56 protein-coding genes, 2 tRNA genes, 1 other RNA gene and 2 pseudogenes (2 of these 61 cut by a window edge) are annotated in these 54,873 nt (G+C 72.5%); 28 read left to right on the plus strand and 33 right to left on the minus strand.

The genetic code is table 11. The features are described from left to right. The 8 genes from ABT118_RS01495 to ABT118_RS01530 all read right to left on the minus strand — a co-directional run. Positions 1-891, minus strand: the 5' portion of a protein-coding gene (locus tag ABT118_RS01495; protein WP_350644114.1) for an RNA polymerase sigma factor SigF. It extends 9 nt beyond the left edge of the window; only the first 891 of its 900 coding nucleotides appear in the window; its start codon is at positions 889-891; the stop codon falls past the left edge of the window. Positions 892-1,045: 154 nt separating this feature from the next. Continuing rightward, on the minus strand, positions 1,046-1,933 hold the full coding sequence (locus tag ABT118_RS01500) for an RNA polymerase sigma factor SigF (protein ID WP_350644115.1): 888 nt from the start codon (positions 1,931-1,933) through the stop codon (positions 1,046-1,048). Positions 1,934-2,176: 243 nt separating this feature from the next. Next, complete coding sequence (locus ABT118_RS01505; protein ID WP_350644116.1) at positions 2,177-2,470, minus strand: Dabb family protein; 294 nt, start codon at positions 2,468-2,470, stop codon at positions 2,177-2,179. Positions 2,471-2,539: 69 nt separating this feature from the next. Then, positions 2,540-2,704 (minus strand): hypothetical protein, encoded by a 165-nt coding sequence (locus ABT118_RS01510; protein ID WP_350644117.1) that lies wholly within the window; start codon positions 2,702-2,704, stop codon positions 2,540-2,542. Positions 2,705-3,152: 448 nt separating this feature from the next. Further along, positions 3,153-3,242: transfer RNA gene (locus tag ABT118_RS01515), tRNA-Ser, on the minus strand. Positions 3,243-3,286: 44 nt separating this feature from the next. Continuing rightward, a complete protein-coding gene (gene tadA / locus ABT118_RS01520; RefSeq protein ID WP_350644118.1) occupies positions 3,287-3,784 on the minus strand; it encodes a tRNA adenosine(34) deaminase TadA in 498 nt (165 codons plus the stop codon). Between the two features lie 29 nt (positions 3,785-3,813). After that, positions 3,814-4,329, minus strand: a complete 516-nt coding sequence (locus ABT118_RS01525; RefSeq protein ID WP_502884450.1) for a tRNA adenosine deaminase-associated protein — start codon at positions 4,327-4,329, stop codon at positions 3,814-3,816. 245 nt (positions 4,330-4,574) lie between these two features. Beyond that, complete coding sequence (locus ABT118_RS01530) at positions 4,575-4,778, minus strand: hypothetical protein (RefSeq protein ID WP_350644121.1); 204 nt, start codon at positions 4,776-4,778, stop codon at positions 4,575-4,577. 172 nt (positions 4,779-4,950) lie between these two features. On the opposite strand from ABT118_RS01530, the gene upp reads away from it, so the two are divergent. After that, entirely contained in the window at positions 4,951-5,586 is a 636-nt protein-coding gene (upp, locus tag ABT118_RS01535; protein WP_350644122.1) for a uracil phosphoribosyltransferase, read from the plus strand. Between the two features lie 60 nt (positions 5,587-5,646). Here upp and ABT118_RS01540 read toward each other — a convergent pair whose 3' ends face one another. Both ABT118_RS01540 and ABT118_RS01545 read right to left on the minus strand, forming a co-directional pair. Next, positions 5,647-6,318, minus strand: a complete 672-nt coding sequence (locus ABT118_RS01540; RefSeq protein ID WP_350645083.1) for a LytR C-terminal domain-containing protein — start codon at positions 6,316-6,318, stop codon at positions 5,647-5,649. 217 nt (positions 6,319-6,535) lie between these two features. Then, positions 6,536-6,847 (minus strand): type II toxin-antitoxin system VapB family antitoxin, encoded by a 312-nt coding sequence (locus ABT118_RS01545; protein WP_350644124.1) that lies wholly within the window; start codon positions 6,845-6,847, stop codon positions 6,536-6,538. A 185-nt stretch (positions 6,848-7,032) separates the two neighbouring features. Here ABT118_RS01545 and ABT118_RS01550 point away from each other — a divergent pair, with 185 nt between their 5' ends. Further along, complete coding sequence (locus tag ABT118_RS01550; RefSeq protein ID WP_350644126.1) at positions 7,033-8,583, plus strand: helicase HerA-like domain-containing protein; 1,551 nt, start codon at positions 7,033-7,035, stop codon at positions 8,581-8,583. Here ABT118_RS01550 and ABT118_RS01555 read toward each other — a convergent pair. Both ABT118_RS01555 and ABT118_RS01560 read right to left on the minus strand, forming a co-directional pair. Next, complete coding sequence (locus ABT118_RS01555) at positions 8,580-9,734, minus strand: glycoside hydrolase family protein (RefSeq protein ID WP_350644127.1); 1,155 nt, start codon at positions 9,732-9,734, stop codon at positions 8,580-8,582. The genes ABT118_RS01550 and ABT118_RS01555 overlap by 4 nt on opposite strands. A gap of 109 nt (positions 9,735-9,843) precedes the next feature. Continuing rightward, positions 9,844-10,575: a rhomboid family intramembrane serine protease gene (locus ABT118_RS01560; RefSeq protein ID WP_350644128.1), complete on the minus strand. Its 732-nt coding sequence runs from the start codon at positions 10,573-10,575 to the stop codon at positions 9,844-9,846. Positions 10,576-10,626: 51 nt separating this feature from the next. On the opposite strand from ABT118_RS01560, the gene ABT118_RS01565 reads away from it, so the two are divergent. Both ABT118_RS01565 and pyrB read left to right on the plus strand, forming a co-directional pair. Further along, positions 10,627-11,166: a YbhB/YbcL family Raf kinase inhibitor-like protein gene (locus tag ABT118_RS01565; RefSeq protein WP_350644129.1), complete on the plus strand. Its 540-nt coding sequence runs from the start codon at positions 10,627-10,629 to the stop codon at positions 11,164-11,166. A gap of 73 nt (positions 11,167-11,239) precedes the next feature. After that, positions 11,240-12,274 (plus strand): aspartate carbamoyltransferase, encoded by a 1,035-nt coding sequence (gene pyrB, locus ABT118_RS01570; protein WP_350644131.1) that lies wholly within the window; start codon positions 11,240-11,242, stop codon positions 12,272-12,274. 86 nt (positions 12,275-12,360) lie between these two features. On the opposite strand, the gene ABT118_RS01575 is transcribed toward pyrB, so the two are convergent. Further along, a complete protein-coding gene (locus tag ABT118_RS01575; protein WP_350644132.1) occupies positions 12,361-13,044 on the minus strand; it encodes a hypothetical protein in 684 nt (227 codons plus the stop codon). Positions 13,045-13,086: 42 nt separating this feature from the next. Here ABT118_RS01575 and ABT118_RS01580 point away from each other — a divergent pair, with 42 nt between their 5' ends. Beyond that, the gene (locus ABT118_RS01580) at positions 13,087-13,293 is read left to right on the plus strand and encodes a KTSC domain-containing protein (RefSeq protein ID WP_350644133.1); all 207 of its coding nucleotides are present in this window, start codon (positions 13,087-13,089) and stop codon (positions 13,291-13,293) included. Here the strand turns inward: ABT118_RS01580 and ABT118_RS01585 are convergent. Continuing rightward, a complete protein-coding gene (locus tag ABT118_RS01585) occupies positions 13,286-13,900 on the minus strand; it encodes an HhH-GPD-type base excision DNA repair protein (protein ID WP_350644134.1) in 615 nt (204 codons plus the stop codon). The two genes, ABT118_RS01580 and ABT118_RS01585, sit on opposite strands and share 8 nt — an antisense overlap. A gap of 75 nt (positions 13,901-13,975) precedes the next feature. After that, positions 13,976-17,101, minus strand: a complete 3,126-nt coding sequence (locus tag ABT118_RS01590) for an AfsR/SARP family transcriptional regulator (RefSeq protein WP_350644135.1) — start codon at positions 17,099-17,101, stop codon at positions 13,976-13,978. Positions 17,102-17,245: 144 nt separating this feature from the next. Between ABT118_RS01590 and ABT118_RS01595 the strand changes: the two genes are divergently transcribed. Further along, a complete protein-coding gene (locus tag ABT118_RS01595) occupies positions 17,246-18,124 on the plus strand; it encodes an NAD(P)-dependent oxidoreductase (protein ID WP_350644136.1) in 879 nt (292 codons plus the stop codon). A gap of 7 nt (positions 18,125-18,131) precedes the next feature. Here the strand turns inward: ABT118_RS01595 and ABT118_RS01600 are convergent, their stop codons facing one another. Further along, entirely contained in the window at positions 18,132-20,390 is a 2,259-nt protein-coding gene (locus ABT118_RS01600) for an ATP-binding cassette domain-containing protein (protein WP_350644138.1), read from the minus strand. A 104-nt stretch (positions 20,391-20,494) separates the two neighbouring features. On the opposite strand from ABT118_RS01600, the gene ABT118_RS01605 reads away from it, so the two are divergent. Further along, a complete protein-coding gene (locus ABT118_RS01605; RefSeq protein WP_350644140.1) occupies positions 20,495-21,316 on the plus strand; it encodes a TetR/AcrR family transcriptional regulator in 822 nt (273 codons plus the stop codon). 7 nt (positions 21,317-21,323) lie between these two features. On the opposite strand, the gene ABT118_RS01610 is transcribed toward ABT118_RS01605, so the two are convergent. Further along, positions 21,324-21,764 (minus strand): MarR family winged helix-turn-helix transcriptional regulator, encoded by a 441-nt coding sequence (locus ABT118_RS01610; protein WP_350644142.1) that lies wholly within the window; start codon positions 21,762-21,764, stop codon positions 21,324-21,326. A gap of 114 nt (positions 21,765-21,878) precedes the next feature. Here ABT118_RS01610 and ABT118_RS01615 point away from each other — a divergent pair, with 114 nt between their 5' ends. After that, positions 21,879-22,229: a DoxX family protein gene (locus ABT118_RS01615; RefSeq protein ID WP_350644144.1), complete on the plus strand. Its 351-nt coding sequence runs from the start codon at positions 21,879-21,881 to the stop codon at positions 22,227-22,229. Positions 22,230-22,254: 25 nt separating this feature from the next. Here the strand turns inward: ABT118_RS01615 and ABT118_RS32685 are convergent, their stop codons facing one another. From ABT118_RS32685 to ABT118_RS01625, 3 genes and pseudogenes are all read right to left on the minus strand, one after another. After that, positions 22,255-22,992 carry a site-specific integrase gene (locus ABT118_RS32685; protein WP_502884475.1) on the minus strand — a complete coding sequence of 246 codons (738 nt, stop codon included), beginning with the start codon at positions 22,990-22,992 and terminating at the stop codon, positions 22,255-22,257. After that, a pseudogene (locus tag ABT118_RS32690) lies at positions 22,969-24,213 on the minus strand (RNA polymerase sigma factor); the annotation flags it as partial. The gene ABT118_RS32685 and the pseudogene ABT118_RS32690, both read right to left, overlap by 24 nt. Before the next feature lie 83 nt (positions 24,214-24,296). Then, the gene (locus tag ABT118_RS01625) at positions 24,297-24,620 is read right to left on the minus strand and encodes a YciI family protein (protein WP_350644147.1); all 324 of its coding nucleotides are present in this window, start codon (positions 24,618-24,620) and stop codon (positions 24,297-24,299) included. Positions 24,621-24,771: 151 nt separating this feature from the next. On the opposite strand from ABT118_RS01625, the gene ABT118_RS01630 reads away from it, so the two are divergent. Both ABT118_RS01630 and ABT118_RS01635 read left to right on the plus strand, forming a co-directional pair. Next, on the plus strand, positions 24,772-25,431 hold the full coding sequence (locus ABT118_RS01630; protein ID WP_350644149.1) for a DUF998 domain-containing protein: 660 nt from the start codon (positions 24,772-24,774) through the stop codon (positions 25,429-25,431). A 32-nt stretch (positions 25,432-25,463) separates the two neighbouring features. Further along, positions 25,464-26,012: a GNAT family N-acetyltransferase gene (locus ABT118_RS01635; protein WP_350644151.1), complete on the plus strand. Its 549-nt coding sequence runs from the start codon at positions 25,464-25,466 to the stop codon at positions 26,010-26,012. 110 nt (positions 26,013-26,122) lie between these two features. Here ABT118_RS01635 and ABT118_RS01640 read toward each other — a convergent pair whose 3' ends face one another. Beyond that, entirely contained in the window at positions 26,123-26,557 is a 435-nt protein-coding gene (locus tag ABT118_RS01640) for a MarR family winged helix-turn-helix transcriptional regulator (protein WP_350644153.1), read from the minus strand. Positions 26,558-26,642: 85 nt separating this feature from the next. On the opposite strand from ABT118_RS01640, the gene ABT118_RS01645 reads away from it, so the two are divergent. The 3 genes from ABT118_RS01645 (at position 26,643) to ABT118_RS01655 (ending at position 29,542) form a co-directional block, all read left to right on the plus strand. Beyond that, positions 26,643-27,812, plus strand: coding sequence for an MFS transporter (locus tag ABT118_RS01645; RefSeq protein WP_350644155.1), 1,170 nt, complete (start codon positions 26,643-26,645; stop codon positions 27,810-27,812). Continuing rightward, the gene (locus ABT118_RS01650) at positions 27,809-28,234 is read left to right on the plus strand and encodes a GlcG/HbpS family heme-binding protein (RefSeq protein ID WP_350644158.1); all 426 of its coding nucleotides are present in this window, start codon (positions 27,809-27,811) and stop codon (positions 28,232-28,234) included. Before ABT118_RS01645 ends, ABT118_RS01650 begins: the two co-directional genes overlap by 4 nt. A gap of 135 nt (positions 28,235-28,369) precedes the next feature. Beyond that, on the plus strand, positions 28,370-29,542 hold the full coding sequence (locus tag ABT118_RS01655; RefSeq protein WP_350644159.1) for an FAD-dependent monooxygenase: 1,173 nt from the start codon (positions 28,370-28,372) through the stop codon (positions 29,540-29,542). A gap of 38 nt (positions 29,543-29,580) precedes the next feature. On the opposite strand, the gene ABT118_RS01660 is transcribed toward ABT118_RS01655, so the two are convergent. The 3 genes from ABT118_RS01660 to ABT118_RS01670 all read right to left on the minus strand — a co-directional run bounded on the left by ABT118_RS01660 (position 29,581) and on the right by ABT118_RS01670 (position 31,694). Next, positions 29,581-30,342 carry a group II truncated hemoglobin gene (locus ABT118_RS01660; RefSeq protein WP_350644161.1) on the minus strand — a complete coding sequence of 254 codons (762 nt, stop codon included), beginning with the start codon at positions 30,340-30,342 and terminating at the stop codon, positions 29,581-29,583. An 86-nt stretch (positions 30,343-30,428) separates the two neighbouring features. After that, positions 30,429-30,827, minus strand: coding sequence for a MarR family winged helix-turn-helix transcriptional regulator (locus tag ABT118_RS01665; RefSeq protein WP_350644163.1), 399 nt, complete (start codon positions 30,825-30,827; stop codon positions 30,429-30,431). 18 nt (positions 30,828-30,845) lie between these two features. After that, positions 30,846-31,694, minus strand: a complete 849-nt coding sequence (locus ABT118_RS01670; protein WP_350644165.1) for an NAD(P)H-binding protein — start codon at positions 31,692-31,694, stop codon at positions 30,846-30,848. A gap of 99 nt (positions 31,695-31,793) precedes the next feature. Between ABT118_RS01670 and ABT118_RS01675 the strand changes: the two genes are divergently transcribed. Both ABT118_RS01675 and ABT118_RS01680 read left to right on the plus strand, forming a co-directional pair. Then, positions 31,794-32,282, plus strand: coding sequence for a MarR family winged helix-turn-helix transcriptional regulator (locus ABT118_RS01675; protein WP_350644167.1), 489 nt, complete (start codon positions 31,794-31,796; stop codon positions 32,280-32,282). 106 nt (positions 32,283-32,388) lie between these two features. Further along, entirely contained in the window at positions 32,389-33,825 is a 1,437-nt protein-coding gene (locus tag ABT118_RS01680) for a S1 RNA-binding domain-containing protein (RefSeq protein ID WP_350644169.1), read from the plus strand. On the opposite strand, the gene ABT118_RS01685 is transcribed toward ABT118_RS01680, so the two are convergent. Next, positions 33,794-35,230: an MFS transporter gene (locus tag ABT118_RS01685; protein ID WP_350644171.1), complete on the minus strand. Its 1,437-nt coding sequence runs from the start codon at positions 35,228-35,230 to the stop codon at positions 33,794-33,796. The two genes, ABT118_RS01680 and ABT118_RS01685, sit on opposite strands and share 32 nt — an antisense overlap. 107 nt (positions 35,231-35,337) lie before the next feature. Between ABT118_RS01685 and ABT118_RS01690 the strand changes: the two genes are divergently transcribed. Further along, positions 35,338-35,928, plus strand: coding sequence for a helix-turn-helix domain-containing protein (locus ABT118_RS01690; RefSeq protein ID WP_350644172.1), 591 nt, complete (start codon positions 35,338-35,340; stop codon positions 35,926-35,928). A 7-nt stretch (positions 35,929-35,935) separates the two neighbouring features. Here the strand turns inward: ABT118_RS01690 and ABT118_RS01695 are convergent, their stop codons facing one another. Next, a complete protein-coding gene (locus ABT118_RS01695) occupies positions 35,936-36,514 on the minus strand; it encodes a TetR/AcrR family transcriptional regulator (RefSeq protein ID WP_350644173.1) in 579 nt (192 codons plus the stop codon). A gap of 83 nt (positions 36,515-36,597) precedes the next feature. Between ABT118_RS01695 and ABT118_RS01700 the strand changes: the two genes are divergently transcribed. Next, a complete protein-coding gene (locus tag ABT118_RS01700; protein WP_350644174.1) occupies positions 36,598-37,413 on the plus strand; it encodes an NAD(P)H-binding protein in 816 nt (271 codons plus the stop codon). Between the two features lie 21 nt (positions 37,414-37,434). On the opposite strand, the gene ABT118_RS01705 is transcribed toward ABT118_RS01700, so the two are convergent. Both ABT118_RS01705 and ABT118_RS01710 read right to left on the minus strand, forming a co-directional pair. Then, on the minus strand, positions 37,435-38,151 hold the full coding sequence (locus ABT118_RS01705) for a response regulator (RefSeq protein ID WP_502884451.1): 717 nt from the start codon (positions 38,149-38,151) through the stop codon (positions 37,435-37,437). Further along, the gene (locus ABT118_RS01710) at positions 38,148-39,392 is read right to left on the minus strand and encodes a sensor histidine kinase (RefSeq protein ID WP_350644176.1); all 1,245 of its coding nucleotides are present in this window, start codon (positions 39,390-39,392) and stop codon (positions 38,148-38,150) included. The genes ABT118_RS01705 and ABT118_RS01710 overlap by 4 nt, the downstream gene beginning before the upstream one ends. Positions 39,393-39,626: 234 nt before the next feature. Between ABT118_RS01710 and ABT118_RS01715 the strand changes: the two genes are divergently transcribed. Beyond that, positions 39,627-41,822, plus strand: a complete 2,196-nt coding sequence (locus tag ABT118_RS01715) for an MMPL family transporter (protein ID WP_350644177.1) — start codon at positions 39,627-39,629, stop codon at positions 41,820-41,822. 7 nt (positions 41,823-41,829) lie between these two features. Here the strand turns inward: ABT118_RS01715 and ABT118_RS01720 are convergent, their stop codons facing one another. From ABT118_RS01720 to ABT118_RS01735, 4 genes are all read right to left on the minus strand, one after another. Continuing rightward, positions 41,830-43,101: a serine hydrolase domain-containing protein gene (locus tag ABT118_RS01720; protein ID WP_350644178.1), complete on the minus strand. Its 1,272-nt coding sequence runs from the start codon at positions 43,099-43,101 to the stop codon at positions 41,830-41,832. A gap of 142 nt (positions 43,102-43,243) precedes the next feature. Beyond that, positions 43,244-44,884 (minus strand): penicillin-binding transpeptidase domain-containing protein, encoded by a 1,641-nt coding sequence (locus ABT118_RS01725; protein ID WP_350644179.1) that lies wholly within the window; start codon positions 44,882-44,884, stop codon positions 43,244-43,246. A 46-nt stretch (positions 44,885-44,930) separates the two neighbouring features. Continuing rightward, positions 44,931-46,160 (minus strand): hypothetical protein, encoded by a 1,230-nt coding sequence (locus tag ABT118_RS01730; protein ID WP_350644180.1) that lies wholly within the window; start codon positions 46,158-46,160, stop codon positions 44,931-44,933. Beyond that, the gene (locus ABT118_RS01735; RefSeq protein ID WP_350644181.1) at positions 46,157-46,678 is read right to left on the minus strand and encodes a SigE family RNA polymerase sigma factor; all 522 of its coding nucleotides are present in this window, start codon (positions 46,676-46,678) and stop codon (positions 46,157-46,159) included. The genes ABT118_RS01730 and ABT118_RS01735 overlap by 4 nt, the downstream gene beginning before the upstream one ends. Positions 46,679-46,865: 187 nt before the next feature. Between ABT118_RS01735 and ABT118_RS01740 the strand changes: the two are divergent. The 3 genes and pseudogenes from ABT118_RS01740 to ABT118_RS01750 all read left to right on the plus strand — a co-directional run. Further along, positions 46,866-46,976, plus strand: a pseudogene (locus tag ABT118_RS01740) (GNAT family N-acetyltransferase); the annotation flags it as partial. A 112-nt stretch (positions 46,977-47,088) separates the two neighbouring features. Continuing rightward, complete coding sequence (locus ABT118_RS01745) at positions 47,089-47,373, plus strand: hypothetical protein (RefSeq protein WP_350644182.1); 285 nt, start codon at positions 47,089-47,091, stop codon at positions 47,371-47,373. After that, on the plus strand, positions 47,355-47,768 hold the full coding sequence (locus ABT118_RS01750; RefSeq protein WP_350644183.1) for a PIN domain-containing protein: 414 nt from the start codon (positions 47,355-47,357) through the stop codon (positions 47,766-47,768). Before ABT118_RS01745 ends, ABT118_RS01750 begins: the two co-directional genes overlap by 19 nt. 291 nt (positions 47,769-48,059) lie before the next feature. Here ABT118_RS01750 and ABT118_RS01755 read toward each other — a convergent pair. Continuing rightward, positions 48,060-48,144, minus strand: a tRNA-Ser gene (locus ABT118_RS01755). A 128-nt stretch (positions 48,145-48,272) separates the two neighbouring features. Between ABT118_RS01755 and ffs the strand changes: the two genes are divergently transcribed. From ffs to ABT118_RS01790, 7 genes are all read left to right on the plus strand, one after another. After that, an RNA gene (ffs, locus tag ABT118_RS01760) (signal recognition particle sRNA small type) lies at positions 48,273-48,369 on the plus strand. 48 nt (positions 48,370-48,417) lie between these two features. Beyond that, positions 48,418-50,571: a DNA polymerase III subunit gamma and tau gene (locus ABT118_RS01765; protein ID WP_350644184.1), complete on the plus strand. Its 2,154-nt coding sequence runs from the start codon at positions 48,418-48,420 to the stop codon at positions 50,569-50,571. A 57-nt stretch (positions 50,572-50,628) separates the two neighbouring features. Further along, the gene (locus ABT118_RS01770; RefSeq protein WP_350644185.1) at positions 50,629-50,967 is read left to right on the plus strand and encodes a YbaB/EbfC family nucleoid-associated protein; all 339 of its coding nucleotides are present in this window, start codon (positions 50,629-50,631) and stop codon (positions 50,965-50,967) included. A gap of 191 nt (positions 50,968-51,158) precedes the next feature. Continuing rightward, positions 51,159-51,758: a recombination mediator RecR gene (recR, locus tag ABT118_RS01775; RefSeq protein ID WP_350644187.1), complete on the plus strand. Its 600-nt coding sequence runs from the start codon at positions 51,159-51,161 to the stop codon at positions 51,756-51,758. After that, entirely contained in the window at positions 51,751-52,425 is a 675-nt protein-coding gene (locus tag ABT118_RS01780) for a DUF5063 domain-containing protein (RefSeq protein ID WP_350644188.1), read from the plus strand. The genes recR and ABT118_RS01780 overlap by 8 nt, the downstream gene beginning before the upstream one ends. 294 nt (positions 52,426-52,719) lie before the next feature. Next, positions 52,720-54,000, plus strand: a complete 1,281-nt coding sequence (locus ABT118_RS01785; protein WP_350644190.1) for an aspartate kinase — start codon at positions 52,720-52,722, stop codon at positions 53,998-54,000. Next, a protein-coding gene (locus ABT118_RS01790; protein WP_350644192.1) for an aspartate-semialdehyde dehydrogenase crosses the window boundary here: on the plus strand, positions 53,997-54,873 show its 5' portion. Its footprint extends 188 nt past the window's final position; 877 of the gene's 1,065 nt are visible here — the first part of the coding sequence; its start codon is at positions 53,997-53,999; its stop codon lies beyond the right edge, outside the window. The genes ABT118_RS01785 and ABT118_RS01790 overlap by 4 nt, the downstream gene beginning before the upstream one ends.

Raw genomic sequence — 54,873 nt, forward strand, 5'->3', positions numbered from 1 at the left:
GATCAGCCCGGCCCGGAGCTGGGTGAGCGTCTTGGTCAGGAGCCGGGAGACGTGCATCTGCGAGATGCCGATCTCCTCGCCGATCTGGGACTGCGTCAGGTTCCCGAAGAACCGCAGCATGATGATCCGCCGCTCGCGCGGCGGCAGCTTGGCCAGCAGCGGCTTGAGCGACTCGCGGTACTCGACGCCCTCCAGCGCCAGGTCCTCGTAGCCGAGCCGGTCGGCCAGCGGGCCGTCGCCGTCCTCCTCGCCGGGGGTGGAGTCCAGCGAGCTGGCGGTGTACGCGTTGCCGACGGCCAGCCCCTCCACCACGTCCTCCTCGGTGACGCCGAGGAAGACGGCCAGCTCGGCGACGGTGGGGGAGCGGTCGAGCTTCTGCGACAGCTCGTCACCGGCCTTGGTGAGGGCCAGCCGCAGCTCCTGCAGCCGCCGCGGCACCCGGACCGACCAGCTGGTGTCCCGGAAGAAGCGCTTGATCTCGCCGACCACGGTGGGCATCGCGAAGGTCGGGAACTCCACCCCGCGCTCCGGGTCGAACCGGTCGATCGCCTTGATCAGGCCGATCGTGCCGACCTGGACGATGTCCTCCATCGGCTCGTTCCGGCTGCGGAAGCGGGCGGAGGCGTACCGGACCAGCGGCAGGTTGAGCTCGATCAGGGTGTCCCGCACGTAGGTGTGCTCGACGCTGCCCGGCTCGAGGGCGGCCAGCCGGTGGAACAGGGAACGCGACAGCGTCCGGGTGTCCAGCGTCCGGTCCACGGTGAGCACGGGCGAGGCCGTCTGCTGTACCGGGAACGGCTGCGTCGGCTGCTGCTCCACCATCTGCTCGGCCACCGACGCGAGAGTCGCCGCCGTACCGTGGCTCTCCGCACTGCCCAGCTCTGCGGACATGCACCCCACCCCCCTCGTGACTGACTGTTCAACGGGCGTTACCCAGCGACAGTTCCCGGAGCCGAACGACCCCTCCAGCTCAATACCGGACCATGCGCCCCGGCAAACCCGAACGTCGCAAGATGTCACTCAGCAGTAACGCGCAGCGAGGACCTTACTCCTCCCAGGAGTTCCCGGTCCGCAGTCTGGTCAGGATTCTGGAGAGTAGCCGGGACACGTGCATCTGCGACATGCCCAGCTCGGTGCTGATCTGGGACTGTGTCAGGTTCGCGAAGAAACGGAGCATGATGATCCGCCGCTCCCGTTCGGGCAGCTGCACCAGCAGGTGCCGGACCATGTCCCGGTGCTCCACGTCGGCGAGCGCGGAGTCCTCGTAGCCGAGGCGGTCCAGCAGGGCCAGGCCGCCCTCGTGCTCCTGCGCCGCCTCCAGCGAGGCCGCGTTGTACGCCCGCCCGGCGGCCAGGCAGGCCCGGACGTCCTCCTCCGGGATGCGCAGGTTGGCCGCGATCTCCGGCACCTTGGGCGAGCGGCCGTGAGTGATCGTCAACTCCTCCATCGCGCCGCTGACCTGCACCCAGAGCTCCTGCAGCCGGCGCGGGACGTGCATGGTGCGGACGTTGTCCCGGAAGTACCGCTTGATCTCGCCCAGGATGGTCGGCAGCGCGTAGGTCGGGAACTGCACCCCGCGGGTCGGGTCGAACCGGTCGATCGCGTTGATCAGGCCGATCGTGCCGACCTGGACGATGTCCTCCATCGGCTCGTTCCGGCTGCGGAACCGGGTCGCGGCGTACCGCACCAGCGGGATGTTCGCCTCGATCAGCGCCGCCCTGACCCGCTCGCGCTCCGGCGCCCCCGGCGGCAGCTCGGACAGCCGCTCGAACAGCACCCTGGTCAGGGTGCGGACGTCCACCGAGCTCCGGGCGCCGGGCGGACGCTCCCTCAGCTCCACCAGCGGATCCACCTGTTGGGCCTCGGCGGCCTCCTTCGGTGCGTCCTCCTCGCCGGTATCCGGCGCGCTGCTGCCCTGTGTCTGCACGGACACGTCACCCCTCCCTAGTCCCTGCGAATCCGACCCACCGGCAGTGGTCCGCGCTCGCTCATCACCTCGCCAGGTTCCGGCAAAACCGGTCATAGCATCACAAGTCGTGCACACGACGGGCAAGTACCGGCGCTAGGCGTGTTGGCGGATTGTCGGACTCCCGGGCGGGCACGGCAGAGCCCCCTGGCGTCAGTCGTGCCAGGGGGCCCAAGGGTGCTACGGGTACGATCGTTCAGTTTTGGACGATCAGACCTCGATGTCGGCGATCACCCAGGTGGCGAACTCGCGCCACTGTCCGGCGGCAGCCTGATGGGCCGGGTGGCCGATGTAGGCGGCCAGCGCCTCGCGGTCCTCCACCTTGCTGTTGATCGCGTAGTCGTACGCGATGTCCCGCTCGGTGGTGTTCCAGCCGCACTCCCACTCGCGCAGCTCGGGGATCAGACCGCCGAGCGCGTCGAAGGCCTCGGCGCCCGCGAGCGCCCGCGGGTCGTCCTTCGCTACGCCGTCGTTGAGCTTGAACAGGACCAGGTGCCGGATCACGCTGCCGCTCCTAGCGGGGGTGAGGGTGTACTGCTCGAACCCGCCCACCGTAGCCGGGGCCGGCTCCGCTCAGCTCACCAGCCCGGTCATGAACGTCCCCACGGCCTTGGCCGCGTCCGACACCCCGACGAACCCCGACTGGACCAACTCGGCAGCCCTGGTAGGGGAAGTGATGACCGTGTAGATCACGAAGATCAGCAGCAGCCACATGCCGATCCGCTTCGCCTGTGCCACCCGAACCGCCTGCCTCCCGATCGCCCACCGCCTGCGCGCAGCTTATCCACCGGACGGCCCATCAGGTGAGCGCCCCGTTCACTCCTCAGGACGAAGGTCCCCGCAAGAGGGGCCCTTCTCCGGATGCCCGCCCGCGCGCGGTCCAGCAGGATGGAACACGTACCGAGGCTCTGGCAGGAAACCCCGGTGCGTGGACCGGAGCTCCCCGCTGTGGGACCGGGCGTCGTGACTTCCCCCCGACACGACACCGGTTGTGGGACTCCGCCGGGGCAGCCGTCCGTCCCCCCGGGACGGCTGCCCCCTCCAGCAAGAGGCTCCGCACTCGAACCGGGTCATGGTGGTCATCGCCCCGAGTGCGGGGCCTTCTGCGTATCCGGAGCGCGTCGTCGTTCCGGCCCCGGGTACGACGTAGGGCCCCGATCCTGAGGATCGGGGCCCTACGTGGAGCTGGCGGTAGCGGTGGGATTCGAACCCACGGTGAAGTTGCCCCCACACACGCTTTCGAGGCGTGCTCCTTTGGCCGCTCGGACACGCTACCGAGACGAGACTCTACCGGACGGGGTGGGCGGGGACGAAATCAGTTCAGCGGTGGGAGTCGAAGAAGCTCCGGAGCTGGTCGGCGCAGGCGGTGGCGAGCACTCCGTGGACCACCTCGGGCCGGTGGTTGAGCCGGGGGTCGCGGAGGACGTCGAGCAGGGAGCCGGCCGCGCCGGCCTTGTCGTCGTAGGCGCCGTAGACGACCCGGCCGACCCGGGCGAGCACGATGGCGCCCGCGCACATGGTGCAGGGTTCGAGGGTGACGACCAGGGTGCAGTCGGAGAGGCGCCACTCGCCGAGGGCGGCGGCGGCCCGCCGGATGGCGACCACCTCGGCGTGGGCGGTGGGGTCGCCGACGGCCTCGCGCTCGTTGTGGCCCTGGCCGATGACGGCGCCGTCGGGGTCGAGTACGAGCGCCCCGACCGGTACGTCCCCGGTGGCGGTGGCGAGTGCGGCCTCGTCGATGGCGAGGCGCATCGCGTCCGTCCAGCGGTCGCGTACCGGGTCGGGGCGTACGGGGGCCGGGAGCGGGGCGATCTGCATGGGACCAGTGTCGGGCACCGACCGGCCCGCTACCGCACCGCCTCCAGCACCTCGCCGCAGCCGATCGCGTCGGCGATCTCGGACAGCGCGTCGCCGGGCACCGCGCCCTCGCCGCTGAGGTCGAGCAGCGCCTCGGGGGCGAGGCCGAACTCGATCAGCAGCTCGGGGTCGCCGAGCGGGCCGACCGGGACGCCGCCGGGGCCGGTGGCGCCGGCCGCCTCGTCCTCGTCCTCGCCGTCTCCGGAGGCGGAGGCCTCCTCGTCGTCGAGGTCGGTGACCAGGCTGTCCAGGTCGTCGAAGTCGGAGTCGCCGACCCGGTCCAGCAGTTCGTCGGTGAGGATGGAGCCGTAGGAGCTGCGCGCGGCGGCGGCTCCGTCGGAGACGAAGATCCGCGGATCGTCCTCCCCGTCCACCCGGAGGACGGCGAACCAGGCGTCCTCCTGCTCGATGAAGACCAGGACGCTCTCGTCGTCCTGGGCGGCCTCCCGGGCCAGGTCGGCCAGGTCGGCCAGGGTCTCGACGTTGTCCAGCTCTGTCTCGCTCACATCCCACGCGCCGTCGGTGCGAGCAAGCACTGCAGCGAAGTACGCCACCAGGGACTCTCCCAAGATTGGTCTCGGCTGTAGGCGATCTCGGGCGAACGCGGTCTGGCCGCCCCCGCGCCAGAGGCGGCCCGCTGTTCGGACCGTCCCTCCGGCATCGTGACAGAAAGCCGGGCGCTGCGGGGAGTGTTCTGCAGCGCGTCTTCGCAGGTCGTGTCGGAAGGGCATGATGGACGACCGACGCGGCGTCAGATTCGGAAGGTTCGCATCCGGAGCGCTTCGCGCATCCGGCGCTCCTTGGTGCGCCGTGGCTGCACTCTCGCCCGCAGCTCCCTGGCCTCGGCCAACTCGCGGAGGAAGCGGGCACGCCGTCTGCGGCGTTCCGCCTCGGTCTCGGGTGGGGCCGCGGGCTCCTCTGTCGAGCTGGGCCCGGAGTGCGGGGTGCTCTTCATACCGTCCGACTTTCCCAGATGTGTCCGGTAAATACCACAGCAGGTGCGGAGGTATCGGGATTGCCCGTGCGCGCCGGGGAGGAGGGGTGGTGAAGGGGTGAAGGCCGCCGCCGGGCGCCGGGGGCGGCCCGGCAGGTCGTACATGTGTACCGTTGCCCGTTATGGTCGGAGCATGCGTCTCCATGTCGTCGACCACCCGCTGGTGGCCCACAAGCTCTCCACCCTGCGCGACGAGCGCACCGACTCGCCGACCTTCCGCCGGCTGACCGACGAGCTGGTCACCCTCCTCGCGTACGAGGCCACCCGGGACGTCCGGACCGACCAGGTGGAGGTCACCACGCCGGTCGCGGTCACCACCGGCACCCGGCTGAGCTACCCCCGTCCGCTGGTGGTGCCGATCCTGCGGGCCGGGCTCGGCATGCTGGACGGCATGACCCGGCTGCTGCCCACCGCCGAGGTCGGCTTCCTCGGCATGGTGCGCAACGAGGAGACCCTGGAGGCGTCCACGTACGCCACCCGGATGCCGGACGACCTCTCGGGCCGTCAGGTGTACGTGCTGGACCCGATGCTGGCCACCGGCGGCACGCTGGTCGCGGCGATCCGGATGCTGATCGAGCGCGGCGCCACCGACGTCACCGCCGTGGTCCTGCTGGCCGCGCCGGAGGGCGTCGCGGTGATGGAGCGGGAGCTGGCCGGTCTGCCGGTCACCGTGGTCACCGCCGCCGTGGACGAGCGGCTGAACGAGAACGGCTACATCGTGCCCGGCCTGGGCGACGCGGGCGACCGCCTGTACGGCACGGCCGGCTGACACTCCGTACGACGAAGGGCCCCACCTCCGCGGAGGTGGGGCCCTTCGTCGTACGGAGTGTCAGCAGCTGCCCGGCAGCGGGGTCGGGGTCGGGGAGGGCTTGGTGGCGAGCTCCAGGGCGGTGGCGGCCTGGGCCGGGTCGAGCAGGCCGGTGAAGGCGTCGCCGACCACCACGTCGACCGAGGGGTCGACCCGGGTGTCGGCGGCCTTGGTGGCGCCGGCGACCTGGGCGGCGAGCAGGGTGGCGCTGCCGAGGCCGGCCGGGCCGCTGATCACCTGGACCGTGGTGGTGGGCAGCTTCTCGGTGGTGGCGGGCGCGTTGCCGACCTTGCCGATGGTGAAGCCGCGCTTCTTGAACTCCTCGGCCGTCCGCGCGGCCAGGCCGGCCTTGGCGGTGGCGTTGTAGACGTTGACCGTGACGGCGGCGGGCGCCGGGACGGCGGTGCTGCTGGGCGGGGCCGACGGCGTACCGGGTGCGGCGGCGGGTGCCGCCAGCGGTTTGCCGGAGACGGTCGAGGCGGGGGAGGCGCAGGCCTGGGCGGAACCGCTCCGGTTCTTGCCGGAGAAGATGTCCACCAGCTGCACCCCGCCGAGTCCGATCAGGGCGAGGGCCAGCAGCGAACCGATCAGGGCCAGGACCTTGCGGCTCCTGCGGGGCGGGCGTCCAAGGCGGGGGTAGGAGTTACCGGTGATCCGGTACTGCTTCCCCTTCAGTCCCTGGGGAGTCAACATGCTCACGGGTCGGTCTCCCCCTCGTGCCAGGGCAAGGCTCGGTGACGGGTGCGGCCGGGAGGGCGGAGCGCCGGATACTTTTCGGCCGTACTCAGCAGATTAATGCCACCCCGGGTGCGGAGGTACTAAATGATCATCATCTGGAGTACGAGGGCACTCGAAAGGATGTACCGACGCCCGAACGGCTGCCCGGAGAGGCGGTGGGGGTGACGGCGGGTCAGGAGTTCGGGGGGTAGTCCATCTCCAGCACCCGGGCGTGCAGGACCTGGCGCTGCTGGAGCGCGGCGCGGACCGCGCGGTGCAGGCCGTCCTCCAGGTACAGGTCGCCGTGCCACTTCACCACGTGGGCGAAGAGGTCGCCGTAGAAGGTGGAGTCCTCCGCCAGGAGGGTCTCCAGGTCCAACTGCCCCTTGGTGGTCACCAGCTGGTCCAGCCGCACCGGGCGCGGCGCGACGTCCGCCCACTGACGGGTGCTGGTCCGGCCGTGATCCGGGTACGGCCGTCCGTTGCCGATGCGCTTGAAGATCACACGGAAAGCCTACCGTCACGCCGCCCCGAGGCACAGCAAGCGTGGCCTGGCCTGCGTTCGGAGATTCATAGGGATTACATAGGAAGTGTCCCTGTTTGTGGGGTGCCCTTTCTGACGACGTCTCCGATCCCGGTGCCTCCGGGATGCCTCGGAGCCGCCTCCGACCCGAGCGGGAGCCTGCCCAGATGACCAACCCAGAGATGCCCCCCGCCGCCCAGGACATCGCGGCCGGCTACGCCTTCACCGGCCCGGCCCTGGACCTCGGTGCCGTGCTGCTGGACGGCACCGCGTACCCCGGGGCCCAGGTCAGGATCCCGCTCGGGGTGCTCAACCGGCACGGGCTGGTGGCCGGGGCTACCGGCACCGGGAAGACCAAGACCCTGCAGCTGATGGCGGAACAGCTCTCGGCCCAGGGGGTGCCCGTCTTCCTGGCCGACATCAAGGGCGACGTCTCCGGAATCTCCACCCCCGGTGCGGTCAACGACAGGGTGACGACGCGGGCGGGCGAGGTCGGGCAGGAGTGGCGGGGGCAGGGCTTCCCGACCGAGTTCTACGCACTGGGCGGGTTGGGCGACGGCATCCCGCTGCGGGCCACGGTGACCAGCTTCGGCCCGCTGCTGCTCGCCAAGGTGCTGGAGCTGAACGAGACCCAGGAGGCCTCGCTCGGCCTGATCTTCCACTTCGCCGACAAGAACGGCCTGGAGCTGTACGACCTCAAGGACCTCTCGGCGGTGATCTCCTTCCTCACCTCGCCGGAAGGGAAGGAGCAGCTCAAGGGCATCGGCGGACTCTCCCCGGCCACCGCCGGGGTGATCCTGCGCTCGCTGACGGTGCTGGAGAACGAGGGTGCCGGTGCCTTCTTCGGCGAGCCGGAGTTCGACACCGCCGAGCTGCTGCGGACGGCACCGGACGGGCGCGGCATGGTCTCGGTGCTGGAGCTGCCCGCAGTGCAGGACCGGCCGCGGTTGTTCTCCACCTTCCTGATGTGGCTGCTGGCCGACCTCTACCAGGAGCTGCCCGAGGTCGGGGACCTGGACCGGCCGAAGCTGGTGTTCTTCTTCGACGAGGCGCACCTGCTGTTCAAGGGCGCCTCGAAGGGCTTCCTGGAGGCGATCACCCAGACCGTCCGGCTGATCCGCAGCAAGGGGGTCGGGATCTTCTTCGTCACCCAGACCCCGAAGGACGTCCCGGGCGACGTGCTGGCGCAGCTGGGCAACCGGGTGCAGCACGCGCTGCGGGCCTTCACCCCGGACGACGCCAAGGCGTTGAAGGCGACCGTCTCCACCTTCCCGAAGTCCACGTACGACCTGACCGAGGTGCTCACCCAGCTGGGCACCGGCGAGGCCGTGGTGACGGTGCTCTCCGAGAAGGGCGCGCCGACGCCGGTCGCGGCAACCCGGCTGCGGGCGCCGCAGTCGCTGATGGGGCCGGTGGAGCAGGCGGCGCTGCGGGCGGCGGTGGACGCCTCGCCGCTGACGGCGCGTTACCGCGACGCGATCGACCGGGAGTCTGCGTACGAGAAGCTCACCGCCCGGCCGGAGCCGGAGCCCACGGCGGAGCCCGTACCCGCACCCGAGCCGAAGGCCGAGCCCGCGCCGAAGGCCGCCGAGGAGGGCGGGCTGCTCGGGTCGCTGCTGAGCAACCCGATGCTGAAGTCCTTCGCGCGGTCGGCGGGGACGCAGCTGGGCCGGGAGATCTCGCGGAACCTGTTCGGGACCTCCCGGCGCAGGCGTTAGGCCAGCGCCTGGCCGATCCGGTCCATCGAGGAGAGCCGCATCAGGCCGTAGTTGTAGAACTCGACCTCCGGCACGCCCAGCTCGCGCAGCACGGCGATCTTGGCGGCCAGGTTCTCCGGGCCGTCGCAGTCCGAGGCCATCGGGCGCAGGATCACGGCCATCTCCTCGGGGCGCACCCCGTGCAGGGCGAAGGCGGCGACCTTCTCCCGGACCGCCTCCGGGGTGGTGGCGTAGCCGAGCGTCTCGATCTGGTGGACCGCCTTGGTGAGGGCGGGCAGGTCGATGCCGGAGAGCCAGCCGGTGCCGGGGCCGCCGCCGTCCATGAAGGTCAGCCGCATGCCGCCTGCGGTGGCGGCCTCGGCCACCTCCGCCGCCAGCGAGGTGACGGTGCGGGCGGAGGCGTCGATGTACGCGGCGACCGCACCGTCGGCCAGCTCGTCCAGGGCGACCGCCTCGGCGGCCCGCTTCTCGTCGGCCAGCCGGGCCCGCAGCTCCGCCCGGACCGCGGTCCGGACCTCAGTGGCGTCCGGGCCCGCGTTGGCCATGCAGTGGGTGCAGAAGCAGAGCCCGAGCAGGGCCTCGGCGACCGGCCCGAGCTCCTCGAAGTAGCGCTCGTGGTGGTAGCCGTGGCGCAGGCCGTGGAAGTGCAGCGACTCGGCCCGGATCGCGTCCACCCCGTACCGGGCGAACTCGCCGACCAGGTCGGTGGCGTACGCGCGGACCTCCGGGTTGGCCGGGCAGAGCTCGGTCAGGTGGCGGTCGCCGAAGGCGTTCTCGGGGGAGACGTCCGGGTGCCGGAAGCCGAGCCGGTCGTTGTGGCAGAAGACCGTCCAGGCGTGCAGCTTGAGTCCGCGCCGCTGCGCCTCCTCGGCCGCCTCGGCGAACGGGTCGCGGTCACCGATCGCGGTGGACGGCAGCGGGGTCAGCCGCCGGCCGGCCCAGCGGGCCGGGTCGGGGCGGAAGTACGCGGCGCCGGGCTCCAGGTACCGGATCACCCGGTGCGGGTTGTGCGGGAAGACGTCGCGCGCCTCGTGGTAGACGGACGCGAGGGTGACGCCGCCGACTCCGGCCCGTTCGGTCAGGTTGCCGAAGAAGGTGTCGGCGCCCTCGTCGATCAGGTCGGTGGCGAAGGCGAGGACGGACGACTCCACGGGGCGGCTCCGGGGCAGGTGGTGCGGGGGTGCACCACGCTAGCCGGGTGTCCCGGATTGGTCTATACCTGACTTCTCGGACCGGCGGACGGAAGGGCCGGCGGACGCCTCACAGGCCGAGGTCGTCGAGCTCCTTGAGCAGCTGCGCCCGCTCGCTCGGCGGCGCCTCGCCCTGCGCGGGCACCGGTGCGGACCCGATCGGCCGGGCGTCCTTGGCCTCCTTGGCGCCCTTGGCGGCCCGGGCGGTCCTGGCGCGGAAGATCCAGGCCCCCGCCAGCCCGCCGAGCAGACCACCCAGATGGCCCAGCCAGCTGACGCCCGGAGTCCCCGGGACCGCTGTGGTGAGGATGTAGGCGAAGGACGCGCCCATCACCACGCCGATCAGACTGTCGATCAGGTTCCGGTCGATCAGACCGCGCAGCACCACGTAGCCGAAGTACCCGTAGATCACCCCGCTCGCGCCCACGGTGACCACGTCGTCGCCGGAGAACAGCCACACCGCCGCCCCGCTGGTCAGCACCACCAGCGCGGTCAGCCCGAGGAAGCGCCGGATGCCCCGGTACGCGGCCAGGAAGCCGAACACGAAGAGCGGCCCCGAGTTGCCCTCCAGGTGCTGCCAGTTGACGTGCAGGAAGGGCGCGGTCAGCAGGTCGGCGAGCTGGTCGGGACGGCGGGCCAGGATGCCGCCCTCGACGGTGAGCCGGTAGTCGCTCAGCCAGTTGGCGAGCTGCACCGCCCAGACCAGGCAGAGCACCCCGAACATCACGAAGAACGCGCGCCGCGCGTCGGCCACCATCCGGGCCGGGTCGGGAGCGCTGCTGGGCGTGTTGTCGGCTGCCATGCCCGTGACTCTACGGGGCCGCTCCTAGACTGCGGGAGATGTCCGCCGCCCATGAGTGAGGAAGCCCCCGCGATGAGCCAGCGCGCGCCGCTCCCGTACGAATTCCTGCCCCCCGTACCGTCGTTCGAGCTCACCAGTACCGACCTGACGGACGGTGGCACGATGCCGGCCGCCCACGTCCACAGCGATGGCAACGAATCCCCGCAGCTGGCCTGGTCCGGGTTTCCGGCCGGCACCCGGGGCTTCGCGGTCACCTGTTACGACCCGGACGCCCCCACCGCCAGCGGCTGGTGGCACTGGATCGCGGTCGACCTGCCGGCCGACGCCACCGAACTGGCGCGCGGTGCGGGCGGCTCCGACGACGGGCTGCCCGGTGCCGCGTTCCACGTCCGGAACGACTTCCCCGGACACCGCTACGACGGCGCGGCCCCGCCGCCCGGGCCGGCCCACCGCTACCTGTTCGTGGTGCACGCGCTGGACGTCCCGGCACTCGGGCTCGGCCCGGACACCCCGGCCGCCGTGGTCGGCTTCCACCTGACCGCGCACGCGGTCGGGCGGGCGCTGCTCACGGTGGAGTACGCCCAGCCCTGACCGCACGGTGGGCGCCGTCCGGCCAGTAAACTGGCGGCGTCCATCGCGCAGCCACAGGGAGAACCGAGCCGCCATGTCACTGACCGGGAAGCACATTCTCTCCAGCGATCTCTTCGACCGGGCCGAGCTTGAGCGGTTGTTCGACCTGGCCGACCTGCTGGTGCCGGTGGCCCGGGGCGAACAGGTCACCCGGGTGCTCGAGGGCGCCGTGATGGCCAGCCTGTTCTTCGAGGCCAGCACCCGGACCAGGCTCAGCTGCGAGACCGCCTTCCTCCGCCTCGGCGGCGGGGTCACCTCCACCACCGGCATGGAGGTCACCTCGATCGCCAAGGGCGAGACGCTGGCCGACACCAGCCGGGTGGTCAGCGGCTACTGCGACCTGGTGGTGATGCGGCACCCCGAGGTCAGCTCGATCCACGAGTTCGCCGCCGCGACCAACGTGCCGGTGGTCAACGCGGGCAACGGCGCGGGGGAGCACCCGACCCAGGCGCTGCTGGACATGTTCGCCATCCACCGCGAGTTCGGCCGGCTCGGCAAGACCGTGGACGGCAGCCGGATCGCGCTGGTGGGCGACCTGCGGCACGGCCGTACGGTGCACTCGCTGGTCAAGCTGCTCTCCTGCTACGACGGCCTGACCATCGTCTGCGTCTCCCCGGACGAGCTGCGGATGCCTGCCCACCTGCTGGAGCTGGCCGCCGGGCGCGGCCACCGGGTGGAGGAGAGCGACCAGCCGAGCCTGGGCCTCAAGGACGCCGACGTCGTCTACACCACCCGCCTGCAGACCGAGCGCTTCAAGGACCGTCCGCTGCCCTACAGCGACGACTTCCGGGTCGACGCCGCGCTGGCCGACCGGGTCTTCCGGGCCGACGCGGTGATCATGCACCCGCTGCCCCGGGACGGCCGTCCCGGCTCCAACGACCTCAGCCCCGACCTCAACCGGGACCCCCGGCTGGCCATCTTCCGGCAGACGGACGCGGGCATCCCGACCCGGATGGCGCTGTTCGCCTCGGTGCTCGGGGTGGCCGACGAGATCCGCGACTCGCTCCGCCCGGCCCGCTGGTACCGGCCCGAGTACGTCGGGCCCGACGACGCGCCGTTCTACAAGTAGGCAGTCGACAGCAGGCAGGCAGCAGGCAGTGGTCAGCAGGCAGGCAGCAGCCAGTAGGCAGGCGGCTGTCAGCAGGCTGACACCGGTCAGTCCTCGGAGTCGGTGGGCTCCGTAGCCTCCATCAGCCGCTCGGCGAGGTCGTCGATCCAGCCCTGCGCCCACGTGCGCAGGGCCGACACCCCGTCAGCGGTCAGGCCCAGGGCGGTGAAGGACGCGTCGTCGATCCAGTCCGCGCCGCTCAGCCGGGCCTGCAGCTCGGTCAGGTCGAGCCCGTCGGCACCGGCGTGGTGACGGCCGAGCGTCTCCAGCTCCGGGTAGGACCAGCGGTCCGAGACGGCGTACAGGTCCGCCAGGTCCCGGGGCAGGCCGCGGTCCGCCAGCGCCCTGACCTCCGTCCCGACCAGGTCCTCCAGCGCCAGCACCGGTCCGTCCGGGCCCTGCACCGGCGGCTGCCAGAAGGTCTCCTTCCGGAGCTCCACCCCGTACTCCTCGGCCGTCCCCGGATCGGTCGCCGCCAGCGCCGACACCAGCGGATCGCCCACCAGTACCCGGACGGACCATCCGCGCCGCTCCAGCCCGCCGGCCACCTCGGCGGTCAGCTCCGCCAGCGGTACCGGGCTCTCGGTGGCCAGCTCGACCGTGCGCACCGGCCGCTCCACCAGGCCGTGGGCCCGGGCGGCACAGTCCCCGCCCAGCACCACCGGGTACGGCCGGCCCACCACGAGCAGATCGGCCAGCAGACGGTGGCCCGCGTCGGTCATCGGTGACATGCCGTCAGTATTCCGTACGTACCATGAAGGCACGGAGACGCCATGAACCGTCAACAGGTCGAATCCAGCTGTCTACGCTCCGTCGGCCACCAGGGCACGACGCTCGAGCTCGAGTTCCACAGCGGGTCCGTCTACCGCTACTCCGACGTCCCGGCCGAGGTGCACCGGGAGCTGCTGGCGGCGCCCAGCCTCGGCCGCTACTTCCACGCGCACATCCGCGACCGCTACGCCTACGAGCGGCTCACTTGAGCTTGGCGGACTTCGTCGCCTTCGCCGCCTTCTCCGCCTTGGCCGCCGCCTTCGCCTCCTGCTTGTGCGCCCGCACCTGCACCAGCGATTCGGGCCCGGTGATGTCCGCCACCGACCGGAAGCAGTCCGGCTCCCCGTACGCCCCGGCCGCCTCCCGCCACCCCTTCGGCCGCACCCCGTACTGCTTCCCCAGCAGCGCCAGGAAGATCTGCGACTTCTGCTTCCCGAATCCGGGCAGCGCCTCCAGCCGCTTCAACAGCTCGCCGCCGCTCGCCGCACCCTCCCAGACCGCCGCCGCCTCCCCGTCGTACTCCGCCACCAGGAACTGGCAGAGCTGCTGCACCCGCTTCGCCATCGAGCCGGGGTAGCGGTGCACGGCGGGCTTCTCGGAGAGCAGCGCTGCGAACTCCTCCGGGTCGTACGCGGCGATCCGGTGCGCGTCCAGGTCGTCGCCGCCGATCCGCTGCAGGATGGTGAACGGGCCGTTGAACGCCCACTCCATCGGGATCTGCTGGTCCAGCAGCATCCCCACCAGCGCCGCCAGCGGGCTCCGCCCGAGCAACTCGTCGGCGTCCTCCTGCTGTGCCAGGTGGATCTCGGTGGCCATGGCGTTCCTTCCGCAGTCCTGGGCCCCAGCGTAGGTGCGTCGGCGGCCCCGGGTCGGGCGGCACGCGGTGCGGGGTCAGGGGACCAGGTCGGTGTGGGTGAGGGTGCTGCCGTGGCTGTGGGCGGTGTTGAACGCGTGGTCGCCGAGGGCGGTCCGCAGGGTGGCGGTGATCCGGTCGACGTCGGTGCGCTCAGCGGGGGGAAGTGGGGCGCCGACGGAGCTGCGGGCAGCGTGGGCGGCGCCGAGGAGGTGCGCCGCGCGGAGGCAGTCCTGGGTGAGGGCGGCAGCTCCGGCGAGACCTTCCAGGGCGAGGGCGATGGCCCGGGGATCGCCGAGTCCGCGGGCGGCGGTGAGGCCGTCGAGGTGGTGGGCGAGGGCGGTGGGGTGGTCGCCGCGGAGTTCGGCGGTGAAGCCGAGTTCGGCGAGGAGCAGGGTGGTGACGGGCTCGTAGCCGGTCCGGCCGCCGTACGCGTCGAGCAGGTGGTGCAGGCGGCTCTCGGCCGCGGTCAGGTCCCCGGCCCGGCGGTCGCCGAGGGCGAGGCCGATCCCGGCGTCCAACTCGCCCGGCCGGTAGCCCTGTTCGGCGGACAGGCGGCGGGAGCGCTCGTGCAGGGAGCGGGCCTCGGCCAGGTCGCCGGTGAGCAGGGCGATCCGGCCGAGGCCGGTGAGGCGCTTGGCCTGCTCGATGGGCAGGCCGAGGCGTTCGGCGATGGCCAGGCCGTCGCGGTGCAGCCGGGCGGCGGCGGGGTAGTCGCCCGAGATCTCGGCCAGTGCGGCGAGCGGGAAGACGTTCTGCAACTGCCCCCACTGGTCGCCGAGTTCGCGGAAGATCAGGGAGCTGCGTTCGCCGTCGGCCCGCAGTGCGACCAGGTCGCCCCGGGCCATCGCGTGCCGGGCCCGGACACTGAGGGCGGCGGCGATGCCCCAGCGGTGGTCCAGCTCGGTGAAGCGCTCCAGCGCCTCGGCGGTCAGCCGCTCGCCGTCGGCGACGCCGCCGCTGCCGAGTTGGATCCAGCTGAGGAACCAGGCGGCCTTGGCGTACCCGGCCGGATCGGTGTCGGCGGGGAAGCCGGCCAGCGCGCTGCGGAGCCGGTCGGGCCCGCCGTCCAGCAGCTCGAAGCCGGCCAACCAGACCGCAGCGCCGGGGTGTTCGCCGAGCGCCAGCGCGCCGGAGAGGGCGCGTCGGGCCTCGCCGTGCCGACCTCGCAGCAGCCAGTACCAGGCCAGTGCGTCCACCAGCCGGAGTGCCGGTTCGGCCCGGCCCGCGGCCACGGTGTACTCGACCGCCCGGGCCAGGTTGGCGCTCTCGGTGTCCAGCCGTTCCAGCCATTCCCGCTGCTCCGGACCGCACAGCAACGGGGCGGCCCGGAGAGCGAGTCCGGTGAAGTGGTGGCTGTGCCGCTGCCGGGTGGCGGCCGCCTCCCCGGTCCGGTCGAGCTGTTCCAGGGCGTACGCGCGGACCGACTCCAGCAGCCCGAACCGCGGCCCGTCCGGCCGGTCGGTCAGGACGACCAGTGAGCGCTCGACCAACCGGGCCAGCAGTTCCGGTACTTGGGCGGCCGGGAGATCGCCATCGGCGCAGATCACCGCTGCGGCCGGGGGCGGGCAGCCGTCCGCGGTCACGGCCAGTCGGCGCAGCACGGCCCGTTCGGCCTCGGTGAGCAGCTGCCAGCTCCAGTCGATCACCGCCCGCAGGGTCCGCTGGCGGGCCGGAGCGTCCCTGGGACCACCGGCGAGGAGCGCGAACCGGTCGTCCAGTCGGGCGGCCAGGCCGTGTACGCCCAGGGTGCGGGCCCGGGCGGCGGCGAGCTCCAGTGCGAGCGGGATGCCGTCGAGGCGGCGGCAGAGCAGCGCGACCGCTGCCGCGTTCTCCTCGGCCAGCCCGGCCCCGGCCCGGAGCAGGAACAGCCGGGCCGCGCCGGAGCGGCCGACCTCGGCCAGGCCGTCTCCGGTCGGAGCCTCCAACGGTGGTACCGGCAAGGGTAGTTCGCCACCAAGCCCGATCAGTTCCTGACTGGTCGCCAGGACCAGCAGGCGGGGCGCGGTGGCGAGCAGCGGCCCGAGCACCGCGGCGACACCGGCCAGCAGGTGCTCGCAGTTGTCCAGCAGCAGCAGGAGTTCGCGCCCGCGCAGCACCTCGGCCAGCCGGTCGGCCGGGTCGGCGGCGGCCGGGGAGAGGTCCCGCACACCGAGGGCGGCGAGGATGGCCTCGGCCACCGCCGCCGGCCCGGATCCCGGTGCGAGCGGGGCCAGTTCGACCAGCCAGGCGCCGTCCGGCAGGCGGTCGGCCTCGGCGTGGGCCGAGGCGAGTGCGAGCCGGGTCTTGCCCACGCCGCCGGGGCCGGTGAGGGTGACCAGCCGTCCGGTCCGGAGCAGGGTCCGCAAGTGGTCGGACAGGGCCTCCCGGCCGATGAGCCCGGAGAGCGGAGCGGGCAGGTTCCCGGAGGTGCGGGGGTCGAGGGACGGGTCGCGCCGCAGGATCGCCTCGTGCAGGGCGGTCAGCCCGGCCTCGGGGTCCAGGCCGAGGCCGTCGGCGAGCCGGTGGCGCAGGTCGGCGTAGCTCGCCAGCGCTTCGGCCTGCCGGCCGGACCGGTACAGCGCGCGCAGCTGGACGGAGCGAAGGCGCTGCCGCAGCGGGTGGCGGCCGACCAGTTCGGCCAGTTCCGGGAGCAGCGGCCGGTGTTCGCCCGACTCCAGCCGGGCCTCGGCGAGTTCCTCCTGTGCGGACAGGCGGGCCTCGGCGAGCCCGGTGACCGCCGCCAGGGCGAACGGCCGCTCGGCGTGGTCGGCGAAGGCCGGTCCGCGCCAGAGCGCCAGCGCCTCGGTGAGCAGCCGGATCCGGTCGGCCGGCCCGGCCGAGCGGGCCGCTTCGGCCAGGGCGGTGAACCGCCCGCTGTCGACGGCAGCGGGTTCGACCGCGAGCCGGTAGCCCGCCGGTCCCGAGACCACCAGGGCGCGGGCGCCGGGTTCGGCCCGTTCCAGGGTGCGGCGCAGGTGCGAGACCTTGCCCTGCAGTGCGTTGGCCGGGTGCTCGGGCAGTTCGTCGCCCCACAGTTCGTCCACCAGCCGGTGCGCCGGGACCGGCTGCCCGGGGCGGACCAGCAGCTGCGCCAGCAGCAGCCGGACCTTGGCCTCGGGGACGCGTACCTCCGAGCCGTCCGCAGTCCACACCGCCGGCGGTCCGAGCACTCCGAATCTCATGATCACCACCATAGGCCGGGAGCCGCCGCCGGAAGCCGGTGTCGGGGTGCCGACAGCAGACCGACAGTCAACCGGCAGCGCACCGGCGGAGGGTGAGGGCAGCGGACGGAACGACCGGCCGCCATCCCCACCCTGGAGGACCTGATGACCCGCACCCCCGTGCCCGTGACCGTGATCGGTCTGGGCAACCTCGGCCACGTCCTGGCCGAGACCTTCCTGGCCGCCGGCCACCCCACCACCGTCTGGAACCGCTCGCCCGGGAAGGCGGCCGGGCTGGTCGCCCGGGGCGCGGTCCTGGCGGGCAGCGCCGCCGAGGCCGTCGCCGCATCCGGCCTGGTCGTGGTCTGCGTGCTGGACTACCCGACCGCCCGGGAGATCCTGGCGCCGGCCGCCGCCGAACTCTCCGGCCGGGTCCTGGTCAACCTCTCCACCGGCACCCCCGAGCCCGCCCGTGCGCTGGCGGCCTGGGCCGCCGATCAGGGCAGTGCCTACCTGGACGGGGCGGTGTACGCGGTGCCGCAGACGATCGGGGCGGCGGACGCCTTCGTGCTGTTCAGCGGCGACCAAGCGTCCTACGCCGAGCACGAGTCGACCCTCGCCCGACTCGGTGCACCGACCTTCGTCGGCACCGACCCGGGCCGGGCGTCGGTCTACGACGTGGCCCTGCTCAGCGGCATGTACGGGATGCTGGCCGGTCAGTTCCAGAGCGTGGCGCTGGCCCGCTCGGCCGGCATCACCGCGACCGAGATCACCGGGCTGCTGGTCTCCTGGCTGGTCGCCGTCTCGGCCGCGCTGCCGCACTTCGCGGCCGAGATCGACTCCGGCGACTACGGCACCACCACGTCCAACATCGCCATCAACGCCACCGGTCTCGGGCACATCCTGGCCGCCACCGCCCACCAGGGCGTGCCGACCGACCTGCTGGAGCCGCTGCAGGCCCTGCTGAACGGTCAGCTCGCGGAGGGGCACGCCGCCGCCAGCCTCTCCCGGGTGGTGGAGGGGCTGCGCGGCGACGTGCGGTGAGTGCGGGTCAGGCGCCGACGTACTCTCGGAGGTGACGGGCAGTCAGGGTGTCGGCACCGGAGACCAGTTGGGAGGGGGTGCCGGTGAAGACGACCCGGCCGCCGTCGTGGCCCGCGCCGGGGCCGAGGTCGACGATCCAGTCGGCGTGGGCCATGACCGCCTGGTGGTGCTCGATGCAGATGACGGTGTTGCCGTCGTCGACCAGGCGGTCGAGGAGGGCGAGCAGGCGGTCCACGTCGGCGAGGTGGAGGCCGGTGGTGGGCTCGTCCAGGATGTACGTGTCGGCCTTCTCGGCCATGTGGATGGCCAGCTTGAGGCGTTGGCGCTCGCCGCCGGAGAGGGTGTTGAGGGGCTGGCCGAGGTGGAGGTAGCCGAGGCCGACGTCGGAGAGGCGGTCCAGGATGGCGCGGGCCTGGCCGGTCGGGAAGAACTCCCTGGCCTCGGTGACCGACAGGCCGAGCACCTCGCTGATGTTCTTGCCGCGCAGCCGGTAGTTGAGCACCTCCGGGGTGAACCGCCTGCCCTCGCACTTCTCGCAGACCGACGCCACCCCGGCCATCATCGCCAGGTCGGTGTAGATCAGGCCGAGGCCGTTGCAGTGCGGGCAGGCGCCTTCGGAGTTGGCGCTGAACAGGGCGGCTTTGACGCCGTTCTCCTTGGCGAAGGCCGTCCGGATCGGTCCCAACAGGCCGGTGTAGGTGGCCGGATTGGAGCGTCGGGAGCCGCGGATCGGTGACTGGTCGGCCACCACCACCCCCTCCCGTCCCGGCAGCGAACCGTGGATCAGCGAGCTCTTCCCGGACCCCGCCACCCCGGTCACCACGGTGAGCACCCCGGTCGGGATGTCCACACTGACGTCCTTGAGGTTGTGCAACCCGGCGCCGGTGATGGGGAGTTGCCCGGTCGGAGTGCGGACCTCGGGACGGAGTGCGACCCGGTGGCCGAGGTGGCGTCCGGTCAGCGTCCCGGAGCTGCGCAGGCCGGGGACGTCCCCGCTGTAGCAGAGCTGCCCGCCGCCGGACCCGGCGGCCGGGCCGAGGTCGACCACGTGGTCGGCGATCGCGATCACCTCGGGCTTGTGCTCGACCACCAGGACGGTGTTGCCCTTGTCGCGCAGGCGCAGCAGCAGGTCGTTCATCCGCTGGATGTCGTGCGGGTGCAGGCCGGTGGTCGGTTCGTCGAACACGTACGTGACGTCGGTCAGGCTGGAGCCCAGGTGCCGGACCATCTTGACCCGTTGGGCCTCGCCGCCGGAGAGGGTGGCGGAGCTCCGGTCCAGGCTGAGGTAGCCGAGGCCGATCTCCACCAGTGAGTCCAGGGTCTGCCGGAGGCCGGCCAGCACCGGGGCGACCGACGGGTCGTCGATCCGGCCGACGAAGGCGGCCAGGTCGCTGATCTGCATCGCCGAGCACTGGGCGATGCCGACCCCGTCGATGGTGGAGGAGAGGGCGGCGGCGCTCAGCCGGGTGCCGCCGCAGTCCGGGCAGTCGGCGAAGACCACGGCGCGGTCCACGAAGGCCCGGATGTGGGGCTGCATCGAGTCCCGCTCCTTGGCCAGGAAGATCCGCTGGACCTTGGTGACCAGCCCCTCGTAGGTCATGTTGGTGGAGCCGACCCTGACCTTGGTGCTCTCGCCGTGGAGGAAGGTCGTCCACTGCTCGGGGGTGTAGTCGCGCAGCTTGGCGTCCGGGTCGAAGAGGCCCGAGCGGGCCATGATCTGCCAGTACCAGGAGTCCACCGCGAAGTTGGGCACGGTGATCGCGCCCTCGTTCAACGAGAGGTCACGGTCGACGAGTTGGTCGACGTCGACCTTGGAGGCCTGGCCGAGGCCCTCGCAGCCGGGGCACATCCCCTCGGGACTGTTGAAGCTGAACGCGGCGGCGGTGCCGATCTGCGGGGTGCCGAGCCTGCTGTAGAGGATCCGCAGCATGGTGTACGCGTCGGTCGCGGTGCCCACCGTGGAACGGGAGTTGGCGCCCATCCGCTCCTGGTCGACCACGATCGCCGCGCTCAGGTTGTGCAGCGCGTCCACGTCCGGCCGGGCCAGCGTCGGCATGAAGCCCTGGACGAAGGCGCTGTAGGTCTCGTTGATCAGCCGCTGCGACTCGGCGGCGATGGTGCCGAAGACCAGCGAGGACTTGCCCGAGCCGGAGACCCCGGTGAAGATCGTGAGCCGCCGCTTGGGGATGTCGAGCGAGATGTCCCGCAGGTTGTTCTCCCGGGCGCCCCGGACCTGGATCACGTCGTGGTTGTCGGCTGCCGTCATTGCTCTCCCTCGTCCGTGCATCTCTGTACGCCGTACGTTATACGCCGTATAACGTGAGTGCCAGTGAATTATTCCGGCAGGTCCGAACAGGAGAGGATGGGCTCATGGCGAAGGACCGAAGCAGTGCAGGCGACCCCTCCCGTACGCTCGCGCTGCTCTGGCGCGAATCCGACGGGCGGCCCGGCGCGGGGCGCGGCCCCCGGCCGGGGCTCACCGTGGACGCGGTCGTGCAGGCCGCGCTCGAACTCGCCGACGCCGACGGCCTGGACGCGGTCTCGATGCGCCGGATCGCCCAGCAGCTCGGCGTCACACCCATGACCCTGTACACGTACGTGCCCGGCAAGGCCGAGCTGCTCGACCTGATGCTGGACACCCTGTTCCTGCGGATGCCGCGTCCGGTCGATCCGGCCGCCCCCTGGCGCGAGCGGGTCACCGCCGTCGCCGAGTCCAACCGGGTGCTCCAGCTCGCCCACCCCTGGGTGGCCGCCCTTCCCGCCACCCGCCCGCCGCTCGGGCCCGGCCTGATCGCCAAGTACGACCACGAGCTGGGGGCGTTCGACGGCCTGGGCCTCACCGATCTCGACATCGACGCGGCCCTGACCCACCTGCTGGCCTTCGTCCGATCCACCGGGCGCACCGCCCTGGAGGCCCGGGCCGCCGAACGGGACAGTGCGATGTCGGACGACGACTGGTGGGAGGTCAACGGCCCTCTGCTCGCCCGGGTCTTCGATCCCGAGCGCCATCCGCTGGCCACCCGGATCGGCGCGGCGGCCGGCGAGGCGCACCGGAGCGCGTACAGCGCCGACCACGCCTACGGGTTCGGGCTCCGCTGCGTGCTCGACGGCTTCGCCGCACTGATCGCCGAGCGGGCGGAGGAGGCCGAGCAGGCGGGGCGGGCGGGGCAGGAGGAGCGGCCCGGCGGGTGAGGCCGGGTCAGTCCTGGCCGGCGCAGGGGTTGCCGTCGTCGGGGGTGGCGCGGAGGCGGGAGAGGACGGAGGTGAGGCCGTCGATCTCGGCGGGGGTGAGGTCGCGGAAGAGTTCGGCCTGGGTGGCGGCGACGGTGGCGTACAGGTCGGCCACCAGGGCGGTGCCGCGGGGGGAGATCTCCACGATGTGGCGGCGGCGGTCGGCGGGGTCGCGGCGGCGTTCGGCCAGGCCGTCGCGTTCGAGGTCGTTCAGCAGCGCGACGATGACGCTCTTGTCGACGCCGAGGGTTTCGGTGAGGACGTGCTGGCCGATGGCGCCCTGGTCCTGAAGAACCATCAGGACATGCCCGTGTCCGGGCTTCAGCCCGTGTGCGGCCATGGCCTTCCTGACCCGGACGCCGGCGGAGTGGCCTTGGAAGGCCAGGGTCAGCAGGGGGAGCTCCTCCATCACGTCGACAACCCTACCCGGGCGGAAACTGTCGCACCCCATCAATGGTTGATAGTTTTCAACTATCTGCTAGCCTCCACGGTATTCGCCCCGCGACCCGTCTGGAGAGCTGCCGTGTTCATCGCCTATGTCGTCATCGCCGTCCTGTTGTCCCTGGTGCTGCTGTTCTCCGCGTACAGCAAGCTGACCCGCGAGAGCAGCGTGACCGAGAGCATGGCGAAGCTCGCGGTCCCGCTCGGCCTGCTGCCGTTCCTGGCCACCTGCGAGATAGCCGGTGCGCTCGGCCTGCTGGCCGGGATCTGGGTCACGCCGCTGGCAGTGGCGGCGGCCGTCGGTGTGGTCCTCTACTTCGTCGGCGCGGTGGGCGCCCACCTGCGCAAGGCCGACCTCAAGGGCACGCCGCCCGCCGCGGTCCTCCTGGTGGTCTCGGCGGCCGTACTGGTGCTGGGGATCGCGGCGGCCTGAGGCTCCACGGCAGTGGCGCCTCGGTTCAGGGCCGGGTTTTGAGGCGGCTGAGGGTGAGGCCGCCGCTGGCTTGTTTGAAGAGATACTCGGCCCGCTCGTAGGAGAGCCGGGCCCGGCCGGTGTCCGGGCAGAGGTCGGCGGTCGGGGTGCGGGCCGGGCCCGGGCGGCGGTCGGTGAGGAAGAGCGGGCCCCGGCTGCGACCGGCCAGCAGTGCGGGGAGCAGCCGGGCGGTGCCCGAGCGCCAGGCGATGCCGGGCCCGGCCGAGCGGTCCTCCAGGTCGAGGTCCTCGACGTTCAGTGCGAGGGCGGCCTTCACCCCGGTGCCCGACTCGTGCAGCAGGCGCCACAGGGTCTGTTCCCGCAGGCTCGGGCCGGTTCTGGTCGCTGTGAACAGTGCGTCGAGCCGGTCGGGGCCGAGCGGCTCCGTACGGGTCCGGGTTTCGGTTCGGCGGTCCAACCCGGCAGCGGCGTCGGGAAGTTCGGCCCAGGCGCCGAAGGAGCGGACGGCCGCACGGTGTCGGTTCCAGGTCCTGGGGGCGGCCGATCCCCAGGTCGCGGTGAACACCCCGGCCACCTGATCCGCCGTCAACTCGGCCAGGGGGAGCCCCTCGCCGAGGCTCAGGCGGAGCCGTCGCAGGGTCTGCCCGTACGAGCGGACGGTCGCCGGGTCCAGGTCGGTGCGGGCCAGGAAGGCACGGGCGGCGCTGCCGAGGGTGGGGCCCGTCGGGGCGGCGTCGGCCAGGGCGTCCGCGCGGCCGAGCAGGAAGGTGCGTTCGGCGGTGTTCCGGGTCAGCGCGGCGGCCCGCTGGAACTCCAGCCGGGCCTTTGCGGGCCGGTGCAGCCGGGCCAGCAGGTCGCCCCGGACGCTGGGCAGCAGGTGGTAGTCGCGCAGCGCGGGATCGTCGGCCAGCTCGTCGGCCAGGTCGAGCCCGGCCTGCGGACCGCGGGCCATGCCGACCGCCACGGCGCGGTTGAGCCGGACCACCGGCGTCGGCAGCAGCCGGACTAACGCCCCGTACAGGGCGGCGATCTGGGCCCAGTCGGTGGCCTCGGAGGTCGGCGCCTGCGCGTGGCAGACCGCGATCGCGGCCTGGAGCACGTACGGCCCGGGCGGCCCGCCGAGCTCGCGGGCCCGGAGCATCGCGGTGAAACCGCGCCGGATCAGCAGGAGGTCCCAGCGGCCCCGGTTCTGCTCGTGCAGCAGGACCGGTTCGCCGGACGGGCCGGTGCGGGTGGCGGAGCGGGAGGCCTGGATCTCCATCAGCGCGACCAGCCCGTGCACCTCGGCCTCGCGCGGCGCCAGGACGGCGAGCAGCCGGCCCAGCCGGAGCGCCTCGTGGCAGAGCCCCGGGCGCATCAGGTCGTCGCCGGAGGTGGCCGAGTAGCCCTCGTTGAAGATCAGGTAGACCACCTCCAGGACGGAGGAGATCCGCCCGGCGAGTTCCGCCTGCTCGGGCAGCTCGAACGGGATCCGCTGCTCGGACAGCGTTCGCTTGGCGGTGGCGATCCGCTGGGTGATCACCGGCGCGGTGACCAGGAAGGCGCGGGCGATCTCCTCCGCCGTCAGACCGCCGAGCAGCCGGAGCGTCAGGGCGGCCCGGGAGGCGGTCGGCAGCACGGGGTGACAGGAGATCAGCATCAGCCGCAGCATGTCGTCGGGCTGGTCGTCCGACGGCTGGTCTGGTTCCTCGGCCGACTCGTGGGCCAGTTCGTGCGCCAGCAGCTCCTGCTTGCGTTCGAGCAGCTGGGAGCGGCGGATGTGGTCGACGGCGCGGCGCTTGGCGATCGTGGTCAGCCAGGCGCCCGGGTTGTCCGGGACACCGGTGCGGGGCCACTGTTCGAGGGCGGCGACCAGGGCGTCCTGGGCCAGCTCCTCGGCCAGCCCGACATCGCGGACCAGGCGGGCGAGGCCGGCGATGATCTTCGCCGACTCCAGCTTCCAGACCGCGTCGATCGTCCGGCGGGTATCCAGCACGGGCACCATGACAGCACACGCGCCCCGGCTCGTGGGCGAGCCGGGGCGGGGTGCGGGGGGAGCAGGCGGGAGCAGGCGGGGCTCAGTGGGGCTCAGGAGGTGAAGACCTGCTGGAGCCTGCTCTCGCCGTCGCCGACGATGCGGCGGAACCGGCGGGCCAGCTCGATCGCCTCCTCCTGCGAGCGGACCTCGACCAGGGCGAAGCCCGCCACCGCCTCCTTCGCCTCGGCGAACGGGCCGTCGGTCACCGTGATCTCGTCGCCCGAGGAGGCGATCCGGATGCTGGCCGGGTCCAGTCCGCCGGTGGCCAGCAGGACGCCGGAGGCGGTCAGCTCCTCGATGAAGGTGCCCATCTCGGCGAAGAGCTTCTCGTCGGGGGTGGAACTGCCGGCGTTGGTGGTCATCAGGTAGCGCATGGTGTGTTCCTTCGTGTGGTTCAGGTTCGGTGGGTGCTTCTGCCGGTACGTCGAACGGGGTGATGTGACAGGGAATGTGCGTCATTCCCTGTCACATGGACGGGACGACGTACCGATGAGAAACCGAATCCCCGGAAGGAACGCACCCGCCATGACCACCGTTCAGCTCCCCGCCGCCCGCACCGCCGGCCTCTCCACCCGCACCCTGCTCGGCTGCGCCGTCCTGACCACCCCGGTCTGGACGGTGGTCGCCCTGACCCAGGCCGCCACCCGGGACGGCTTCGACCTCACCCGCCACCCGCTGAGCATGCTCAGCAACGGCTCGCTCGGCTGGGTGCAGATCACCAACTTCCTGCTGGTCGGGGCACTCGCGGTGGCCGGCGCGGCGGGCCTGCGCCGGGTGCTCGACAGCACCTGGGCGCCCCGGCTGCTCCGGGTCTTCGGGCTCGGGATGATCGCCGCCGGAGTCTTCGTCCTGGACCCGGCCGACGGCTTCCCGGTGGGTACGCCGGGCGGAGTGCCGGCGAGCATGAGCTGGCACGGCATGGCCCACCTGGCGGCCGGGTCGATCACCTTCACCGCCATGATCGCGGCCTGCTACGTGCTCGGCCGGTACTTCCGCCGGGCCGGAGAGCGAGGCCTGGCGATCGGCTCCTGGGTCGCCGGTACGGCACTGCTGCTGGGCAACGGCTGGGCGATGAGCGGCGGCCCGGCCGGGTCGGTCACGCTGGCCGCCGGGGTGATCGCCGCAATGCTGTGGATCTCGGTCGTCGCCGCCCGGTACCGTGCCCGCTACCGTCAGGGCCGCTGATCCGGCGTCAGCGGAGCACCAGGGGAGCGGACATGTTCGAGGGCAAGCTGGTCAGGCTGCGGGCGCTGCGCGCGGAGGACGCGGAGCACCACCTCCGCTGGCGCAACGACCCCGAGGTGGTGCGCCTGGCCGCCGCCGGCGACCCGTGCTTCGGGCCGGTCACGGCGGAGGCGGTCGGACTCGGCTTCGACACCATGCTCCGGCTCTTCCCGCGCGAGTCGGCCGTCTTCACCGTCGAGGACCTGGCGGACGGCCGGGTGATCGGGATGGCCGACTACCGCGACCTGGACCCGGCCAACGGCGTGGCCACCCTCGGGGTGACCATCGGCGAGCGCGAGTACTGGGGCCGGGGCCACGGGGCGGAGGCGCTCGGCCTGGTGGTGGACCACCTGTTCGGCGCGTACGGGCTGAACCGGCTGGAGCTGGACACCTGGAGCGGCAACGACCGGGCCGTCCGCGCCTTCACCCGGCTCGGCTTCCGGGAGGAGGGCCGCCGCCGCTCGGCCGTGCTGGTGGCGGGGGAGCGGTACGACCGGGTGCTGTTCGGGATGCTCCGGGAGGAGTGGGCCGCTCGCGTCTGACGTCCCGTCCGAAGTCCTTCGATCCGTCCACCCCTCGGGGGTGGGCGGATCGCTGCATTTCGGGGCGGGGCGTTTCGACACCGGTCGTGCCGGGTCGTGCCCGGGCGACGCTAGGCGGTGGGCGGGGTCTCGGCGTTCCGGACGATCCGGGCGAGCAGGTCCCGGACGATGGCCGACTCGGCCGGGGTGAGCCCCTCGGCGAGGCGGGCGTCGAGCCGCGCCACCAGGGCGTCGGCCTCGGCGAACACCTCTGCGCCGCGCTCGGTCATCCGGATCTCGATCAGCGTGCCGTGGATCGGGTGCGGGGTGCGGGAGACCAGGCCGCGCGACTCCAGTCGGCCGAGCAGGCTGTTCATCGTCTGCGGGGTCACCGAGAGGCGGCGGGCGAGCTCGGCGGCGTTGATGCCCGGGTTGTCGCTGAGCACGGCGAGCGCGCCCTGCTGCGCGGCGGTGATCCCAACCTCCCGCACCGCGGCCTCCTTGGCGGCCTGCGTGATGCGTTCGGCCTGCTTGATGTGGACCAACAGCCGGTCGGTGTGATGCATGTGCCGAGTGTAGGAGCGGGTGCCAGTAACCACCAAGAGAGCAGACAGCTTGCGTAAAGCTATTCGCATGCTGTTAGCTGCATGCATGCGAATAGAAGATCCGACGGCAGACGGCCGACGGTGGTCGATCCTGGCTGTGGGCCTGCTCGCGATCACCGTCGGCTGCACCTTCCAATTCGGCCTCCCGTACCTGATCCCGGCCCTGCGCGCCGACGGGATGTCGCTGGGCACGGCGAGCACGCTCGCCGCCTGCCCGACGTTCGGGGCGCTGCTGACGCTGTACGCCTGGGGTGCCGCCGCCGACCGGTGGGGCGAGCGCCTGGTCCTGGTGACCGGGCTCGCGCTGGCCGGCCTGCTGGTCCTGGCTGCGACGCGGATGCACTCGACCACCGGCCTGGGTGCCTGCCTGGCCCTGGCCGGAGCGGCCGTCGCCTCGGTGCACGCCTCCAGCGGACGCCTCATCCTCGGCTGGTTCGCCGCCAGGGAGCGGGGTCTCGCGATGGGCATTCGGCAGACCGGTCAGCCCCTGGGGGTCGCGGTGGCCGGCCTGACCGTCCCCGTGCTCGCGGTGTACGGCCGGGGCAGCGTCCTGACCGTCCTCGGTACGGCCTGCCTGGCCGCCGCCGCGCTGGTCGCCCTGACGGTGCGTGACCCGCCGAGACGGCCGGCCGGGACGGCGGTCCGGTCCGGTTCGCCCTACCGGACGCCGGTGCTGTGGCGCATCCACGCGGCCAGTGCGCTGCTGGTCGTCCCGCAGTTCACCGTCGCGACCTTCGCCCTGGTCTTCCTGGTGGACCAGCACGGCTGGCAGGTCCAGTCGGCCGGGCGGCTGCTGGCGGTGGCCCAGATCGGCGGAGCCGTGGCCCGGTTGGCGGTCGGCAGCTGGTCCGACCGGGTCGGCAGCCGGATGCGTCCGATGGCGCAGCTCACCGCCGGGTCCGTCGTGATCATGGCGTGCCTGACCGTCGGTGCCTGCACCGGTTCGGTGATCGCGGTTCCCGCGCTGGTCCTGGCCTCGGTCGTCACCGTCAGCACCAACGGCCTCGCGTTCACCGCCGTGGCCGAACTCGCGGGCGGGGCCTGGGCGGGCCGTGCCCTCGGCATTCAGAACACCGCCCAGAACGTCTTCGCCTCCGCGACGCCTTCCGTGGTCGCGCTGCTCGTGACCGGCATCGGCTACGGCCCCGCTTTCGCCGCCGTCACCGCCTTTCCCCTGTTGGCCGTCGTCACCATTCCCCTGAGGAGCTCGAAATGACCGCAGTCCGCACCCGCCCCGCCCTCGGCAACGATCTCGCGCGCGCCATCGTCGACGCCGCCCTGGCCGCCGCCCGGGAGACCGAGCTGCGCTTCGCGATCGCCGTGGTCGACGAGTCCGGCCACCTCAGCGCCTTCGCCCGGATGGACGGTTCGGGCCTGATGACCATTCAGATCGCCCAGGACAAGGCCTACACTTCGGCCGCCTTCGGCCTGAGCACCACCGACTGGCACGAGTTCGTCGAGCAGGACGCCCAGCTCTCGGTGGGTGCCCGGACCGGAATCGACCGGCTCGTCACCTTCGGCGGCGGGCTGCCGATCGTCGTCGACGGGCAGCTCGTCGGCGGGATCGGCGTCTCGGGCGGGCACTGGTCGGACGACGTCAAGATCGCGGAGGCGGGTCTGACCGCGATCACCGGCTGAGAATGACGGCTGATCGAGACGGGTGGCGCGCCCGGCCGGGAGTGACCGGCCGGGCGCGCCGTTCGCAGGATGGTTCGCCCGGGAAGCACCGCCGCGCGGCAAGCTGGGCCGACCACCCCGAGGGACGGAGCCAGCATGTCCGACACCACCACCACGCCCCGGATCGCGATCGTCGGGGGCGGCCTCGGCGGCCTGACCCTCGCCCGGGTCCTCCAGGTGCACGGCATCGCCGCCACCGTGTACGAAGGCGAGTCCGCCCGGACGGCCCGGGGCCAGGGCGGCACGCTCGACCTGCGCCCCGGGACCGGGCAGCGGGCGCTGGAGCTGGCCGGGCTGACCGGAGGCTTCCTGGCCGCCGCCCGGCCCGAGGGCCAGGACCTGCGGCTGGTCGACAAGCACAACGTCCTGTTGCGCGAACTGATCCCCGAGGAGGGTGAGTTGGCGCGGCCCGAGATCGACCGCGGGGTGCTCCGCGATCTGCTGCTGGACTCCCTCGACCCCGGTGCCGTCCGGTGGGGCCACCGCCTCGACCGGGCCGTGCCGGTGGGCGGCGGTCGGCACGAACTCCGCTTCGAGGACGGCACGGTGGAGACCTGCGAGCTGCTGGTCGGCGCCGACGGGGCGTGGTCCCGGGTCCGTCCGCTGCTGCACGACACCACTCCCGGCTACACCGGGGTGACCTTCGTCGAGCTCGGCATCCCGGATGCCGACCGGACCCACCCCGAGCTGGCCCGGCTGGTCGGCCGGGGCAGCCTGTACGCGCTCGGGGACGACAAGGGCCTGCTGCCGCAGCGCAACGGCGACGGCCGGATCCGCGCCTACGTCGCGCTCCGGGTGCCGGAGGGGTGGCCGGCCTCAGCGGGCGTTCCGTGCGACCGGCCGGCCGAGGTCCGGGTCGTCCTGCTCGACCACTTCGCCGACTGGGCCCCGGAGTTGACCGACCTGATCCGGTACGGCGACGACACCGTGCTGCCCCGCCCGATCATGATGCTGCCGATCGGCCTGACCTGGCCGGGCACCCCCGGCGTCACGCTGATCGGCGACGCCGCCCACCTGATGTCGCCGTTCTCCGGGGCAGGTGCCAACCTCGCCATGCTGGACGGGGCCGAACTCGCCCTGGCCGTGGCCGAGTCGGCGGCCGACCCGGCCGCCGCGGTGCCCGCCTTCGAGCGGGTGATGCACGAGCGGGTCCGGCCGGAGGCGCGGCTCGCCTCGGACAACCTGGAGCTGATGATCGCCCCGGACGGCGCCCGGCTGATGGCCGAGATGATCGACCGCTTCACGGCGGCCGCCACCGGGAAGGACTGACAGCCACCGGCTGGGCGCCTGCTCCCGGACGGCCGGGGTCAGCCCCGGTACGGCGGGGTGATGCCCCAGTCCCAGCGCGGCATCGGGGTCTCGGGCAGCGGCGGCGGGTTGGGGCCGGAGTAGATCAGCGCCATCCGGGTGCCCCACTCCAGGTAGTACGCGAGGACGCCGCGGAACTCCGGGTCGCTCGGCAGGCCGACCTCGTCGGCGGTCGCCAGCAGCAGCGCCACCCAGCGGCTGCGCTGCTGCTCGGTGACACCCCGGCCGAGGTGGCGGGAGGCCATGTGGCGGTGGCCGCCCAGCTCGGTGCTGTAGCGGGCCGGGCCGCCGAACACCTCGCCGAGCCAGGCCGCCACGTGCTCGGCGTGGTGCGGGTCCATCCCCGCGAAGACCGGGGCGAGCACCGCGTCCTCGGCGACAAGCTCGTAGAAGCGGGTGAACAGCCGGTCGAAGGCGGCCGCCCCGCCGGCCCACGCGTACAGGGTCGGCGTCGAACCGCCCCTGCCCACGACCTCGGTGACCTCGTAGTGGCGCATCTCCTCGATGGACTCGATGTACGGCTTGATCTCGGCCAGGAAGGCGGCGAAGTGCGGACCCTTGCGGAAGCCGCCGAGGTGCTCCTCGGCGGAGGTCCAGCGGATCCGCAGGACGTACGCGGCCGGGTCCTCGGTGCAGCGGGCCAGCTCGTAGTCGACGCACTGCTCGGCCGCCCCGAGCGGGCCGGCGGCCCGGAGGTAGGCCTGCTCGAAGGCGGTGCGCTGCGGTTCGGCGATCCGGTACCTGATGTACTCGACAATCATGAGCTGACTCAACCTCAGCAGCCTTTCCGGAGCAAGGACTTGAGGCATCCTGTGACCTTCGTGGCGGCGCCGAGGCGCCGCAGGGCTCAGCTCAGGTTCCGGGTGATCCGCTCCAGCACGGCGACGGCGGTGCGGTAGTCCGCGTCCGGGATCCCGGCCGTCGCCGACTCGCGGAAGGCGGAGACCCGTTCGGCCACCTCGGCCAGGCGGGTACGGCCTTCGGCGGTCAGCGCGAGCCGGTCCGGTGCGGGGCGGGTCAGCCAGCCGTCGGCGAGCACGGCCTCGACAGCAGCGGTCAGGGTGGGGGCGTCAGCGTTGGCGGCGAGGACGGTCAGGACGGCGGTGTCGGTGGCAGCCGGGTCGTCCTGGACGACGTTCAGGACCTGCCAGGCGAGCCGGGTCAGGTGGTGCTCGGCCAGCATCGCGTCCATCCGGGCGGTGAGGGCCCGGTCGGTGCGGTTCAGCCAGTAGCCGATGGGCTTCAACTCTCGCTCCCGAGCGGGTCAGTGCTGCCCGGCGAAGGCGGCGGCGTTCTCGGCGGCCCACTGCCGGAAGCTGCGGGCGGGGCGGCCGAGCAGGGTGTCGGTGGTGTCGGCGACGGTGGCGGGGCCGTGCTGCTCGGCGGCCTGCCAGAGGTCGAGCAGCGAGCCGGCCATCGGGGCGGGCATGAAGCCGCCCAGCTGCCGCTCCGCCTCGGCGCGGGTGATCCGCTGGACCGGGATCTCCCGGCCGACGGCCTCCGCCACGATCGCGAGCTGCTCGCGGAAGGTCAGCGACTCGGCGCCGGTCAGGGTGACCGCACGCGGGCCTGCGAGCTTGCCGGTGAGGGCGGCGGTGGCGACGTCGGCGATGTCCTCGGGGTGGATCGGCGCGATGTGGGCTTCCGGATAGGCGAGTTGGACCGGCTGGGCCCGGCCGACAAACCAGGCCCAGCCGAGCGCGTTGCTGGCGAAGGCGTCCGGGCGCAGGAAGGTGCAGGCGAGCGAGGAGGCGGCGAGGGCGCGCTCTACCCGCAGACTGTGGCTCGCCAGCGGGTCGTGCTCCGCGTCCGGGCCGAGCACCGAGGAGGACGAGAGCAGCACGACGTGCTCGACGCCGGCGGCCTCGCCGGCGGCGATCAGCTCGTGGATGCCGGCCGGTTCGGGATAGAGGAAGACCTGCCGGACGCCGCGGAGCGCGGCCTCGAAGGTCTCCGGCCGGTCGAGGGCCAGCTCGGCCGTCTCGACCCCGGCGGGGACGGTGAGTTCGGCGGGCCTGGCGCTGGCGGCGCGGACCGGGAGGCCGGCGCCGTGCAGCTGGTGGACGACCGAGCGGGCGACCCTGCCGCGGGCGCCGGTGACGAGGATGGTCACGATGGAATCCGTTCGTTGATGAAGACATATGCATGCTCACATGCACACGTTTTCATGTCAACACATGTCTTCATGGAGTCATCCAGATACGATGGGGCCATGACGAAGCACCGGACCGCCGACGCCGACGAACTGCTGAACGCCGTGGGTCCGGCCTTCGGGAAGCTGCGACGCTCCTCGCTCCTGGACGTGGAGAACCCGATCTCGCAGAAGGACCTGAGCCGCACCCTGGTCCTCAACATCGTCCTGGAGGCCGAGCAGGCCGAGGCCGATCAGCCCCGCGAGATCACCGTCGGCGCGATCGCCGCCCACCTCGGTGCCGACCCCTCGGTGGCCAGCCGGATGGTCTCCGACAGCATCTCCGCCGGCTACCTGATCCGCGCCGCCTCCCAGCAGGACGGCCGCCGCACCGTCCTCCACCTCAGCCCCGAGGGCCGCGAGCTGATGGCCCGCTTCCGCCGCCACCAGCGCGACGCCTTCGAGTCGATCACGGCCGACTGGAGCGAGGCCGAACGCCTGGAGTTCGCCCGCCTGATGCTCAAGTACGTCGCGGCCCAGGACGCCCTTCGGGCCCGCGGCGAGCGCTGAACCCTTCCGTCGTCCGGCCGGGTTCGCTAGTTTGCAGGCATGATCACGCCTCCTGTCCGCCCGCGACCGGCCCTCCGGGCACCTTCGAGCCGCGCGGAGCGCTGACATGGCGCTCCCGGTCCACCGCGTCACCCCTGGCCTCCGGTGCGGTGGCCGACGGCAGTTCGCCGCCGCCGCCGTGTCCCTGGTGGCGGCCTCGGCCGAAGCCGCCGGTGTCCACCGCCTGGTGATCGACAATCCGATGCTCGAGGGCTTCTTCTCGTACGGTGCCCGCGGCGGTGCCGGGCGGATGCTGTCCGGGCTCTTCCCCGACCGCCTGGCCGGCTGTCATGACGGTGCCGTGGTGCCGTTGGCCACCGGCCTGGAGCTGGTCCGCATCATGCTGGTGCGGGAGGGCAGTTGGTGCAGGCTCCGGTCCGACTCCGGGTTCTCCGTCCATGTCGGTGACCAGGACGACCTGTACCTGCGCGGCGAACTGCCGGTGCCGGACGAGGACCTGCGGATCGAGGCGGTCGGATCCTCCCCGTACGACCCCGGGCTCGACGAGGTGCAGCAGCGGCGGCCTGCGGACGGTGCCTTCTGGCGGGAACTCGGCCTGTTGGTGGCCGAGTCGGGGCCCGTCCTGGTGGAGGAGCAGTACATCGCCCGGGCCCGCCGCTGGCACCGCCCGACCGGTGCCGATGAACTCGCCGTCCTTCGAGGCGGATTGGCGCCGCGTGCCCGGGTGCGGGTGTGGCCGGACCTGACCGGGGACATCGGGGCGGTCCGTGCTGCGGTCCTGCGCGGGGAGCGGCTCGAACTGCTGGTCCAGCAGGCTCCTGACGGGCGGCTCACCGACGGGAGGATCGCCGAACCGTGGATGGGCCGCTCCGACGCCCCGCACCCGCAGATCGCCGACGGTCCCGGACACCGGGCCACCCTGATCCCCTGGGGATCCGACGGTCCCGGCCCCCTGCTCGACGCCCAACTGCCGGACGCCGACGGTGTCCTGCGGGCCAGGTGGCGCACCAACCGGACCCTGGCCGACCGGCGGCGGGCGTTCCTGGGCTCGCTCCGGGTCGGGGACACGGTCACCGGCACGGTGGCCACCGGCCTGGAGGACGTCGGGGTGCGGGTGGACCTGGACGGGGAGCCCGACCGGGGGCTCGGCTTCCTGCGGGTGCCCGAGCTGTCCTGGGAGCGCGTCGACTCGGTGGACGTCGTAGCCCCCATCGGCCGCCGGATCAGGGCCCGGATCCTGCACGTCGACTGGACCTGGGAAGAGGTGAGCCTGTCAGTGAAGGCGCTGACTCCCGACCCCTGGCGGACACCCGGTCGGCTGCCGGCCTCCGGCGCGGCAGTCAGGGGCACGGTCAGCCGGGTGCTTCCGTTCGGCGTTTTCGTCCGGCTGGCGGAGGGCGTGGAAGGGATGGTCCATGCGCCCGAGGCTGCGGTGGCGGTGGCGATGGGGGACGAGGTCGAGGTGGTGGTGCTCGACGTCGACCTGATGCGTCGTCGGATCGGTCTCGCCTTCAGGCCGGGGAGTGCGCAGGCCGGCGGCTGAGGGTCAGGGCCAGGGCGGCGGCCGTCAGGAGGGCGGCGGCGGCGAAGGTGGTGCGGGTGCCGGTGGCGATGGCTCCGGGGTGGGCCGTGGTGATGTCGGCGGTGCCGGTGGCGAGGGTGAAGACGGCGCCCAGGACGGCGGCGCCGGTGACCAGGCCGAGGTTCCGGGAGAGGTTGAGCAGGCCGGAGGTGACGCCCCGTCGGTCGGGGGCGATGTCCTGCATGACCGAGGTGTTGTTGGCGGTCTGGAAGACCGAGTAGCCGACGGTGAGGACCGCGATCGGGACGAGGTAGCCGGGCACGCCGAACGAGGTCGGGGTGACGGCCAGGGCGGCGGCACCGGCCGTCATCGCGAGCAGCCCGGCCACGGTCATCCGGCGGGGTCCGAAGCGGTCCGCGATCCGGCCGGCCGGCACGCCGGTGAGTGCCACCAGGAACGGACCGACCGTCATGACCAGCCCGACCGCCGCGTTGTCGAGCCCGAGCGCGCGGGCGAGGTGGAACGGGCCGACCACCAGGGTGGCCATCATCACCGTCGAGACCAGGACGCTCATCGCGAGCCCGGTGCTCAGCCTGGGGTCACGGAAGGCCGCCGGTCGGACCAGCGGCGCCGCCGCCCGCCGCTCGGTCCGGACGAACAGTGCGGCGCCGAGCCCGGCCGCCACCAGCAGGCCCAGGTTGAGCGCGCCGAAGTGCCCGTGACCCGTCGTCATGGCGAGGGCGTACGCCCCGAGGCCCAGTGCCAGCAGCACCGTGCCCCGCAGGTCGAAGGCGGGCCGCCCGGAGCCCGGACGGGGCGGGTCGGCGGGCAGGTGGCGGTACGCGAGCAGCAGGCCGAGCACCCCGAGCGGCGCGGTGGCCAGGAAGACCGCCCGCCAGCCGGGGCCGGAGACCAGGACGCCGCCCAGCGACGGACCGAGTGCGGTGCCGATCGCCGACATCGTCCCGAGCAGCCCCATCGCGCGGCCGGTCCGCTCCTTGGGGACGGTCCCGCCGACGAAGGCCATGGTGAGCGCCATCATGACCGCGGCCCCGAGGCCCTGCGCGGCCCGGGCGGCGATCAGCAGCCAGAGCGTGGGCGCGACGCCGCACAGCACCGAGGCCGCCGTGAACAGGCCGAGGCCGCCGAGCAGCAGTCGGCGCCGCCCGGTGAGGTCGCCGAGCCGTCCGACGCCGACGATCAGGGTGGTGACGGCCAGCAGGTACGCCAGCACGATCCACTGGACCTGCTGGAACGAGGCGCCGAACGCCTGCGCCATGGCGGGCAGTCCGACGTTGGCGATGCTGGTGCCGAGCGAGGCGAGCAGCATCGAGAGCGAGAGGGCGGCCAGCGCCCACCGGACCGACGGCCGCCGTTCCGGTGGGTCGGCCACCACGGCCGCCCGTACTGCACTGTTCGGGTTCACTGCGCTCTCCGTCCGCCGGCACCTGCTGATGCGGGGAGCGTGCACTGGGCCGGTCGGGGGCGGCAATCGATGTTGCCGTTTCCGGGACGACGGGGTGGAATGCCCACATGGACAGTCCGCCGCCGTACCGAGCGGTCCTCGACGAGGTCGGCCCCCGGCTCCGCCGGATGCGTGCGCACCACAACCTCACCCTGGCCGCGGTCTGCGAGGCCACCGGCATCTCCAAGAGCACCCTGTCCCGGCTGGAGTCGGGCCAGCGCCGCCCGAGTCTGGAGCTGCTGCTGCCGCTGGCGGAGGTGTACCGGGTGCCGCTGGACGATCTGGTCGGAGCGCCCGAAGTGGGCGACCCCAGAGTCCGGTTGACGCCGCACAAGCTGGCGCACGGCGGCACCTTCGTCCCGCTCTCCCGGACCCCGGGGCCGCTCCAGGCGTACAAGATGATCATCCCCGACCGGGGCAGCGAGCCCGAGCTCCGCTCGCACGAGGGCTACGAGTGGCTGTACGTGCTGGACGGCCGGCTGCGGCTGGTGCTGGGGGAGCACGACCTGGTGCTGGGGTCGGGCGAGGTGGCGGAGTTCCACACCCGGGTGCCGCACTGGTTCAGCAGCGCGGACGGGCGGCCGGTGGAGGTGCTCAGCCTGTTCGGCCGCCAGGGCGAGCGGATGCACGTCCGCGCCAAGCCGAAGCCCGAGCTCTGATCCGCCGTCAGGCCAGCGAGTCGATCCAGCGGGCCAGCCGGCGGCCCTCGGTGGCCATCAGCTCCGGGTCGCGGAGCGTGTTGGTGAGCAGCGAGATGCCCTGGTACGCGGCGACCAGGGCGACCGCGAGTTCGTGGGCGTCGTCCCGGCCCATGGCCCGGAACTGCTGCTCGGCCCAGTCGATCAGGGCGCCGATCACCTGGGCGATCGCCCGGTCGAGGCCGTCGGCGCGCTTGTCGAGCTCCGAGGCCAGGGTCCCGGTGGGGCAGCCGTACCGGGCGGTGAGCTCGCGCTGCCCGATCCAGCCGTCCAGCAGCGCCTTCAGCCGCTCCTGCGGGGTGGGCAGCGCGTCGAGGGCGCCGATCATGCTCTGCAGGCTCTGGGCGTGGGCGTCGATCGCCGCCCCGACCAGGTCGTTCTTGGTCTTGAAGTAGTAGTAGACGTTGCCCACCGGGACGTCGGCCGCCCGGGCGATGTCGGCCAGGGTGGTCTGCTCCACGCCCTGCTCGTGCAGGACCCTGGCCGCCGCGGTCGCCAGCCGTTCGCGCTTGCCGGCCGGGCGCCGGACCTGTTCTGAGTGAGTCACCTGACTGACTGTAGACGCCTGACGGGATGTCAGGCTAGGGTCTCTCTAAGTCAGCCAACTAACTCACTGCTGCAGGAGTTCTCATGATCGTTGTCACGGGTGCGACCGGAAACGTCGGCCAGGAGCTGGTCCGGACCCTCGTCGAGGTCGGCGAGCAGGTGGCCGCCGTCTCCCGTCACGCCGCCGAACTCCCGCTGGGCGCCGTGCACTTCGCGGCCGACCTGGCCGACCCGGGGAGCCTGCGCCCGGCGCTGGCCGGCGCCCGGGCGCTCTTCCTGCTGGTGGCCGGGGAGGACCCGGAGGGCATCCTGGACCTGGCCCGGGAGGCCGGGGTGCAGCGGGTGGTCCTGCTCTCCTCCCAGGGCGCGGGGACCAGGCCCGAGGTCTACCGGCACCCGGTGGCGTTCGAGTACGCGGTGCGGCGCTCGGGTCTCGACTGGACGGTCCTGCGGTCGGGCGGGCTGAACTCCAACGCCTTCGCCTGGGCCGGGTCGATCCGGGCGGAGCGCACCGCCGCCGCCCCGTTCGGCGCGGTCGGGCTGCCCACCGTCGACCCGGCCGACATCGCCGAGGTCGCGGCCGCCGTCCTGCGCGGGGACGGTCACGCGGGCCGCACGTACGACCTGACCGGCCCGGTGCCGGTCACCCCGAGGGAGCGGGCCGCCGCGATCGGCGCGGCGCTGGGCGAGCCGGTGCGGTTCGTCGAGCAGACCCGGGAGGAGGCCAGGGCGCAGATGCTGGCCTTCATGCCCGAGCCGGTGGTCGAGGGCACGCTGGCGATCCTCGGCGAACCGCTGCCGGCCGAGCAGCGGCCGAGCCCGGACGTCGAGCGGATCCTCGGCCGGGCGCCGCGCACCTTCACCGCCTGGGCCGCCCGGACCGCACCGGCCTTCCGCTGACCGGCTCCGGCGGCCGGTCGGTCAGCCGTCCGTCCGGGCGGTGACCAGGCCGGACTCGTAGGCGGCGATGACGGCCTGGGCGCGGTCCCTGACGTCGAGTTTGCCGAAGATGCTGGTGATGTAGTTCTTGACCGTGGAGAGGCTGATCTCCAGGGCGTCGGCTATCTCCGTGTTGTCGAGGCCGGTGGCCATCAGGCGCCACACCTCGACCTCGCGGGGCGTCAGTTCGCCCGGATCGGCGAGGGCCGCCGCCGGGCGGGTGCTGCGCGGAGCCCGGACGTAGGTCGAGATCAGCCGGGTGAGCAGGCGCGGTGCGACCACGGCCTCGCCCGCGTGGACGGTGCGGATCGCCGCGCCCAGGTCCTCCGGGGAGACGTCCTTGGGCAGGAACCCGTACGCACCGGCGCGCAGCGCGGCGACCACGTACTCGTCCATGTCGAAGGTGCTGAGGGCGAGCACCCGGCACCCGGGCAGGCTGCGGGCCAGCTGCCCGGTCGCGGCCACCCCGTCCAGGACCGGCATCCGGATGTCCATCACCACCACGTCGGGGTGCAGGCGGTGGGCCAGCGCGACGGCCTGCTCGCCGTTCTCGGCCTCGCCCACCACCTCGAAGGACGGGTCGGGGGAGAGGATCAGCGACAGGCCCCGCCGGACCAGCGGCTGGTCGTCCGCGATCAGCACCCGGATCCTCTGCGGTGTACCGGCTGTCGGCGGCGTCCCGGGGGTCGGCGGCGTCACCGGTGCACCGCCCCGCGCTGGACGGCCGCCTCGTCGGCCTCCTCGGGGGCCAGCGGCAGTTCGGCCCGGACAGCGAACCCGCCGTCGGCCCGGTGGCCGGCCGTCAGGGTGCCGCCGTGCAGTGCGACCCGCTCGCGCATCCCGATCAGCCCGTAGCCGGCCGGGCCCTTGGCCGAGGTCGGCTCCGGCGGCGGCGCTCCTCCGCCGTCGTCCTGCACCTCGACGGTGAGCCGGTCCTGACCGTACGTCAGCTGCACCGAAACCCGGGCCGGTCCGGCGTACTTGCGGGCGTTGGTCAGGGCCTCCTGGACGATCCGGAACACCGTCAGGCCGACCGTCGGCGGCAGCGGGTGCTCCCGACCGCAGACGGTCAACTCGGTGGGCAGGCCGGCCAGTCGGGACTCCGCCAGCAGGCGGCCCAGGTCCTCGGCGCCCGGCTGGGGCGCCGGCGGGGCGTGCTCCGGCTCGTCGCCGGCCCGTAGGACGTCCAGGAGTTGGCGCATCTCCCGCAGGGCCAGCCGCCCGGAGGACTCCAGCGTCACCAGGGCGTCCCGGACCACCTCCGGGTTCGCGAGGTTGGCCCGGGCCCCGCCCGCCATCAGCTGCATGGAGGTGATGTGGTGGGCCACGATGTCGTGCAACTCCCGTGCGATCCTTCGGCGTTCGTCGGCCACCGCCCGGTCGGCCAGCAGCGTGCGGTTGGCCGCCACCTCGCGCTGCCAGCGGGTGACGGCGATGCCGGTGCCGGTGACGATCAGGACCGAGAGGGTCGCGGCGATGACGTCCGTCCAGGTCGGCACCAGGCCCCGGCTCTGGCTCAGCAGCGTCAGCGCCGTGGTCCCGACGGCGGCGGCCGCCACCACCGGGCCGGAGCAGGACCGGACCACCGTGTACAGGGCCACCACCAGGACGGCGCCGAAGTGGCTGGGCAGCGGCAGCGTCAGCGCCGCCGTCGCGTCCAGGGCCAGGACGGCGGCGAGCGCCGCCACCGGGTGCCTGCGCCGGGCGAGCAGCGGGAGGGCGGCCACCGCGACCAGCAGGAACCCGGTGACGCTGACTCCACCCCGGCCGGTCGGGTCGAGGACGTAGCTGAGCAGGTTCAGCGCGCAGGCCGCACCGGTCACCAGGGCGTCGTTGCGGGTCCAGGGCGGCTCGGCGCCGTCGACCGGCAGCGGTTCCCCGGCGTCGCCGGGCCCGCTCGGTCGGCTGTCCGGTCGGTTGCCCGTTCGGTCGCTGGACATGACTGTTCCCCCTCGTGCACGGCCTCCTGTCTCCCCGACAGGGTTGCACACGCCGGCCGCGGCCCGGCCCCCTGACCAGGACCCAGGTCCTGGTCAGGGGGCCGGGAAGGACCCAGGGCCCCGGTCCGGATCATCCGCTGCCAGGACGCCCGGGGGCCCCTCGGAGTGATGGTCTGGATACGGCCGGGAACCCCCGGCAGACGTCCGTTTCCAAGCCGTCCGTCGGAGGACAACGTGATCCGCGCCTTGACCGGATACTCCACCAGAAACCCGTGGCGGATCATCGCCCTCTGGGCGGTGCTCGGTGTCGCACTGGCCGGTCTGACCCCGGGTCTGTTCGCCCGCGTCATCCAGAGCCAGAGCGGCGACTTCCTGCCCGGGAGCTACGACTCGGCCGCCGCGCTGCGGATCGCCGAGGAGCAGTTCGGGCTCGACCCCGACGCCACCACGGTGACGGTGCTGGTCGCCCGCGCCGACGGCAAGGTCCTCGACGCCGCCGATCAGCGGCGGATCGAGGCCGGGGCGGCGAAGCTGGCGAAGCGTCAGGTGGTGATGCCCAGGAAGGAGGACGAACCGGAGTTCCTGGTCCCCGACCACTCCCAGACCCCCCGGATCGCACCGGCGATGGTGGCACCCGACCGCAGCTTCGAACTGCTCTCGGTCGAGCTGGTCGGCAGCGCCGCCGACGAGGGCGTCCACCGCCTCTACCGGGCCTTCCGGGACGAGGTCCGGGCGGAGTTTTCGGACGACGGGCTGCGCACCGGCTTCACCGGGGGCCTCGCCGAGACGGTCGACAGCACCGACGCCCACAAGACCGCCACGACGGTCGGCGGCGCCCTCGTGATGGGGCTCATCGTCCTGCTCAACGTGCTGGTCTTCCGCAGCGTGCTGGCGGCCGTGCTGCCGCTGCTCGCGGTGGCCCTGATCGGCGGCGTGGCGGGCGGGGCCGTCGCGGGTGCCGCGATGCTGACCGGGCTCAAGCTCGACCCGGGTACCCCGGGGCTGATCAGCGTGGTCCTGCTCGGCATCGGGATCGACTACCTGCTGTTCCTGCTGTTCCGCTTCCGCGAGCAGCTGCGGGCCCGGCCGGACCAGCCCGCCCGGGAGGCGGCCGCGCAGGTGTCGGCACGGGTGGGCACCGCGATCACCTCGGCGGCGCTGACCATCGTGGCCGCCTTCGCCACGCTGGGCGTGGCGACCTTCGGGCAGTTCCGCTCGCTCGGCCCGGCCATCGCGGTCGCGGTCCTGGTCATGCTGCTGGGCAGCCTGACCCTGCTGCCGGCCCTGCTCGCGGCCGCCGGACGGAAGATGTTCTGGCCCTCCCGCAGCCTGCGCCACCAGCCCCGCGAAGGAGCGGCCGCCCGCTTCGGCGCGCTGGTCGCCCGCCGCCCGGTGATGCTGGCGTTCGCCGCCGTCGCCCTGCTGGGCGCGCTGGCCGCCGGGACGGCCGGGATCCGGATGGACTACGGCCAGGGCGGCGGCAGCGACACCCCGGCCGCGGCCACCGCCGCCGAGATCTCCCGGGCGCTGCCGGCCGGTGTGTCCGACCCGACCAGCGTCTACGTCGCCAGCAGGAACGGTGCGCCCCTCACCACCGGACGGCTGGACGAGCTGTCCCGGGCCCTCACCCAGGTCCAGGGCGTGGGCCAGGTGGCACCGACGGTCCTGAACGGGGACCGGCGCGCCGCCCGGATCGACCTCTACCTGACCGCCGACCCGCAGAGCCAGCAGGCCCGCGACCTGGCCTCCGGCCCGGTCCGCGCCGCCGTCGCCGCGCACACCCCCGACGGTACGGCGGCCCACGTGGGCGGTACGGCGGCGATCTTCGCCGACATCGCCACCGCCGTGGACCACGACCTGACCGTGGTGTTCCCGGTCGCGGCCGGGCTGATCGCGCTGATCCTGCTGCTGCTCCTGCGCAGCCTGCTCGCACCGCTGATCCTGATGGTCTCCGTCGGCCTGGGCTTCGCCGCCACCCTCGGCGCCGCCACCCTGCTGTTCCAGCACGGGCTGGGCCGGCCGGGCGTCAGCTTCACCCTCCCGCTGGTGCTGTTCCTCTTCGTCGTCGCGCTGGGCACCGACTACAACATTCTGATCGCCGACCGGATCCGCGAGGAGATGCAGCGCCCCGGCCCGGCCCGGGCCGCCGTGGCCCGCGCGGTACGGCACACCGCCCCGGCCGTCGCGACGGCCGGCCTGGTGCTGGCCGGCTCCTTCGCCACCCTGGCCACCAGCCCGGGGAGCGAGCAGGTCGCGTTCGCGATGACGCTCGGCATCCTGCTGTCCGCCCTGGTCCTGTCGCTGGTGCTGGTCCCCGCGCTGGCGGCCCTGCTCGGCCGGGGCCTCTGGTGGCCGGTCCGCCCGGGCCGCGGCTCCGCCCACCGGGCTGCGGCGCCGGCCCCCGAGCCCGAGCGGGTCACCGTCTCCTGACGGCAGGTCAGTGCGGGTCCAGGTCGAAGGCGGCACTGGCGATCCCGTACTGGACCGCGAACGGCACGCCGTTCCGGCTGGTCGGGGTGAGCGAGTAGACCAGGTCCCGGGAGGCGTCCGGGGTGGCGAAGATGCCGTTGGTCCAGCCCGGGCGGCTGCCGGTCTTGCCCCAGAGCACCACGCCGGACGGACTGGTGAAGCGCATCAGCGCCGTGCTGAAGCAGGCCCGGCCGGCGGTCGGACCGATGTCGCAGTTCCGGTTCCGGAAGTTCGGCACGTCCGGGACGGCGAACAGTTCGGCCTGCTGCGCGGGCGGCAGCAGCCGTCCGCGCAGCAGCGCGGAGAGGAAGCGGTCCAGGTCGGGCGCACTGGAGACCATGCCGCCCTCGGCCCACGGCCACGGGCTCTGCTCGGTGACGTCGACCTGCTCGGTGCCCGTTCCGTCCGGCCGGGGGACCGCCAGGTAGGCGTGCGCGGTCGGGTGCGCCAGCCGGGTGTCACCGGCGGCCGGGACGGCGGTGCTGTGCAGGCCGAGCGGACGCAGGATGCGCGCGTTCACCTCCTGCGCGTACGAGCGGTGGGTGACCCGCTCGACCAGCAGGCCGGCCAGGAAGTAGTTGAGGCCGTTGTACTGCTGGGCGGTGCCCGGCTCGAACTGCATCGGTCGGCCGACCGCCTCGGCCACCACCTGCTGCGGGGTCCAGCTCTCGTCCATGTGGTCGGCGAACCACTGGTCCCCGCCGTCGTCCCCGCCGAGGCCGCCGCCGGTGGGCAGGCCGCTGGTGTGGTTGAGCAGCTGACGGACCGTGATCGGCGGGTAGGCGGCGGGCAGCGCGTCCGGGAGGTACTGCTGCACGGTGCCGTCCAGGTCCACCCGGTGCTCGGCGGACAGTTGCAGGAGCACGGTGGCGGTGAAGACCTTGGAGATGCTGCCGATCCGGAACCGTCCGTCGGCAGCGACCGGGCGGCGGCCGCCGTCCAGCTCGCCGGTGGTCAGCTTGCCGGTGCCGGAGGTGCCCGACCAGCGGCCGTCCCGGCCGTCCACCAGGACGACTGCGCTGGTCAGTTGGGCGTTCGGCAGGGCGGCGGTCATGGCGCTCAGCGCCTGGGCGTTCGGTGCCTGGGTGTTCGGCGCCTTGTTCGTACGGGGCTGCGCCGTGGCGTCGACGGCGGTGCCGGCCACGGCTCCGGCAGTGAGGGCGACCACCAGTGCGCCGGCTGCCCCTGCGTTGGCCCAACTGCGGTGGGCGGAGCGGCTGTTCACGGCGGCACTGGTCATCTCGGCATCCCTCGGCGGTGGTTGGCGGGCCTCGGCGGCCCGGCGACATGCAGAAGTCTGCCGAGCCGCGGCCGCCCGGCCATCCGGGACCGACCCCGAGCCGCCCCGGAGCCACCCCTGGCCCGGCCCTGGTCACCACCCCTCAGTGGCTGTTGCCCAGTTGGAGGAGCTTGGCGGCGGCGGGGGCGGCGGCGTCCGCGCCGTGGCCACCCGCCTGGACCTCGACGGCGACGGCGAGGTCGCCCCGGTAGGCGGTGATCCAGCTGTTGGGGTTCTGCCCGCCGACCTCGGCCGTGCCGGTCTTCGCGGCGGCACCGGAGATGGAGCCGAGCGCCTTGGCTGCGGTCCCGCTCTGCGCGGTGCGCTGCATCATCGACCGCAGCTGGTTCAGGACAGTGGCACTCAGGGTCCGGGCGGCCATGGGCTGGGCCTTGCCGGGCACCAGGACCGGCTGGCGGAAGGTGCCGCTCTGCACCGTGGCCGACACCGACGCCATGGCCAGGGCGTTGGTCCTGATCCGGCCCTGCCCGACGTAGGCCAGCGCGATCTGCTCCGGGTTGGTCTCCACCGGGATGTCGGTGTCGAACGCCGACAGACCCGTCTTCCACACCAGCCCCAGACCGAACACGTCCTTCGCCACCGCGGGCAGACTGCCCGCCTTGAGCCGCAGCTGTGCCGCCTCGATGAAGGCGGTGTTGCAGGACTGCGCGAAGTCGTCCTTGAACGTGTAACCGAGCCGGGCATCGGTGAAGTCGTTCGGCACCAGACGCCCGCCCGCGTTGGTGTTCTTCGGGCACGGCACCGGCGAGTCGGGCGTCAGACCGGTCTCCAGCAGCGCCGCTGCGGTGACCACCTTCATCGTCGAACCCGGCGCCGTCGCACCCCCGAACGCCCGGTTCTGACCCACCGCCGGATTGTTCGCGAACGCCAGCACATGACCCGTACTCGGCTCGACCGCCACCACCGACGCCGGACCCGACTGCTCCTTCACCACCGCCTCCGCCACCCGCTGCAGATCCGCATCCAACGTCAACTGCCGCTTGGCACCCTTCGACGCCGAAATCGTGAACAACGGCTCCGACCCACCCGAACCCCCAGCCGACCCGACCACCACCACACCCGTACCGTCACCGGCGGGCTGCGCACCGTCGTCCGCGAACTCGATCTGGTCCAACACCGCCGCTATCGACGGGAACGCACCCACCGGGCGCCCCTTGCGGTCCACCACCTGCGACGGCACCGACGAGGACACCGGCCGGATCGCCAACGCCTTCCCCGCACCCAACCGGGGATGCACCACCGTCGGATCCCAGTGCACCACCACTCCGCCGTCACCGGTCTTCACCATCGCGACCGCACTCTCGTACCGCCACACCCGAACCGCACCCGGCAACCCCACCTCGGCGCGGAAGGTCATCGGGGCTCCGGCCTGTGGTCTCTCGGCGGTCGGGGTCAGTGTCAGCGCGGTCGGAGTCAGCGCCGTCCGAAAGGCCGTCAGCGCCGCCACCGCCGCCTCCGGACGGTCGGTCAACCGCCCGGCCTCCTCGAAGTCGCCCTTGGCCCAGGCCGCCAGGAACGCCTTCGCACCCGCCGCAGCCGCCTCCGCCGACGGTGCCTTGATCGCCGACGCCTTGGCCGCCGGGGTCGCCACCGTGGACGGCTGCGCGGCCGCCGCCCTGGTACCTCCGGTCACGCCGTTCCACAGGTTGTACGCGGCGAAGCCGCCCCCGGTGAACACCACCGCCGTGATCACGCCGACACCGGTCATCACACTCTTGCGCATTGCTGATCCCCCCTGGGACTCGGTACGTGAACTGAAGGCGGTGCGGTCAGCCAGGAAGCTTCCACGCGGGGCTCAGCGCGATCGCCCGCAGCTGAGCGGTCGTCAGCGCCGGTCCCGGGCGGTTCGGCCGGTCCTGCTTCAACCGGTCGCTGTCGTACGTCATCACGGTGACCCACAGCCCGTCCGGCCGCCGTACTTCGATGGACCAGCGCTGGACACCCACGTCCATCGTGCTTTCGTAGAACTGGGTGCCGTCGGGGAGGCTCTCCCAGTCCGCCTGGGGGCCGCTGTTCGGCTCCCTCCTGTTGTCGCTCAGGCTGATCTCCACCAGGGCCGGTCCCTTGCCGTCCGTGACGGTGAAGTTGGCGTAGCCGTACCCGCTGGTGTTGGCGTCGGCCGGGGTGAGACCGGCCGGGAGGAGGCTTGTCGCGGTGGCGACGATCTGCCCGCCCGGGAACTCGGATCGGGACGGGGGCCCGTCGACCAAGGCGGGCAGCGCGGCCACCACGGGGTCCCAGACAGCCGAGGACGCCGCGGCGGTCAGCTGATCCGGGGTCAGCGGTGGGGTGGTGCGGGTCAACGGCTGCGTCTTGTCGACGCCGGCGTTCGACGCCTTGACGGTGATCAGCCGGCCGTCCTTCCGGGAGAGCACCACCACCGCCTGGGTCAGCCCGGCCCGGCCCGCACCGTAGATGGGGGTCCGGAGCACCAGCAGCACCGACCCGTCGGAGAGCGTGCTGGTGCGGCAGGAGTCGTACGGGGCGAGCTTCGGGTCGGGGCAGGTGAGTTCGTCTGCCTGGGCCGTCGCCTGCCGGGCCTTTCGCTTCACCGTCACCGAGACCTCGCCGATGCCGGTTCCGTCGTCGAAGCGGGCGCTGAGTCCGACGCCTCCGCTCGCGGCGGGGCCTGGGCCCCGTACCTCGCTGAACACCCCTGCGGGCAGGGCGAGTTTCCACGCGGCCAGCACGGTTTCGTCCGACGGCGGCCCGGCACCTTCCGGGGGGTGCGGGGTGGCCGTGGCGCTCGGGGTGGCCGAGGTGCTCGGTCCGGCCGGAGGGGTCGGCAGGGTGGGCGTACCGCCCGGCCGCAGCACCAGGACCGCCCCGAGGGCCAGCGCCAGGCAGCCGGCCCCGGCTGCGGTGCGCAGCGTGGTGCGCAGCCGCCGGGCCCGGCGGCCGCGGTGCAGCAGCAGGGCCACCGGCACCGGGCCGGACTCCGGCTGACGGGTCGCCAGGCCCCGCAGGGCGCGTGCCACCTGCTCGTCGTCCTGGATCACCGCGTGGCCTCCTGGTTCTCTTGCAACGCGACCCGCAGCCGCGCCATGGCCCGGGCGTTCTGGCTCTTCACGGTGCCGACGGAGCAGCCGAGCGCGGCCGCGGTCTCCTTCTCCGACAGGTCCTCGACATGGCGCAGGACCACCACGGCCCGCTGCCCCTCGGGCAGCGTCAGCAACGCCCGCTGGAGCTCGTCGAGCCCACCCAGCCGGTCGTCGACCGGTCCGCCGGGCCCGCCCGGCCTGCGGTCGACAGTCTCCGGCACCTCATCGGTGAGCAGCTCGCGCCGCCACCGCCGCCACCGGCTGACGTTGCCGTTGGCCAGCATCCGCCGCAGGTACGCGTGCGGATCGTCGGTGGCGGCCCGGCGCCAGCGGACGTAGAGCTTCACCAGGCAGTCCTGGAGCAGCTCCTCGCCCCGGTGCCGGTCGCCGGTGAGCAGCGTCGCCGTACGCAGGTGCCGGTGCCAGGCAGCCTCGACGAAGGCTGCGTAGGCGGCATCCTCGGATTCTTGACTCACGCGGACCACACGCACGAGCGGTCCTGAAAGGTTGTCATCGAATCCATGTTCTTATGTGCGGCCCCGTCGCCGCTGGTCAGCAGGCCGCAGCGGTCGGGTGGTTGCCCAGGGCGGCGGCGAGGAGGGCGGCATCGCTCGCCGGGAGCGAGGGCTGAAGCGGTGACTGGTGCGGTGCCGAGTGCTTCGCCTCGGGGGCCTGCTCACCGACACTGCCGACAGCAACCCGCACATGCGCAGGGTCAACGACGCCTTAGGTTACTTGCCGACGCACCCCTCGCAGGATCTCGGAAGCGACTGAGGGGTCCGACGCATGACTGACGCCCAGCCCTCGATCGAGCAGCAACTGCAGCCACGGAAACCGGGGGTTCAGGCCTGGCTCGCAATTCCTACTTCTTTGATAATCTGGCTCCATGACTGAGATGCCCTACAGCATTGGTGAGGGGCCGGCTACCAGAGTCAGCCTGTCGCTGCCCGAAGGTACGGCCGAGGCGATCCGGCGACGAGTGGGCAAGCGCGAGTTCTCGGCCTTCGTCGCCGCGGCCGTCGAGCGTGAACTGCGTGGCCAGATCCTGGACGAGTACCTTGCCGACTACGAGCGTCGGCAGGGACCGATCTCGGCGGCGGAGCAGGACCGGGCCCGCCAGGTCTTCGACGGGGTGTTCGCCGAGGAGGGAGGATGGCCCGTCGCAAGCTGAGTCATGAGGGCACTTTGGTGCTGGACTCCGAGGGCCTCTCCAAGCTGCTGAGTGATCACGAGCCTGCTGTCGCGATGGTCGCCGAGGCCCGGAAGCGGGGTATGGAGGTGGTGATCAGTGCTCTGACCATCATCGAAGCCGTGCACGGTCGCACGGATCAGGCGCGTCTGCGGTGGATCCTGTCGGGATTGCGGATTGTGCCCGTTGGTGACGAGGAGGCTCGGACCGCCTCGGCGATGCTGATCGGTGTGGGTCTGCACGGCCACAAGTACGCGATCGACGCGGCAGTGGCCGAGATGGCACTGCGACAACAGCGACCGGTCGTCCTGCTGACGTCGGACATCGACGACATGACCAAGCTCTGCGGTGATCGCGTGCGGCTCGTGGCTGTCTGACGGACGACCACAGGGGTGACGGTAGCGTTCCGTCGCACACCTGCTCACAAGTTGCCGCTAGCTAGATGCAGACTCCGGTGAGGTGCGGACCGCAGATCTTCATAGCGAGTCGCCGAGGTGGTGTGCATCTCGCGCCAGCTTCGCCAGGCCCTCTGATCGCCGGTTGTGGGCGTTGTCGGCGGGCGTCCACATCAGGACCCGGTCCGGACGTTGCCACCTCCGGCGAGCCTGACGAAGCGTCGATGAACGACGAAGGCCCGGACCGCTGATGCAGTCCGGGCCTTCGGCCGGCGGAGGATACGAGATTCGAACTCGTGAGGGTTTTATCCCAACACGCTTTCCAAGCGTGCGCCCTAGGCCACTAGGCGAATCCTCCGTGGGAGAGCTTAGTACATGTTCGGGGGTGCTCGCGACCACCCATCCGCAGGTGGGTGGGGGTGGTGGCCTGCGGATGGGAGAGGTGGGGCGGCGGTACAGCTTCGGTCGGGGATCCGCTACTCTTGGGGCAGCCCCTCGTGCGGCGTTATCTCTCTGAACTCCCCCAGGGCCGGAAGGCAGCAAGGGTAGGAGGGCTCTGGCGGGTGCACGAGGGGTCCTTGCGTTTCCGGGGCGGCCGCGTTTGTCCGTCTGTCCCGATATCGTCGGGGGCGTGTCCCTAGCCCTGTACCGCCGCTATCGCCCCGAGACTTTCGCCGAGGTCATCGGGCAGGAGCACGTCACCGCTCCGCTCCAGCAGGCCCTGCGCAACAACAGGGTCAACCACGCCTACCTGTTCAGCGGCCCGCGCGGGTGCGGGAAGACGACCAGTGCCCGCATCCTGGCCCGCTGCCTGAACTGCGCGCAGGGCCCGACGCCCACTCCCTGCGGGGAGTGCCAGTCCTGTACCGACCTGGCGACCGGCGGGCCCGGCTCGATCGACGTGATCGAGATCGACGCCGCCTCGCACGGTGGTGTGGACGACGCGCGAGACCTGCGCGAGCGGGCGTTCTTCGCGCCGGTGCACAGCAGGTACAAGATCTTCATCCTGGACGAGGCGCACATGGTGACCTCGGCCGGCTTCAACGCGCTGCTGAAGGTGGTGGAGGAGCCGCCGGAGCACCTCAAGTTCATCTTCGCCACCACCGAGCCGGAGAAGGTGATCGGGACGATCCGGTCCCGGACGCACCACTACCCGTTCCGGCTGGTGCCGCCCGGCACGCTGCGGGACTACCTGGCGCAGGTGTGCGGGCGGGAGCAGATCGCGGTCGAGGACTCGGTCTTCCCGCTGGTGGTCCGCTCCGGTGCCGGGTCGGTCCGTGACTCGATGTCGGTGATGGACCAGCTGCTCGCCGGTGCGGGCGAGGGCGGCGTCACCTACCAGATGGCCACGGCGCTGCTCGGGTACACCGACTCGGCGCTGCTGGACGAGGTGGTGGACGCCTTCGCCGCGCACGACGGGGCGACGGTGTTCCAGATCGTCGACCGGGTGGTCGAGGGCGGGCACGACCCGCGCCGCTTCGTGACCGACCTGCTGGAGCGGCTGCGCGACCTGGTGATCCTGGCGACCGTGCCGGACGCGGGGGAGAAGGGGCTGATCGACGCCCCGGCCGACCGGATCGCGATCATGCAGGCGCAGGCCGACCGGTTCGGGCCGGCCGATCTGAGCCGGGCGGCGGACCTGGTCAACACCGGGCTGACCGAGATGCGCGGCAACTCCGCGCCGAGGCTGCAGCTGGAGCTGATCTGCGCCCGGGTGATGCTGCCCGGTGCGTACGGGGACGAGCTGTCGTTGCAGGCGCGGCTGGACAAGCTGGAGCGCCGGGCGTCGGCGGGTGGCTTCGCGGCCCCGCAGGCGGTCCAGCAGATGCCCCAGGCGCCCCAGGCACCCCAGATGCAGCAGGTGCAACAGGCACCCCAGCCGCTGCAGGTGGTCCAGGCCGCGCCGGAGCCGGTGCAGCAGTACCAGCAGCCCGCACCGTCGGTGGAGGTGACGCCGGTTCAGGCGCCCGCTCCCGCTCCCGGCGCGTGGCCGATCCCGCGCAGCTTCCCGTCCGCCGGTGCGCCGACGGCAACCCCGAGCGCTCCGGCGCCCGTACCGGCTGTGCAAGCCCCCCAGGCCCAGCCGCAACCCCAGGCACAGCAACAACAACAGCAGCAGCCGACGGCCGGTCAGCCCTCGGCGCCCGCCCAGCAGGGCGCGGGCCAGGTCCGCCAGCTCTGGCCGCAGATCCTGGAGGCGGTGAAGAACCGTCGCCGCTTCACCTGGATCCTGCTCAGCCAGAACGGCCAGGTGGCCGGCTTCGACGGCACCGTGCTGCAGGTCTCGTTCATCAACGCGGGCGCCCGCGACAGCTTCGTCAGCAGCAACAGCGACGACGTGCTGAAGCAGGTCCTGGCCGACGAGCTCGGGGTGGACTGGCGGGTCGAGTGCATCGTCGACCCGTCCGGCGGCACCAGCGGAGGTGTCAGCAGCACTCCGCCCTCGCCGGCCTCCGGCGGCTGGGGCGCCCCCCAGCAACCGCAGCAGCAACAACCGCAGCAACGCCAGCAGCAGGCCCCGCGCCCCGCCCCCGTGCAGGCGGCGCCGGTGCAGCCCCCGCCGCAGGCCGTCCAGCAGACCCCGCCCCCGCAGGCGGCGCCCGCTCCGGCCCGGTTCGAGGGCCCGCCGGCGGACGAGTACCCGCCGGACGACTACGACCTGGAGGGGGACGCCAGCTTCACCGGCCCGTCGCCCAGCCAGGTCGACCAGGGGGCGAACAGCCAGGAGCTGATCGTCCGTGAGCTGGGTGCCACGGTGCTGGAGGAGATTCACCACAACCGCTGAGCCGGTCGACGTAGGCTCGGGTCGGAAGCTTTCCGTGTACAGGTACAGGAGTGAGCCGTGTTCCCTGGTGGTGGCCAGCCCAATATGCAGCAGCTGCTGAAGCAGGCGCAGAAGATGCAGGAGGAGCTCGCGAAGGCGCAGCGCGAGCTGGCGGAGGCACATGTCCCCGGTTCGGCGGGCGGCGGTCTGGTCGAGGTGACCGTGACCGGTGCGGGTGAGCTGGTCTCGCTGACCATCGCCCCGGCTGCGGTCGACCCGGAGGACACCGAGACGCTGGCCGACCTGATCCTGGCCGCGGTCCGGGACGCCAACGCGACCGCGCAGAAGATGCAGGCCGAGCGGATGGGCCCGCTGGCCCAGGGCCTCAGCGGCGGCATCCCCGGCCTCCCGTTCTGACGGAGCGGTACGCACGCCCGGAGCACCCACCAGGGCCGGCCGGCCCACCGGGGCCGGACCGCCCGGGAGGGTCGGGGCGAGATTTATGGTGAGTCGGGCGTCGGACGGTGCGTCCGACGCCCGATTCGTTGGATGATGGCACCGGAGCCGACGGCACTGCCGGTGGCCAGGGCCCGAGGGAAGGCGCGAAGTTGTACGAAGGCGTGGTTCAGGACCTGATCGACGAACTGGGCAGGCTGCCCGGCGTCGGGCCCAAGAGCGCGCAGCGGATCGCCTTCCATGTGCTGCAAGCCGACCCGGTGGACGTGCGCCGACTGGCGCACGCACTGCTGGAGGTCAAGGAGAAGGTCCGGTTCTGCGTGGTCTGCGGCAATGTCGCGGAGGCCGAGCAGTGCCGGGTCTGCCTGGACCAGCGGCGCGACCGTGCGGTGATCTGCGTGGTCGAGGAGCCCAAGGACGTGGTGGCGGTGGAGCGGACGCGCGAGTTCCGCGGCCGGTACCACGTGCTGGGCGGCGCGATCAGTCCGATCGAGGGCGTCGGCCCGGACGACCTGCGGATCCGCGAGCTGATGACCAGGCTCGCGGACGGCACGGTGACCGAGCTGATCCTGGCCACCGACCCCAACCTGGAGGGGGAGGCGACCGCCACCTATCTGGCCCGGCTGTGCAAGCCGATGGGCCTGAAGGTGACCCGGCTGGCCAGTGGCCTGCCGGTCGGTGGGGACTTGGAGTACGCCGACGAGGTCACCCTCGGACGGGCCTTCGAAGGGAGACGACTTCTCGATGTCTGAGCAGCCCAGCGTTACGCAGGACACCAACAGCAGCACCAACGGCAGCACCCACAGGCACGAGCCGGACGACTTCGCGGTGCAGATCGCGGACTCGGTCGAGAGCTTCGTGCTCGCCGTGACCGAGGTCGCCAAGGGCGACGAGCCGGGGAGCGTCGTCTCCCTGCTGCTGCTGGAGGTCTCGCAGCTCCTGCTGGCCGGCGGCCGGCTGGGCGCGATCGAGGACGTCGTCCCGGAGGACCGGTTCGAGCCGGACGCGGGCCCCGAGCCGGACGGGGTCGAGCTGCGCGAGCGGCTGGCCGCCCTGCTCGCCCCGATCGACGTCTACCACGAGGTCTTCGACCCGTACGGGCCGCCGGAGAAGCCGAGCGCGTTCCGGATCTCGGACGACATGGCGGGTGTGGTCAGCGAGCTGCGGCACGGTCTGACGCACTACCAGGAGGGCCGGGTCAGCGAGGCGCTCTGGTGGTGGCAGTTCTCCTACCTCTCCAGCTGGGGTTCGACCTGCACGGCGGTGCTGCGCGCACTGCAGTCGCTGATCGCGCACGTCCGGCTGGACAGCCCGATCGGCGCGGCGGCGGACGGCGCGGACATCGACGACGACGGGTTGACGGAGGAGCAGCTGGAGCAGCAGGCGGGCGATCTGATGGCCGCCGAGCTCGGTCTGTAGCCGGACCTTCGACGGTGTGACGAAGCAGTCACGGCCGGCCCGGCCGGTGGCGAATCCGAGGTGCCGTGCCGCTCTCCCCGGCAAATCTCCGGGGCGGGCGGAGGCGGCCCGGAGACCTGCCGGTCCGGGGCCGCGGCGGGGTGACCGGAACGTGGTACGCACGTCTCACCATGTGGAAACCGCCGGTCAGGGCCATGGTGCTCGCTAGACTGGCGCCGACCGCAGTGCCCCCGTCCACCGGGGGGCGCGGGGGCCACCAGTCCCCCGAAAAACGCCACTAGTCGAGGAGCTTTCGTGGGCCTTGTCGTGCAGAAGTACGGCGGCTCATCCGTTGCGGATGCCGAGGGCATCAAGCGCGTCGCCCGCCGGATCGTCGACACCAAGAAGGCCGGCCATGAGGTCGTCGTCGTGGTGTCCGCCATGGGTGACACGACGGACGAGCTCATCGAACTCGCGGAGCAGGTCTCCCCGATCCCCTCCGGGCGCGAGTTCGACATGCTGCTGACCGCTGGAGAGCGGATCTCGATGGCCCTGCTGGCCATGGCGATCCGGTCGCTGGGCCACGAGGCCCAGTCCTTCACGGGCAGCCAGGCCGGGGTCATCACCGACTCGGTCCACAACAAGGCGCGCATCATCGACGTGACGCCGGGCCGGATCCGCAACGCCCTGGACGAGGGCAACATCGCGATCGTGGCCGGCTTCCAGGGCGTGTCCCAGGCCAGCAAGGACATCACCACGCTGGGCCGGGGCGGCTCGGACACCACCGCGGTGGCGCTGGCCGCCGCGCTGAGCGCCGAGGTCTGCGAGATCTACACCGACGTGGACGGCGTGTTCACCGCCGACCCGCGGGTGGTGAAGAAGGCCCGCAAGATCGACTGGATCGGCTTCGAGGACATGCTGGAGCTGGCCTCGTCCGGCTCCAAGGTGCTCCTTGACCGCTGTGTGGAGTACGCCCGGCGCTACAACATCCCGATTCACGTACGCTCGTCCTTCTCCGGCCTGCCGGGGACCATTGTCAGCAGCATCAACCCGATCAAGCCCGAAGGGGGCGAGATGGAGCAGGCGATCATCTCCGGAGTCGCCCACGACACGTCCGAGGCCAAGGTCACGGTCGTTGGCGTGCCCGACAAGCCGGGCGAGGCTGCCCGGATCTTCCGTGCCATCGCGGATGCCGAGGTCAACATCGACATGGTGGTGCAGAACGTCTCGGCGGCGGCCACCGGTCTCACCGACATCTCCTTCACCTGCCCCAAGACCGAGGGCCAGAAGGCCATCGACGCCCTGGGCCGGGTCAAGGAGGGCATCGGCTTCGAGTCGCTCCGCTACGACGACGCGATCGGCAAGATCTCGCTGGTCGGCGCGGGCATGCGCTCCAACCCCGGCGTGACCGCGACCTTCTTCGAGGCGCTCTCCGAGGCCGGCGTGAACATCGAGCTGATCTCCACCTCGGAGATCCGGATCTCGGTGGTCACCCGGGCCGACGACGTCAACGAGGCGGTCCGCGCCGTCCACAGCGCCTTCGGCCTGGACACCGAGACGGACGAGGCGGTCGTCTACGGCGGTACCGGCCGATGACCTCCGAGAGGAGGCCGAGCCTTGCGGTGGTCGGCGCCACGGGCGCCGTCGGAGCCGTGCTGCTCGGCCTCCTCTCGATGCGTCGGGACGTCTGGGGCGAGATCCGGCTGATCGCCTCGTCCCGTTCGGCGGGCCGGCTGCTGACGGTCCGCGGGGTGGAGACCGAGGTGGTCGAGCTCTCCGAGGAGGCGTTCGCCGGGATCGACGTGGCGATCTTCGACGTCCCGGACGAGATCGCCGCCCGCTGGGCCCCGATCGCGGTGGCCAAGGGCGTCGTGGTGGTCGACAACTCCGGCGCCTTCCGGATGGACCCGGACGTCCCGCTGGTCGTCCCCGAGGTGAACGCCCCGGCGGCGCTGATCCGCCCGCGCGGCATCGTCGCCAACCCCAACTGCACCGTGCTCACCATGATCGGTGGGCTGGCCGCGCTGCACTCCGAGTACGGGTTGAGCGAGTTGGTGGTCGCGGCGTACCAGGCCGCGTCCGGTGCCGGGCAGAGCGGGGTGGACACCCTGCGGGCCCAGACCGCCGAGGTGGCGGGCACCCCGGTCGGCGAGCAGACCGGCGACCTGCGGGCGGTGGTCAGCGACAACGGCCCGTTCGCGGCCCCGCTCGCGCTGAACGCGGTGCCCTGGTCCGGCACGCTGGAGGCCGGCGGCTGGTCCTCCGAGGAGCTCAAGGTCCGCAACGAGTCGCGGAAGATCCTCGGCCTGCCGGGCCTGAAGGTCTCCGCCACCTGCGTCCGGATCCCGGTGGTCACCACCCACTCGCTGGCCGTGCACGCGGTGTTCGAGCGCGCGGTGGAGCAGGCGCACGCCCAGGAGATCCTGCAGAACGCCCCCGGCGTGGTGCTCTACGACGACCCGGCGGCAG

The sequence above is a fragment of the Kitasatospora sp. NPDC002040 genome, from assembly GCF_040296785.1.
Taxonomy (GTDB): domain Bacteria; phylum Actinomycetota; class Actinomycetes; order Streptomycetales; family Streptomycetaceae; genus Kitasatospora.

Coding starts and splice junctions, on each gene's coding strand:
- pyrB (WP_350644131.1), top strand. CDS start 11,240: ATGTCACTGACCGGGAAGCACATTCTCTCCAGCGATCTCTTCGACCGG.
- ABT118_RS01645 (WP_350644155.1), top strand. CDS start 26,643: ATGCGAATAGAAGATCCGACGGCAGACGGCCGACGGTGGTCGATCCTG.
- ABT118_RS01675 (WP_350644167.1), top strand. CDS start 31,794: ATGACGAAGCACCGGACCGCCGACGCCGACGAACTGCTGAACGCCGTG.
- ABT118_RS01590 (WP_350644135.1), bottom strand. CDS start 17,101: ATGAGATTCGGAGTGCTCGGACCGCCGGCGGTGTGGACTGCGGACGGC.
- ABT118_RS01595 (WP_350644136.1), top strand. CDS start 17,246: ATGACCCGCACCCCCGTGCCCGTGACCGTGATCGGTCTGGGCAACCTC.
- ABT118_RS01565 (WP_350644129.1), top strand. CDS start 10,627: ATGAGTGAGGAAGCCCCCGCGATGAGCCAGCGCGCGCCGCTCCCGTAC.
- ABT118_RS01660 (WP_350644161.1), bottom strand. CDS start 30,342: ATGATTGTCGAGTACATCAGGTACCGGATCGCCGAACCGCAGCGCACC.
- ABT118_RS01575 (WP_350644132.1), bottom strand. CDS start 13,044: ATGTCACCGATGACCGACGCGGGCCACCGTCTGCTGGCCGATCTGCTC.
- ABT118_RS01650 (WP_350644158.1), top strand. CDS start 27,809: ATGACCGCAGTCCGCACCCGCCCCGCCCTCGGCAACGATCTCGCGCGC.
- ABT118_RS01750 (WP_350644183.1), top strand. CDS start 47,355: ATGGCCCGTCGCAAGCTGAGTCATGAGGGCACTTTGGTGCTGGACTCC.
- ABT118_RS01725 (WP_350644179.1), bottom strand. CDS start 44,884: ATGCGCAAGAGTGTGATGACCGGTGTCGGCGTGATCACGGCGGTGGTG.
- ABT118_RS01530 (WP_350644121.1), bottom strand. CDS start 4,778: ATGAAGAGCACCCCGCACTCCGGGCCCAGCTCGACAGAGGAGCCCGCG.
- ABT118_RS01720 (WP_350644178.1), bottom strand. CDS start 43,101: ATGACCAGTGCCGCCGTGAACAGCCGCTCCGCCCACCGCAGTTGGGCC.
- ABT118_RS01680 (WP_350644169.1), top strand. CDS start 32,389: ATGGCGCTCCCGGTCCACCGCGTCACCCCTGGCCTCCGGTGCGGTGGC.
- ABT118_RS01540 (WP_350645083.1), bottom strand. CDS start 6,318: ATGTTGACTCCCCAGGGACTGAAGGGGAAGCAGTACCGGATCACCGGT.
- ABT118_RS01600 (WP_350644138.1), bottom strand. CDS start 20,390: ATGACGGCAGCCGACAACCACGACGTGATCCAGGTCCGGGGCGCCCGG.
- ABT118_RS01630 (WP_350644149.1), top strand. CDS start 24,772: ATGACCACCGTTCAGCTCCCCGCCGCCCGCACCGCCGGCCTCTCCACC.
- ABT118_RS01560 (WP_350644128.1), bottom strand. CDS start 10,575: ATGGCAGCCGACAACACGCCCAGCAGCGCTCCCGACCCGGCCCGGATG.
- ABT118_RS01700 (WP_350644174.1), top strand. CDS start 36,598: ATGATCGTTGTCACGGGTGCGACCGGAAACGTCGGCCAGGAGCTGGTC.
- ABT118_RS01690 (WP_350644172.1), top strand. CDS start 35,338: ATGGACAGTCCGCCGCCGTACCGAGCGGTCCTCGACGAGGTCGGCCCC.
- ABT118_RS01780 (WP_350644188.1), top strand. CDS start 51,751: ATGTCTGAGCAGCCCAGCGTTACGCAGGACACCAACAGCAGCACCAAC.
- ABT118_RS01610 (WP_350644142.1), bottom strand. CDS start 21,764: ATGGAGGAGCTCCCCCTGCTGACCCTGGCCTTCCAAGGCCACTCCGCC.
- ABT118_RS01710 (WP_350644176.1), bottom strand. CDS start 39,392: ATGTCCAGCGACCGAACGGGCAACCGACCGGACAGCCGACCGAGCGGG.
- ABT118_RS01585 (WP_350644134.1), bottom strand. CDS start 13,900: ATGGCCACCGAGATCCACCTGGCACAGCAGGAGGACGCCGACGAGTTG.
- ABT118_RS01655 (WP_350644159.1), top strand. CDS start 28,370: ATGTCCGACACCACCACCACGCCCCGGATCGCGATCGTCGGGGGCGGC.
- upp (WP_350644122.1), top strand. CDS start 4,951: ATGCGTCTCCATGTCGTCGACCACCCGCTGGTGGCCCACAAGCTCTCC.
- ABT118_RS01635 (WP_350644151.1), top strand. CDS start 25,464: ATGTTCGAGGGCAAGCTGGTCAGGCTGCGGGCGCTGCGCGCGGAGGAC.
- ABT118_RS01580 (WP_350644133.1), top strand. CDS start 13,087: ATGAACCGTCAACAGGTCGAATCCAGCTGTCTACGCTCCGTCGGCCAC.
- ABT118_RS01550 (WP_350644126.1), top strand. CDS start 7,033: ATGACCAACCCAGAGATGCCCCCCGCCGCCCAGGACATCGCGGCCGGC.
- ABT118_RS01605 (WP_350644140.1), top strand. CDS start 20,495: ATGGCGAAGGACCGAAGCAGTGCAGGCGACCCCTCCCGTACGCTCGCG.
- ABT118_RS01745 (WP_350644182.1), top strand. CDS start 47,089: ATGACTGAGATGCCCTACAGCATTGGTGAGGGGCCGGCTACCAGAGTC.
- ABT118_RS01625 (WP_350644147.1), bottom strand. CDS start 24,620: ATGCGCTACCTGATGACCACCAACGCCGGCAGTTCCACCCCCGACGAG.
- tadA (WP_350644118.1), bottom strand. CDS start 3,784: ATGCAGATCGCCCCGCTCCCGGCCCCCGTACGCCCCGACCCGGTACGC.
- ABT118_RS01640 (WP_350644153.1), bottom strand. CDS start 26,557: ATGCATCACACCGACCGGCTGTTGGTCCACATCAAGCAGGCCGAACGC.